43 protein-coding genes and 1 pseudogene (1 of these 44 running past the window's edge) are annotated in these 57,671 nt (G+C 63.6%); 26 read left to right on the top strand and 18 right to left on the bottom strand.

Annotated elements, in window-relative coordinates:
* Both U5782_RS37785 and U5782_RS37780 read left to right on the top strand, forming a co-directional pair.
* Nucleotides 1–932, top strand: the 3' portion of a protein-coding gene (locus U5782_RS37785; protein WP_322048965.1) for a glycosyltransferase family A protein. 79 nt of this gene lie to the left of the window's left edge; 932 of the gene's 1,011 nt are visible here — the last part of the coding sequence; its start codon lies beyond the left edge, outside the window; its stop codon occupies nt 930–932.
* Nucleotides 933–1,058: 126 nt separating this feature from the next.
* Complete coding sequence (locus U5782_RS37780) at nt 1,059–1,508, top strand: PRC-barrel domain-containing protein (RefSeq protein WP_322048964.1); 450 nt, start codon at nt 1,059–1,061, stop codon at nt 1,506–1,508.
* 45 nt (nt 1,509–1,553) lie between these two features.
* On the opposite strand, the gene U5782_RS37775 is transcribed toward U5782_RS37780, so the two are convergent.
* Complete coding sequence (locus U5782_RS37775; RefSeq protein ID WP_322048963.1) at nt 1,554–2,498, bottom strand: LysR substrate-binding domain-containing protein; 945 nt, start codon at nt 2,496–2,498, stop codon at nt 1,554–1,556.
* A 141-nt stretch (nt 2,499–2,639) separates the two neighbouring features.
* On the opposite strand from U5782_RS37775, the gene U5782_RS37770 reads away from it, so the two are divergent.
* The 6 genes from U5782_RS37770 (at nt 2,640) to U5782_RS37745 (ending at nt 9,426) form a co-directional block, all read left to right on the top strand.
* Nucleotides 2,640–3,494 (top strand): acyl-CoA dehydrogenase, encoded by an 855-nt coding sequence (locus U5782_RS37770; protein ID WP_322048962.1) that lies wholly within the window; start codon nt 2,640–2,642, stop codon nt 3,492–3,494.
* Nucleotides 3,495–3,557: 63 nt separating this feature from the next.
* Nucleotides 3,558–4,718, top strand: coding sequence for an acyl-CoA dehydrogenase family protein (locus tag U5782_RS37765; RefSeq protein WP_322048961.1), 1,161 nt, complete (start codon nt 3,558–3,560; stop codon nt 4,716–4,718).
* A 19-nt stretch (nt 4,719–4,737) separates the two neighbouring features.
* Nucleotides 4,738–5,916 (top strand): CaiB/BaiF CoA-transferase family protein, encoded by a 1,179-nt coding sequence (locus tag U5782_RS37760; RefSeq protein ID WP_322048960.1) that lies wholly within the window; start codon nt 4,738–4,740, stop codon nt 5,914–5,916.
* Nucleotides 5,917–6,059: 143 nt separating this feature from the next.
* On the top strand, nt 6,060–7,460 hold the full coding sequence (locus tag U5782_RS37755; RefSeq protein ID WP_322048959.1) for an MFS transporter: 1,401 nt from the start codon (nt 6,060–6,062) through the stop codon (nt 7,458–7,460).
* Between the two features lie 333 nt (nt 7,461–7,793).
* A complete protein-coding gene (locus U5782_RS37750; protein WP_322048958.1) occupies nt 7,794–8,678 on the top strand; it encodes a DUF2971 domain-containing protein in 885 nt (294 codons plus the stop codon).
* The gene (locus tag U5782_RS37745) at nt 8,632–9,426 is read left to right on the top strand and encodes a response regulator transcription factor (protein ID WP_322048957.1); all 795 of its coding nucleotides are present in this window, start codon (nt 8,632–8,634) and stop codon (nt 9,424–9,426) included. The genes U5782_RS37750 and U5782_RS37745 overlap by 47 nt, the downstream gene beginning before the upstream one ends.
* Before the next feature lie 11 nt (nt 9,427–9,437).
* Here the strand turns inward: U5782_RS37745 and U5782_RS37740 are convergent, their stop codons facing one another.
* The 3 genes from U5782_RS37740 to U5782_RS37730 form a co-directional block, all read right to left on the bottom strand.
* Nucleotides 9,438–10,121, bottom strand: a complete 684-nt coding sequence (locus tag U5782_RS37740) for a response regulator transcription factor (RefSeq protein WP_322048956.1) — start codon at nt 10,119–10,121, stop codon at nt 9,438–9,440.
* Nucleotides 10,122–10,540: 419 nt separating this feature from the next.
* Entirely contained in the window at nt 10,541–11,182 is a 642-nt protein-coding gene (locus U5782_RS37735; RefSeq protein WP_322048955.1) for a DUF1109 domain-containing protein, read from the bottom strand.
* Nucleotides 11,179–11,724, bottom strand: coding sequence for a sigma-70 family RNA polymerase sigma factor (locus tag U5782_RS37730; RefSeq protein WP_322048987.1), 546 nt, complete (start codon nt 11,722–11,724; stop codon nt 11,179–11,181). The genes U5782_RS37735 and U5782_RS37730 overlap by 4 nt, the downstream gene beginning before the upstream one ends.
* A gap of 490 nt (nt 11,725–12,214) precedes the next feature.
* Between U5782_RS37730 and U5782_RS37725 the strand changes: the two are divergent.
* Nucleotides 12,215–13,403 (top strand): annotated as a pseudogene (locus U5782_RS37725) (GNAT family N-acetyltransferase).
* A gap of 118 nt (nt 13,404–13,521) precedes the next feature.
* Complete coding sequence (locus tag U5782_RS37720) at nt 13,522–14,376, top strand: alpha/beta hydrolase (RefSeq protein ID WP_322048954.1); 855 nt, start codon at nt 13,522–13,524, stop codon at nt 14,374–14,376.
* Nucleotides 14,377–14,435: 59 nt separating this feature from the next.
* On the opposite strand, the gene U5782_RS37715 is transcribed toward U5782_RS37720, so the two are convergent.
* Entirely contained in the window at nt 14,436–14,861 is a 426-nt protein-coding gene (locus tag U5782_RS37715) for a VOC family protein (RefSeq protein ID WP_322048953.1), read from the bottom strand.
* 120 nt (nt 14,862–14,981) lie between these two features.
* Between U5782_RS37715 and U5782_RS37710 the strand changes: the two genes are divergently transcribed.
* Nucleotides 14,982–15,863 carry a LysR family transcriptional regulator gene (locus U5782_RS37710; protein WP_322048952.1) on the top strand — a complete coding sequence of 294 codons (882 nt, stop codon included), beginning with the start codon at nt 14,982–14,984 and terminating at the stop codon, nt 15,861–15,863.
* Between the two features lie 76 nt (nt 15,864–15,939).
* On the opposite strand, the gene U5782_RS37705 is transcribed toward U5782_RS37710, so the two are convergent.
* Both U5782_RS37705 and U5782_RS37700 read right to left on the bottom strand, forming a co-directional pair.
* Nucleotides 15,940–18,054 (bottom strand): phosphocholine-specific phospholipase C, encoded by a 2,115-nt coding sequence (locus U5782_RS37705; RefSeq protein WP_322048951.1) that lies wholly within the window; start codon nt 18,052–18,054, stop codon nt 15,940–15,942.
* A 100-nt stretch (nt 18,055–18,154) separates the two neighbouring features.
* Nucleotides 18,155–18,586, bottom strand: coding sequence for a hypothetical protein (locus U5782_RS37700; protein ID WP_322048950.1), 432 nt, complete (start codon nt 18,584–18,586; stop codon nt 18,155–18,157).
* Nucleotides 18,587–18,901: 315 nt separating this feature from the next.
* On the opposite strand from U5782_RS37700, the gene U5782_RS37695 reads away from it, so the two are divergent.
* Nucleotides 18,902–20,131, top strand: a complete 1,230-nt coding sequence (locus U5782_RS37695; RefSeq protein ID WP_322048986.1) for a DUF2252 family protein — start codon at nt 18,902–18,904, stop codon at nt 20,129–20,131.
* Here the strand turns inward: U5782_RS37695 and U5782_RS37690 are convergent.
* From U5782_RS37690 to U5782_RS37680, 3 genes are all read right to left on the bottom strand, one after another.
* Complete coding sequence (locus U5782_RS37690; RefSeq protein WP_322048949.1) at nt 20,128–23,766, bottom strand: hydantoinase B/oxoprolinase family protein; 3,639 nt, start codon at nt 23,764–23,766, stop codon at nt 20,128–20,130. The genes U5782_RS37695 and U5782_RS37690 overlap by 4 nt on opposite strands.
* A 71-nt stretch (nt 23,767–23,837) precedes the next feature.
* A complete protein-coding gene (locus U5782_RS37685) occupies nt 23,838–25,136 on the bottom strand; it encodes an MFS transporter (protein WP_322048948.1) in 1,299 nt (432 codons plus the stop codon).
* A 77-nt stretch (nt 25,137–25,213) separates the two neighbouring features.
* Nucleotides 25,214–25,987, bottom strand: coding sequence for a putative hydro-lyase (locus U5782_RS37680; protein WP_322048947.1), 774 nt, complete (start codon nt 25,985–25,987; stop codon nt 25,214–25,216).
* 216 nt (nt 25,988–26,203) lie between these two features.
* On the opposite strand from U5782_RS37680, the gene U5782_RS37675 reads away from it, so the two are divergent.
* The 3 genes from U5782_RS37675 (at nt 26,204) to U5782_RS37665 (ending at nt 29,005) form a co-directional block, all read left to right on the top strand.
* Complete coding sequence (locus tag U5782_RS37675; protein ID WP_322048946.1) at nt 26,204–27,136, top strand: LysR family transcriptional regulator; 933 nt, start codon at nt 26,204–26,206, stop codon at nt 27,134–27,136.
* A 101-nt stretch (nt 27,137–27,237) separates the two neighbouring features.
* Nucleotides 27,238–28,314, top strand: a complete 1,077-nt coding sequence (gene zapE / locus U5782_RS37670) for a cell division protein ZapE (protein WP_322048945.1) — start codon at nt 27,238–27,240, stop codon at nt 28,312–28,314.
* A gap of 100 nt (nt 28,315–28,414) precedes the next feature.
* Nucleotides 28,415–29,005, top strand: coding sequence for a flavin reductase family protein (locus tag U5782_RS37665; protein WP_322048944.1), 591 nt, complete (start codon nt 28,415–28,417; stop codon nt 29,003–29,005).
* 3,373 nt (nt 29,006–32,378) lie between these two features.
* Here the strand turns inward: U5782_RS37665 and U5782_RS37660 are convergent.
* Both U5782_RS37660 and U5782_RS37655 read right to left on the bottom strand, forming a co-directional pair.
* Nucleotides 32,379–33,374 (bottom strand): ParB/RepB/Spo0J family partition protein, encoded by a 996-nt coding sequence (locus tag U5782_RS37660; protein WP_322048943.1) that lies wholly within the window; start codon nt 33,372–33,374, stop codon nt 32,379–32,381.
* Nucleotides 33,371–34,579, bottom strand: a complete 1,209-nt coding sequence (locus U5782_RS37655) for an AAA family ATPase (protein ID WP_322048942.1) — start codon at nt 34,577–34,579, stop codon at nt 33,371–33,373. Before U5782_RS37655 ends, U5782_RS37660 begins: the two co-directional genes overlap by 4 nt.
* Before the next feature lie 1,326 nt (nt 34,580–35,905).
* Here U5782_RS37655 and U5782_RS37650 point away from each other — a divergent pair.
* On the top strand, nt 35,906–37,285 hold the full coding sequence (locus U5782_RS37650; RefSeq protein ID WP_322048941.1) for a replication initiation protein: 1,380 nt from the start codon (nt 35,906–35,908) through the stop codon (nt 37,283–37,285).
* 290 nt (nt 37,286–37,575) lie between these two features.
* On the opposite strand, the gene U5782_RS37645 is transcribed toward U5782_RS37650, so the two are convergent.
* Entirely contained in the window at nt 37,576–38,040 is a 465-nt protein-coding gene (locus U5782_RS37645; RefSeq protein WP_322048940.1) for an SET domain-containing protein, read from the bottom strand.
* A gap of 267 nt (nt 38,041–38,307) precedes the next feature.
* Between U5782_RS37645 and U5782_RS37640 the strand changes: the two genes are divergently transcribed.
* The 7 genes from U5782_RS37640 (at nt 38,308) to U5782_RS37610 (ending at nt 46,026) form a co-directional block, all read left to right on the top strand.
* The gene (locus tag U5782_RS37640) at nt 38,308–39,345 is read left to right on the top strand and encodes a bifunctional nicotinamide-nucleotide adenylyltransferase/Nudix hydroxylase (protein ID WP_322048939.1); all 1,038 of its coding nucleotides are present in this window, start codon (nt 38,308–38,310) and stop codon (nt 39,343–39,345) included.
* Between the two features lie 87 nt (nt 39,346–39,432).
* Nucleotides 39,433–40,866, top strand: a complete 1,434-nt coding sequence (locus U5782_RS37635; RefSeq protein WP_322048938.1) for a nicotinate phosphoribosyltransferase — start codon at nt 39,433–39,435, stop codon at nt 40,864–40,866.
* A gap of 208 nt (nt 40,867–41,074) precedes the next feature.
* Nucleotides 41,075–41,869, top strand: a complete 795-nt coding sequence (locus tag U5782_RS37630) for an SDR family oxidoreductase (RefSeq protein WP_322048937.1) — start codon at nt 41,075–41,077, stop codon at nt 41,867–41,869.
* Between the two features lie 393 nt (nt 41,870–42,262).
* Nucleotides 42,263–42,811 carry an acyloxyacyl hydrolase gene (locus tag U5782_RS37625; protein WP_322048936.1) on the top strand — a complete coding sequence of 183 codons (549 nt, stop codon included), beginning with the start codon at nt 42,263–42,265 and terminating at the stop codon, nt 42,809–42,811.
* Nucleotides 42,812–43,148: 337 nt separating this feature from the next.
* Nucleotides 43,149–43,949 (top strand): acetoacetate decarboxylase, encoded by an 801-nt coding sequence (locus U5782_RS37620; protein ID WP_322048935.1) that lies wholly within the window; start codon nt 43,149–43,151, stop codon nt 43,947–43,949.
* Between the two features lie 28 nt (nt 43,950–43,977).
* Nucleotides 43,978–44,760, top strand: a complete 783-nt coding sequence (locus U5782_RS37615) for a 3-hydroxybutyrate dehydrogenase (protein ID WP_322048934.1) — start codon at nt 43,978–43,980, stop codon at nt 44,758–44,760.
* 9 nt (nt 44,761–44,769) lie between these two features.
* On the top strand, nt 44,770–46,026 hold the full coding sequence (locus U5782_RS37610) for a patatin-like phospholipase family protein (protein ID WP_322048933.1): 1,257 nt from the start codon (nt 44,770–44,772) through the stop codon (nt 46,024–46,026).
* A gap of 23 nt (nt 46,027–46,049) precedes the next feature.
* On the opposite strand, the gene U5782_RS37605 is transcribed toward U5782_RS37610, so the two are convergent.
* The 5 genes from U5782_RS37605 to U5782_RS37585 all read right to left on the bottom strand — a co-directional run bounded on the left by U5782_RS37605 (nt 46,050) and on the right by U5782_RS37585 (nt 54,233).
* A complete protein-coding gene (locus tag U5782_RS37605; RefSeq protein ID WP_322048932.1) occupies nt 46,050–47,300 on the bottom strand; it encodes a mechanosensitive ion channel family protein in 1,251 nt (416 codons plus the stop codon).
* A gap of 162 nt (nt 47,301–47,462) precedes the next feature.
* On the bottom strand, nt 47,463–48,341 hold the full coding sequence (locus U5782_RS37600; RefSeq protein ID WP_322048931.1) for a crotonase/enoyl-CoA hydratase family protein: 879 nt from the start codon (nt 48,339–48,341) through the stop codon (nt 47,463–47,465).
* Between the two features lie 23 nt (nt 48,342–48,364).
* Nucleotides 48,365–49,198, bottom strand: a complete 834-nt coding sequence (locus U5782_RS37595; RefSeq protein WP_322048930.1) for a crotonase/enoyl-CoA hydratase family protein — start codon at nt 49,196–49,198, stop codon at nt 48,365–48,367.
* A 38-nt stretch (nt 49,199–49,236) separates the two neighbouring features.
* Nucleotides 49,237–52,518: an acetyl-CoA carboxylase family protein gene (locus tag U5782_RS37590; RefSeq protein WP_322048929.1), complete on the bottom strand. Its 3,282-nt coding sequence runs from the start codon at nt 52,516–52,518 to the stop codon at nt 49,237–49,239.
* 11 nt (nt 52,519–52,529) lie between these two features.
* Nucleotides 52,530–54,233: an AMP-binding protein gene (locus U5782_RS37585; RefSeq protein ID WP_322048928.1), complete on the bottom strand. Its 1,704-nt coding sequence runs from the start codon at nt 54,231–54,233 to the stop codon at nt 52,530–52,532.
* A 306-nt stretch (nt 54,234–54,539) separates the two neighbouring features.
* Between U5782_RS37585 and U5782_RS37580 the strand changes: the two genes are divergently transcribed.
* The 3 genes from U5782_RS37580 to U5782_RS37570 form a co-directional block, all read left to right on the top strand.
* Nucleotides 54,540–55,502, top strand: coding sequence for a cyclase family protein (locus U5782_RS37580; protein ID WP_322048927.1), 963 nt, complete (start codon nt 54,540–54,542; stop codon nt 55,500–55,502).
* Between the two features lie 112 nt (nt 55,503–55,614).
* Nucleotides 55,615–57,306, top strand: coding sequence for a class I adenylate-forming enzyme family protein (locus U5782_RS37575; protein WP_322048926.1), 1,692 nt, complete (start codon nt 55,615–55,617; stop codon nt 57,304–57,306).
* A 143-nt stretch (nt 57,307–57,449) separates the two neighbouring features.
* Nucleotides 57,450–57,671, top strand: a 222-nt coding sequence (locus U5782_RS37570) for an electron transfer flavoprotein subunit beta/FixA family protein (protein WP_415914486.1), incomplete at its 3' end; no start/stop codon positions are given.

Below are 57,671 nucleotides of genomic sequence, written 5' to 3'. Positions count from 1 at the left end.
GCCTGGCGCAGACGCACGAGAACGTCGAGATCCTGATCGGCGACGATTCGCCGGACACGCGCACCGAGCGCCTGATCGCCGCGCGTTATGCGCACGAGACGCGCATCGTTTATCGGCGCAATGTGCCTGCGCTCGGCCAGGCGCGCAATGTCGCGAGCCTCTTTGCGCGCGCAAGCGGCGAAAAGATCCTCCTGATTCACGACGACGACTATCTGAGCGAAACCGGCATTGAATGTCTGCTGGCGCAATGGACGCGCTATCCCGGCATCGACGTGGCATTCGGCAAACAGTACGAGGCCGATCCGCACGGCGAGATTGATCTGGCCGCAAGCCGGCGCATGAATCAGGCGTTTCATCGCGGGCCTGCGGCGCAGGGGGTGCAGCGTCTCGCGGGGCGCACGGGCATCGTGCAGATGTTTCCGAATAACGGCTGGCTCGCCGATGCCGCGCTCGTCAAAAGCATCGGCTACGACGAGCGCTATGCGGTGTGCTGCGATTTTGTGTTCGGCGTGCGCTTATGTCTGGCCGCGCGTGGCGTGTGTTTTGTCGACGAGTATGTGTCGTGCTATCGCAAGAGCGCGGTCTCGGTTTCGCAGGCCACGCGGCAAACACCCAGCGCCGCGTCGATGGCCGCGTGGCATTTCCTCAAGGAACTGGCGTTGCCGCTCGAACTCGAACCCGCGCGACGCCAGGCCTTGCGGCGGCTCGTGCCCATCGTGGTCTCGCTGCATGCGCGCAACAGTCAGGCGCGCGCGGGGCTCACGCTCGCGTTGAGCCATCTGTACGCGTATCGCTTCGGCTTGAGTTTGCGGCTCTACTATCACCTGCTCATGATCGGCAAGAGCGCGCGGCTTGCGAGAAAGCGCAGCCTCGTAGGGCGCCGCGATGACGACGAAAGCATCGTCGAAGTGACACGTACGCGCGTGCCGTGAGCGGCAGGCCGCCCCCAAAGCCAATGCAGCTTAAGCGCACCCTTCTCCCGATCCCGCTAGTATGTCAACCCGATGTCTTTGATGCGGCCCCGCCGCGACTTAACCCCTGGATCAGGAGCACGATAAATGTCTTTTCGCATGACGATGTTGGCGGCCGCCGTTGTGGCCGTGGGTGTAGCCAGCGCAAGCGCGCAAGCCCAGGTCGCGGGTGCGCAGCCGTTGAGCGTCACGGTCGAGCAATCGCAGGCGCTGCTCGAAGGCTGGAGCGTGAAGAAGAGCGTGCTCGGCAAGGCTGTGTATAACGACGACAACGCCAAGGTCGGCACGGTGCGCGACCTGATCGTCGCGCCGGACGGTTCGGTCTCGGCGGCTATCGTCTCGGCCGGTGGTTTCCTCGGTGTCGGCGTGCATGACGTGGCGGTGCCGATCGCCTCGCTCGAAGTGCGCAGCGGCAATCTCTATCTGCCGGGCGCGACCAAGGACGCGCTCAAGGCCACGCCGGCGTTCCAGTACGCCAAGATCGCCTCGCCGCCCAAGCCCAAGCGCGTCGACGACAGCACGAAGGCCGCGCAGTAACCCTTCCAGATGCGACGTGCCGCGCCCGCTCAGGCGCGCGGCGCGTCAGCCCGCCGCAATCCCCGCCTCCCGCAGTTCGATCCCCGTCCACACTCCGCTTGCGCACAGTTCCTCGATCAGATCGCAGATCGTGCGGCGCACCGCCAGCGACGCCGAACTGACCGGCAGCGCGTTCGGCCAGCAAATGCTCGCGGGCCGCCGGATCACCGGGTCGACGATGCGGCGCGTCTTGGGCCGCTCCGCAGGCGCGCGCAAGGCCAGCGCGGACGACGGCAGGATCGTGCAGGCGGCGCCCGATTGCGCCGCCGAGAGCAGCATCGGCAAGGAATCGATATCGGCGATGATGTTCAGCGGCACCTGTTCGCGCGCGAAGGTGCGCTCCAGCAGCAGGCGCAGGCCATTCGAGACGCCGGGCGCGACCAGCGGCACGTCCGCGAGCGAGGCCAGCGTGCAGGTGCGCGAGCGCGCGGGCAAGCCGGGTTCGCCCATCACATACAGTTCTTCGTCGAGCACCGGCAACGCCGAGATGCCGGGCGTGGCCGTATCGCGGAACAGAATCGCGAGATCGAGCCGCCCGTTCGCGAGCAACTCGTTCAGATAGCCGCTCATGCTCTCGAAGAACTGTAGGCGGATGCCGGGAAAGCGCTCGCGCACGCGTGCGAACACCGGCATGGCCAGCACAGACGCCATCGTGGTCGGCAGGCCAATGGCGACCGTGCCCGATTCCGCGCCCACGCCTTCGCGCACTTCCTGGCGCAACTGCTCCATCTGATGCAGCACGAGCCGCGCGTGCCGGTAAAGCGCCTGCCCGGCAGCGGTAGGCTTGACGCCCTGCGGGCTGCGCACGAGCAGCGGCACGCCCAGGTCGTCCTCCAGCTTGGCGATCTGCTGGCTTAGCGACGGCTGCGCCACATAGAGCTTTTCCGCGGCCTTGCCGAGGCTGCCGTAGTCGACGATGTTGACGAAATAACGAAGCTGACGAACGTCCATAGGGCGGGCCCTCGATGCAAGGGCCATAGGATACCCCTATGACCGGCACATTCAAACCGTATTTCCGCGTCCCGGAACATTCACATACAGTCGCCTCATTCCTATTGCAATGCGCCGGCCCGAACGGCGCAGGAGACGGCCATGCACAGCTCTTCCACTGAACCGCAGGCAAGCGCGGTCCAGTCCGTCAGCGACACGATTTCCCTCGCTCCCGCCGCCGCGCTAGCCGCCACGCTCGACTGCAGCCACGTGCCGCGCACGGGCGACGCCCTCCCGCCGATCTGGCACTGGCTCTACTTCTGGTCCGCCGCGCCGCAAGCCGAACTCGGCCCGGACGGCCATCCGCAAAAAGGCGGCTTCCTGCCCGACCTGGGCCTGCCGCGCCGCATGGCGGCGGGCGGGCGCATCACGTTCAACGCGCCGCTCACGATCGGCGCACAGGCCGAGCGCGTCTCGCGCGTGTTGTCGGTCGAGCACAAGGAAGGCCGCAGCGGGCGTCTCGCCTTCGTGACCGTCGAACATGACATCCAGGTCGATGGCGTCACAGCGATCCGCGAAGAGCAGGACATCGTCTATCGCGAAGCGGCGCAGCCAGGCCAGTCCGGCCAGGCGCAAGCCAAGCCCACTGCAGCGCCCGACGGCGCCGACTGGCGCCGCGAGATCGCGCCCAGCGAAGTGCTGCTGTTCCGCTATTCGGCGCTCACTTTCAATGGCCATCGCATTCACTACGACCGCGACTACGCGCGCGACGCGGAAGGCTATCCCGACCTCGTCGTGCATGGCCCGCTGATCGCCACGCTGTTGCTCGACTCGGTCGCGCGCTTCGCGCCCGAAGCCGTGGTGCGCGAATACCGCTTCAAGGCCGTGCGCCCGACCTTCCTCGGCAACCGCTTCACGATATGCGGACGCCGCGCGCAAGACGGCAAGAGCATCGAGCTTTGGGCCGAGGACCACGAAGGCTGGCTGACGATGTCGGCGCACGCCGTGCTGGCCTGAGCGGCCTGCAACCGTTCGCAGCCCCAAATTGAATTCACAAAGTATCCAGACGGAAACCCAGCAATGACCGAGACGACCGACCAATACCAGGACATCCGCGACGCTGTGCGCGATCTGTGCAGCCAGTTCCCGGACGAGTATTTCCGCAAGATCGACGAGACGCGTGGCTATCCCGAAGCCTTCGTCGATGCGCTCACCAAGGCGGGCTGGCTCGCCGCGCTGATTCCGCAGGAGTACGGCGGTTCGGGCCTCGGTCTCACGGAAGCGTCGGTGATCATGGAAGAGATCAACCGCAGCGGCGGGAATTCGGGCGCGTGCCACGGCCAGATGTACAACATGGGCACGCTGTTGCGCCACGGCTCGGAAGCGCAGAAGCGCGAGTATCTGCCGAAGATCGCGAGCGGCGAGCTGCGCCTGCAGTCGATGGGCGTGACCGAGCCGACCACCGGCACGGACACCACCAAGATCAAGACCACGGCGGTGCGCAAGGGCGATCGTTACGTGATCAACGGCCAGAAGGTGTGGATCTCGCGCGTGCAGCACTCGGACCTGATGATCCTGCTCGCGCGCACGACACCGCTCTCGGACGTGACGAAGAAAAGCGAAGGCATGTCGATCTTTATCGTCGATCTGCGCGAGGCGATCGGCAAGGGTCTGACCGTGCAGCCGATCCTCAACATGGTCAATCACGAGACCAATGAGCTGTTCTTCGACAACCTCGAAATTCCGGCGGAAAACCTCATCGGCGAGGAAGGCAAGGGCTTCAAGTACATTCTCGACGGCCTGAATGCCGAGCGCACGCTGATCGCTGCCGAATGTATCGGCGACGGCTACTGGTTCATCGACCGGGTGACGAAATATGTCAAGGACCGCCAGGTATTCGGCCGCCCGATCGGGCAGAACCAGGGCGTGCAGTTCCCGATCGCGCGCTCGTTCGTCAACGTGGAAGCCGCCAACCTGATGCGCTTCGAGGCCGCCCGCCGTTTCGACGCCCACCAGCCTTGCGGTGCGCAGGCCAATATGGCAAAGCTGCTCGCGGCCGACGCCTCGTGGGAAGCCGCCAACGCCTGTCTGCAGTTCCACGGCGGTTTCGGCTTCGCGTGCGAATACGACGTGGAGCGCAAGTTCCGCGAGACGCGTCTCTATCAGGTCGCACCGATCTCGACCAACCTGATTCTCTCCTACGTCGCCGAACACATGCTCGGCCTGCCGCGTTCGTTCTGATCGAGTCCAGGAGCTTCCCATGCGCCCTCTCGAAGGCATCAAGGTCGTCACGTTCGAGCATGCGATCGCGGCGCCGTTCTGCACCCGCCAGCTCGCCGATCTCGGCGCGCGCGTCATCAAGGTCGAACGCCCCGGCGTGGGCGATTTTGCGCGCGGCTACGACGAGCGCGTGCATGGCCTCGCCTCGCATTTCGTCTGGACCAACCGCTCGAAAGAAAGCCTCACGCTCGACGTGAAGCGCGCCGAAGCGCTGGAGATCGTGCACAGCCTGCTCGCCGATGCCGATGTGTTCGTGCAGAATCTCGCGCCGGGCGCCACGCAACGTCTCGGTCTGGACTACGAAACGTTGCGCGAGCGCTATCCGCGCCTGATCGTCTGCGATATCTCCGGCTATGGCGGCGATGGCCCGTATCGCGACAAGAAAGCCTACGACCTGCTGATCCAGAGCGAATCGGGCTTTCTCAGCATCACCGGCACGCGCGACGAATCCGCCAAGGCCGGTTGCTCGATCGCCGATATCTCGGCGGGCATGCACGCGTATTCGAGCATCCTCGCGGCGCTGATCGAGCGCGGCAAAACCGGGCGCGGCCGACGTATCGACGTGTCGATGCTGGAAAGCATGGTCGAGTGGATGAGCTTCCCGCTCTACTACGCGATCGACGGTCAGACGCCGCCGCAACGCAACGGCGCGGCGCACGCGACGATCTATCCTTACGGGCCGTTCAAGGCCGGCGACGGCAAGTCCGTCATGCTCGGTTTGCAGAACGAGCGCGAATGGAAACAGTTCTGCGACATCGTGCTGCGCCAATCCGGCCTCGCCACCGACGAGCGTTTCAGCGCCAACAGCCGCCGCGTGGCGCACCGCGCGGAGCTGGGCAAGCTGATCGAAGACGCGTTCGCGAGCCTCACCGCGCAGGACGTGATCGAGCGGCTAGAAGAAGCCCGGATCGCCAATGCGCATATCAACGACATGCAGGCGGTCTGGGCGCACGAGCAGCTCGCCGCGCGCGAGCGCTGGACGCGTGTGGGCACGCCCGCGGGCGAGATTCCCGCGCTGTTGCCGCCCGGCATGACGCGCGCCGACGATCCGCGCATGGACCCGGTGCCCGCGCTGGGCGAACACACCGACACGATCCTCAAGGAACTCGGCTACGACGAGACGCGTATTCACGCACTGCGCGAAGCGGGCGCGGTTTGAGCGCAGGTCACGCAAGCGATAGAAGGAAGCCGTAAGCGCCACACCCAGGCCGCGCATAGAAAAACAATCTCGCGGCAGCAAAGCAGAAGACGCCTGCGCAGCCTTCCCGGCTGCGCAGGCGGCATTACAAAGGAGACACCTTCATGCAGCACTCGGTCAATGCCGCCGGCCGTCTGGACCGGCTACCCGTTTCACGCTTTCACTGGAAAATACTCGGCCTCATCGCGGGCGGCGCGTTTCTCGACGCCTTCGACATTTATCTCGCCAACGGCTCGGTGGCCTCGATGGTCAAGGACGGCTTCACCGACATGCACCACGGCGCGATGTTCGTGTCGTCGACTTTCGTGGGCATGATGCTGGGCGCGTTCATCGCGGGCTGGCTCGGCGACCGGCTGGGCCGCCGTTATTCTTATCAGCTCAATCTCGCGGTGTTCGGCCTCGCGTCGATCGCCGCGTGCTTCGCGCCCAATATCGAATGGCTGATCGCGCTGCGCTTCATCATGGGTCTCGGCCTCGGCGCAGAACTGGTGGTCGCGGCCGGCACGCTCGCGGAATTCGTGCCGCCGGGCACACGCGGCAAATGGGTGTCGTTGCTCGCGATCATCACCAATAGCGGCCTCTTTGCGGCGCTTGCGGCAGGCTACTGGATCATCCCGAATCTGGGCTGGCGCTACATGTTCGCCGTGGCCGGCGCGGGTGCGCTCGTGGTCTGGTTCCTGCGCCATCGCATGCCCGAGTCGCCGCGCTGGCTCGAATCGGTCGGCCGTCTCGAAGAGGCCGAAGCGACGCTCGCCGACATCGAGCGCCAGGTGCGCGAGCAGGTGGGCGAATTGCCGCCCGTGCAGCGCGCCGTCGATCTGAACAAGGGCCGGGTGCCCTTGAGCGCCCTGTTCGCGCGAGGCATGCGCAGCCGCACGTTCGTCGCCGCCATCACGGCTGTCGCGGTGAATGTGGGGCTGTACGGCTTCATCGCGTGGCTGCCGACGTTCTTCGTCGCGCAAGGCCTCTCGATCGTGAAATCGCTTGGCTTTGTGTTCGTGATGTCGGTGGGCTCGCCGGTGGGCGGCCTGATCGGCTATCTGATCGCCGACCGCGTCGGGCGCGCGCGCGGCATCCTGATTGCGTCGGTGGTGAGCGTCGCGCTCGGCTGGACCTACGTGACGCTGCGCGAGCCCGTCGCCATCATGCTCGTGGGCTTTTGCCTCGTGAGCGCGATCTACACGATCTGCACGCTCGGCCTGTTCGGCTATATCCCCGAACTGTTCCCGACCGAAGTGCGCCTGCGCGGCACCGGCGTGGCAGGCACCTGCGGACGCACCTCGTCGATCGCCACACCGTGGCTCGCACTGATGTTGTACGAGCGCTTTGGCGTTTCGGGCGTGATCGCGATGGTGAGCGTCGTGCTAGCCGTGCTTTGCGCAGCCATTCTTGCGCTCAAGGTGGAAACCAGCCGCACCGCGCTGGAGGACATCCAGCCCGACACGGGCGATGCCGACAACTTCGTAGGCGCCGCGCCGGTTGCCAGTGGCACGAAGGCGCCCTGACCCGCCAGCTTATTGCTCGACCCGCAGGCTCGATGCCGCTTCGTTTCGACGAAGCGGCATTTTTCATTTCTGGCTTCATCTCTGCCGCTTCGTTCTATCGGATAACGATTTTTATTTTGATTCCAATTGAAGATTTGATTCGGCTGATTATGTTGACATCTATCGCTTATTAACATTTATCCGATTGTTTGCCGGATTTCGGCTGGTTACTGTGCGATCGCGTTCCAGCACGCGCTATTTCCGCCGCATGATTTGCCCGCCATTTTCGGGCGAAGCGTCGGAATCGAACGCGCCATCTGGCAGACAAACTCATTCGCGAGTCGCGCTGGCGTTATGGCCATCATCTATCACTATTGCAACCCCGGCGCGTTTCTCTCGATCGTCGAGAGCCATTCGCTCTGGCTCGGCAATGCCCGCAAGATGTTCGACGCGCGCATCGGCGATGCCGTCGGCACGATGCTCGTCAATGCGCTCGCCCAGGGCCACCAGCCCTGCGACGGCCAGCACACGCTCGCCAGCGAACTGGCGTTGGCGCTCAATCTCAGCCAGCGCGAACTGTTCACGTGCTGCTTTTCCGGGAACCGCGACGCCACGGCGCAATGGTGGAGTTACGCGGACGCAGGGCGAGGCTTTGCGATCGGCTTCGATTCCGACTTGCTGCATCCGCCGGGCGACGCTACGCGGGCCCGTCAGAACGCCGACGCGCTGGCCGACTCCGCGCGCGGGATCGCGCTTACGCCCGTGCTATACGGCGACGACGCGACGCTCTCGCGTCACATCGAGACCCTGAAAAACCGGCTCGCTCAGGCCGCGCTCACCTGCGCCTCCGCATCGGGGAGCGCGAATCAGGCGCGCTGCGCGCACGTTCGCGCCGTCGCGCTGGCGTGCGAATGGCTTGGCGTGGTGTCGAAAGATCCGTCGTTCCGGCATGAACTCGAATGGCGTCTCGTCTATGTTTCGTCGAGCGACGCCGATAGTGATGCGCGCGCGCCGCAGATCCACTGGCGCACCACGAACCACGGCCTGACGTCGTACTTCCGCTTCGGCTTCCCGCCAGAAGCCGTGCGCGAAGTCTGGATCGGCCCTCACAACAGCGAACGGCTGCCCCCCGGAAGCCTCATGGGCGTCAAGGAACACCACGCACTCAAGCTGCTGATGCGAACCCACGGATATGAACGAACCGAAATCATCGAGGCCTGCGCCCGCCACGCGATGTGAAGCCGGTGCGTATGCGGGCACGGATCGCCCGGCCATACGCGTCGGTCTCTTCGACGACGCCTCGCGGCACGGCGCCTTCCTTCATGGCGTACTCACGCAGTCGGACTACGTCTGCCTCGACATCACGACGATGAAGCAACTCGCCACCGCGTTGCGCTGCGGCACGCTCGACCTGCTCATCGTGGTCGGACTCGAACACGACAGCCGCGGCATCGAGGCGCTGAACTGGGTGCGTGAACTGCTGGCGCCCGACGTGCCCGTGATGTTCGTGGGCGGGCCCGGCGGCGCGCAAGCCGAATCGCTCGCGCTCAACGCGGGCGCAGACGATTACGTGGTCCGCTCGCGCTCGCCCGAGGTGCTGGTCGCGCGCATGGCGTCGCTCTTGCGGCGCAGCTGCCAGCCGAAACCCGAGCGGCTCGCACGTTATGGCGTCTATGAATTCGACACGAGCCGCAGCATCGTCACGTTGCACGGCTCGACAGTCACGCTGACACAACGCGAATTCGATCTCGCATGGCTGCTGTTTAGCCATCTCGACGCGCCGCTATCGCGCGCACAGATCTTCGAATCGGTCTGGCATCAGGCCTTCGGCCTCACGTCGCGCACCGTCGACACGCACATCTGCTGGCTACGCTCCAAACTCAGGCTACAAGCCGCCAATGGGTATGTGATCGTGTCCGTGCATGGCTATGGTTACCGGCTCGAAAGCGTGCGCGCCGGCGACTTCGATGCACCGGCCCGCCACTGAGCGCGCGTGCGTCAAAGCCGGTCGAGACGGTAACCGCGTCCGTGCACGGACGCCAGCCGGTAACCGTTTTCGGGCGCGAGGCGCAGCTTCGCGCGTAGACGGCTGATCTGTGCGTCGACGCTGCGTGTATTGACGTCGGTCTCGCCTTTCCAGATCAAATCGAGAATATGCTCGCGCGAAAGCGTCGTGCCGATGTGCTGGTAGAACAGCAGCGTGAGCCGGAATTGCAGCGCGGTCAAAGGGATCGGGATGCCGTCACGCGAGACGCTGCACGCAACCGGATCGAACTCGAATGTACCGGGGCTGCCAGCCACGCTTTCTTGCCGCGCGGCACGGACGCGGCGCAGCACCGACGACACGCGCGCGCGCAACACACCCGCTTCGAGCGGACGGACCACGCAGGCGTCCGCGCCCGCATTCAAGGCGCAGATTTCGTCGCGTTCGGCATGGAAGGACGTCACGTAGATGACGGGAATCTGGGCGGAAATGACCGCGCGTATCGTACCGAGCACGCGAATGCCCGTCATGTCGGGCAACGCGTGATCGAGCACGAGCAGATCGAAGGTCTCGCGGCGCAGCGCTCGCAACATCGCGCTGCCCAGCGTGAAGTGATGGCACACGCAGTCTTCGTCGGCCAGCGTGTGGGTCGTGAACGCCGTGAGTTCGGCGTCGCCGGAAAGGATGGCAAGTCTCATCGTTCAAGCGCTTTTTTTGTATTGGCTTTCTGGCTTCTCCGGCAGGTTGGCGCCAAAAAAGAGCCAGTCGGACATGCGCGTCCAGACTGGCAAAAGAAGTTGGTCAGTGGTGTGGGGGAGCACCAGAGTCCGTGACCAACCTCGGGCCTCGTCAGTCCACGCGCCTATTGCCCGGGACACGCTGTCGATGTGCGGGCAATTCGAGAGATCAGCCATGCGGTGATGGTCTGAACGCTTCAGGAACGATCTTATTATTGGGCAAAGGCATCGGCGGCGTTGTTAAATCATGTCACAGGCGCCGCGTGCATCACCGCTGCGAAAGCCCGAATCGACCCGCTTAGTTATTAAAGGATAACTAATTAATTGTCAGCCGGATGAAGGGTCTTGGGCGCTGCGTCGCCATGACGAAGCGCCCTTCTTTACCAGCGCAGCAGACGCGGCCCGAGCCACGCACCGATCGCGGCGGGCAGCAGCATGCCGATGGCGTACCAGATGCTCCAGAACGCCGGGCTCATTTCCGGGCAATGGAGGCAATAGGCAACGGTTGCGAGCGCGCTCGCGAAGAGTCCCGCCGCCGCGCCCGCCAGACGCGGGCGAGTGGGCGCAAAGCCCTTCGCGGCCCAGAACACGGCGGCGAAGGTCGGCACCGTAAGCAACAGGATATTGAACGGACAGGTCCGCCACGACACGCCAAGCATGAGCGGCACGCGCTCGGCGGGCGCGGCGGTGCCGAGCGTGACCCAGGCGGCCAGTCCCACGGCGACGAACGGCGCGGCCACCAGCGCCCACGCATAGCCGCCGCGCACGCCGGGCCGCCCGAGCCGGCTCACCGTCAGCGCGGCGGCGATTGCCACGGCCATCGGGAAAGCGATCTTGGCCCAGAAAATGGGCGTCTGTGCGACGTCCAGCAAGTCATGACGCACGCCGAACACGATCGCGACCAGCACGAGCGAGCCCGCGAGGCCCAGCGGCAGCGCGCGCGCAAAGCGGCGCACGACGGCCTTGCGATCCACGCGCGTGACGCCGGTGGACAACAGGCTGATGAGATCGTCGGTCTTCATTGTGCCCCCCGAATACGCGCGGCGAGCGCCTTCAGGCCGCGGTGGATGCCCACCTTCACGGCCGATTCGGACAGCCCGGTGAGCTTCGCGGCTTCGACCACCGAGCGTCCTTCCAGCTTCACATGAACGATCGGCAGGCGCTGCTTGTCCGGCAACTGGTCGAGCAGCTTACCGATATCGCGGCGCGCCTCGCACGGTTCGTCGTCGGCTTGCGCGAACAGGTCGGTGTGATCGTCGAGCGGGTCGTTGAGCGATTCGCGGCGCGCGCGCGAGCGAAAGAAGTCCATCAGCTTGTAGCGGGCAATCGCATGCACCCAGGCGGTCAGCGGTTCATCGGGGCGCCACGTGTGGCGTGCGTTGTGGACCGCGAGCAGGATCTCCTGTACGAGGTCCTCCACATCGTCGTGCAGCTGCGGAATGCGTCGGCGCAGGTACGCGCGCAGATGGCGCGTGAGTTCCTGCAAAAAAGTGCGGTACGCATCGGCATCGCCTTCGAGGCCGCTGACGAACAGCGCTTTGAGACGGATTTCCGCTGGGTACAAAGTGCGTCCTGAGGTGTCGCGGCGATGGGACGGCGCGCCCGCGACGGCCGTTTTGCCCGCGCCATGAATCGTGGTGGCGCTTGCGGCAGGCTGGAAGTCGGTATCGAATTCGGGCGCGATCGGTTGAGCGTAGCCGAAGCCGTCCGGCGCCGCAATAGCCGCCGCCGCGCCGCCTTGCGGGCCGAATTCGTCCGCCTGCCGCCAGTGCGCCGCCCTGTTCGCCCAGTTCACGTTTGCGCTCCCCCTTCGTGTCGCGGCCCACGCCCGCGGTGCGCCTCATGTACGTTATTCGTCTGGAGCGGGCGCGGGGTTACACCTGGTGGCGAATTTTTCGCACGGAGGGCGTCTTTCTGGTGGCCCTGGCGTATTCGTACTTCGTGGATCTTTAAAGGAGCCACGTGGCGCGTTAGAGTCGGCGTATCTTGGGGTTTTATTTCCGCAGAATTTTGCGCACGCGGCGGCGTCGCCGCACGACCGGAGCTTGTGAAGCATGGCAGCGAGAACGAACGAGTATCAGCAACCCATCGGCGCGGCGCTGGACGGCTGGACGCCGCGCGAGCGCCCCGCGCGCGTGACGATCGAAGGCACGCTCTGCCGCATCGAGCCCGTCGACGTCGAGCGCCACGCCGCCGATCTCTTCGAGGCTTACAGCGCCGCGCCCGATGGCAGCGACTGGACCTACCTCTTCACCGGCCCGTTCGAGGATTTCGCGTCGTTTCGCGCTTACCTCGCGAAGGCGGCGGCCTCGGAAGATCCGCTTCACTATGCCGTCGTGGACCGCGCGAGCGGCAAGGCCGTGGGCACCTTCGCGCTGATGCGCATCGACCCCGCGCACGGCGCGATCGAAGTCGGCAGCGTGACGTTCTCGCCGCGGCTCAAGCGCACGGCGCTTTCGACCGAAGCGCAATTTCTGCTGATGCGCTACGCCTTCGACGAACTCGGCTACCGGCGCTACGAGTGGAAGTGCGACAGCCTCAACGCGCCGTCGCGCAAGACCGCGCTGCGCCTCGGCTTCCAGTTCGAGGGCATCTTCCGCCAGGCGGTGGTCTACAAGGGCCGTAGCCGCGACACGGCGTGGTTCGCGATCATCGACCAGGACTGGCCGCAGGTGAAGCGCGCGTTCGAGACCTGGCTCGCGCCCGCGAACTTCGACGCGCAAGGCCACCAGCGCGCCTCGCTCGCGAGCCTGCGCGATGCCTGACGCTACTGACGCTACTGACGCTACCGACGCGCTCACCGTGCGCGACATCGCCGCCGCCGACCGCGCCGACTGGTTCCGGCTCTGGGCGGGCTACAACGCGTTCTATGAAACGGAAGTCGCGCCGCAGATCAGCGAACGCACATGGGCGCGCCTGCTCGATCCGCAAGCGCCGCTGATCGGCCGCGTCGCCGTGTTCGAAGGCCGCGTGGCGGGTTTCAGCCTGAGCCTGAGCGTGCTGCACGAGGGCACCTGGGTGGAGACGCCCATCTGCTATCTGGAAGACCTGTTCGTCGATCCCGCCGTGCGCGGCAAAGGGATCGGCCGCGCGCTGATCGGCGATCTGGTCGCGCTGGGACACCAACGCGGCTGGTCGCGCCTGTACTGGCATACGCGCCAGGACAACCCCGCACGCCGGCTCTACGACGAATTCGTGGCCGCCGACAACTTCGTCCGCTATCGGCTCTCGTTTCGCCAGTGAAACCTAGGGTTTCACCCGACTTACAATCAGAAAACCTGATAGCAACGTTCAATTTAATGCGTTTCCCATAAGCGTTGGTATGCGGCAAAGTGTCATCTCCGCGAATGGAGTGATCTCCTTGAACCAACGCATTGATCCGTCCCTGCTTGCCCCGCCCGATCTGTCGTTCGCGACGCTCGATTCGGGCGTCGTTCTGCCGTACCTCGAACGGGGAACGGGTGAGCCGCTGCTGTTCATCCACGGCTCGCTGTGCGACTACCGTTACTGGGCGCCGCAGCTCGACGGTCTCGAGGACGATTTCCGCTGCATCGCGCCGAGCCTGAGCCACTACTGGCCGGCCGCCGACGCCTGCATCCAGGGCGAATTCGGCTGGGAAAGCCATCTGCACGAACTGGCCGATTTCATCGTCGCGCTGGGTCTGGAATCGGTGCACGTCGTGGGCCACTCGCGCGGCGGCAGCATTGCCTACCATCTCGCGCGCCGCTATCCGCGTCTCGTGCGCACGCTGGTGCTCGCCGATCCGGGCGGCCCGCTGCGCCGCCTCGAAGAGGACGACGACGTCCTGCCGCCGGCCACCAACGCGCTGCGCAACCGCGCGGCCGGCCTGATCGAGAACGGTCAGCTCGAAGACGGTCTGGAACTGTTCGTGGATTCGGTGAGCATGCCGGGCGCGTGGCGCAAGAGCCCGCACGCGTTCCGCGAAATGGCGATCGCCAACGCCACGACGCTGCCCAAGCAACTCGACGATCCGCTGCCCGCCTACACGCGCCGCCCGGCTGCGGACATCAAGTGCCGCACGCTGCTGATCGACGGCCAGCGCAGCCCGCTGATGTTCCGCAATAACGTGGAAGCGCTCGAAGAGTGGATCGACTTCGCGCAGCGCGTCACGATGAAGGGCGCGACGCACGGCATGAACGCCACCCACGCCGATCTCTTCAATACGCACGTGCGCAACTTCATCTACGAAGGCTGACACGTCGATCGAGGCGCGCGCGTTTTCGACTGGCGCGCGCCCTCTCCCCTTTCAGGCGTTCATTTGGCAAACAACTGCCCGATATCCTTGAACGCCTTGAATTCCAGCGCATTGCCGCACGGATCGAACAGGAACATCGTGGCCTGCTCGCCCACCTGCCCCTGAAAGCGGATATACGGTTCGATCACGAACTGCGTGCCGAACTCGCGCAGGCGCTGCGCCAGCGCCTCCCACCGCGCCCATTCCAGCACGACGCCGAAATGCGGCACCGGCACGTCATGACCGTCCACGGCGTTGGTGTGCGCCTGTTCCTGCGTGGCCGTCTTCGGATGCTCGTGAATCACGAGTTGATGCCCGAAGAAGTCGAAGTCCACCCAATGCGTGCTCGAACGGCCTTCCGCGAGGCCAAACACGCGGCCGTAGAAGTCGCGCGCGGCAGGCAGATCGTAGACGGGAATCGCCAGATGGAACGGCGAAAGACTCATGGTTTGCTCCTTGGTGCGTTCTTTTGAAGTCGTGCGGGGACGGGTTGGCGTCATGGTAGGCCGCACGGTTGAAAAATAAAATCAATATATAATTTCGCTATCCACAAACGATTTTTGTGAATGATCCGCGAGCTGAAAACCTTGCTAGCCGTGGCCCGCGAAGGCACGTTCGCCGCTGCGGCCAAGCGTATCGGCCTGACCCAGGCCGCCGTGAGCGCGCAAATGCAGCGCCTTGAAGCCGAGCTAGGCTTCGCGCTGTTCGAACGCGAGGGGCGGCATGCGCGCCTGAGTGCGCGCGGCCAGCAACTGCTCGTGCAGGCGCAGGAGGTGATCCGCCTCTACGGCAACCTGAGCACCGTGGCGGTGGACCCGGCTGCCACGGTGCGCTTGAATATCGGCGCGATTGCCTCGGTACAACGCGCCCTGCTGCCCGATGCGCTCGCCGCCTTCCATCGCCAATGTCCCGGCGCGCACACGCGCGTCATCCCGGGACTGTCGATGGAACTCGTCAATCTCGTCGATGCGGGCGAACTCGATCTGGCCGCCATCATCCGCCCACCCTTCGCACTCCAGAGCGATCTGCGCTGGACCGCCATCGCCAGCGAGCCGTTCCGACTGATCGTGCCGCGCGCCGTGGAAAACCGCGACTGGATGACGCTGCTCACGCAGCATCCGTTTATCCGCTATGACCGCGCGTCGTTCGGCGGACGTCAGGTGGACCGCTTTCTGCGGCGCATGCAGCTCGTCGTGCAGGAAGTGTGCGAGCTCGACGAACTGGAAGCCATCGTGAAACTGGTCGGCAACGGCGTGGGCGTCGCGCTCGTGCCGCAGACCGCCACGTATCGACGCTGGCCGGCAAAGGTGCACGCCATCGATCTCGGCCACCACACGTTTCATCGCGATATCGGCATCGTGCAGCGCGACGCAGTGCAGATGAGCGAGTCGGCGCAAGTGCTGCTGGGGTTGATTGCCGGTCATGCGGCGAGTCAGACGGCGTCTTAGCCGCTCGCGTCACGCATGAAAAAACCACGGCGCGCCAGTTGACGCAACCGTGGTTCTTTTCATCGCTTGAAGCGTATCAACCGCCCAGCGCCGGATCGCTATAGCTCGGGTGCCCCGTTTCGACGTGACCGGCGATGCGACGCACGAAGCTCGAATCGCTATCGACGGTGATCGTCAGGTCGTACCAGCCATAGGCGTTGCGCAGGTCGAGATAGAGCTGTTCGGTATCGCCGCCGCGCACGCTGCGCTGGATCTTCGTGCCGGGATCGTAGGCGTTGACGATGGTGAACTGGCAACGCGCGCCGCCCGTGTTTTCGAGGCGCAATTGCAGATTGCCGTTCGCCACGTCGTAGCCTTCGGCCACTTCGGGACGCGCCGTTTCGCTGTTGCCGAACCAGCCCGTCTGCCCCTGCTTGCCCGCGAAGCGACGCAGAAAGCCATTCGGCCCGTGCACGGTGAAGTCATAGGCACCCGTCGAGCCGATCGTCAGTTGATCTTCCAGGCGCTTGCCCGCTTCGACCGTATAGGTGAGCGGTGCATCGCCACTGCCCGTCGCATAGACGAGAAACACCGCGCCCGCGCGACCCGTGTTGATGAAATGCGCCTTCGCCTTGCCCGTCGATGCATTCGCGTTGAAGCGCACGAACAATTCGTAAGGCAGCGCGCGCGCAAGGCGCACGCCGCTCTCCTGCTTCGGCACACTGCCAACAGCCGGCGGCACCGGCACGTAGTCGGGATGGCGGTTGTGATCGGGCGGCACGTAACCCGTCGTCGACGGCAGCGAGGGGAACGCGGCGTTCGGCGTGGCGAAGTTGAACGCCGAGGTGAGGTCGCCGCACACCGCGCGACGCCACGGCGTGATGTTCGGCTCGCGCAGGTCGTGATGCTCGCCGAAGCGCTTTTCGATGAAGCGGATCACCGACGTGTGATCGAAAGTCTGCGAGCAGACCCAGCCGCCACGCGACCACGGCGACACGACCAGCATCGGCACGCGCGTGCCGAGACCATACGGGCCGGCCGCGTACTTGCTGCTGCCCGGGAAAATTTCGTTGCTGGTATCGACGGTCGACAACCCGTTCGCGCTCGACGCGGGCGGGAACGGGGGCGCCAGGTGATCGAAGAAGCCGTCGTTCTCGTCGTAGTTCACGAGCAGCACGGTCTTGCTCCAGATCTCCGGGTTCGAGGTGAGGATCTGTAGCACCTGATCGACGTACCACGCGCCGTAGTTCGCGGGCCAGTTCGGGTGCTCCGAATACGCCTCGGGCGCGACGATCCACGAGACCTGCGGCAGCGTGTTGTTCTGCACGTCCTGCTTGAGCACGTCGAAATAAGTCCCGCCCTGTAGCACGTTCGTGCCGGTGCGAGCACGGTCGTAGAGCGGGTTGCCCGGCTGCGCGTTCTGGTATTGCGTGAAGTAGAGCAGCGAGTTGTCACCGTAGTTGCCGATGTACGGGTTGTCGCCCGTCCAGCCCCACGAGCCCTTCGCGTCGAGGCCTTCGCCGATGTCCTGGTAGATCTTCCACGAGATACCAGCGCTTTGCAGCACCTCGGGATAAGTCGACCAGCCGTAACCAACTTCCGCGTTGTCGATCACCGGGCCGCCGCCGCTGCCGTCGTTGCCGACCCAGCCTGTCCACATGTAGTAGCGGTTCGGGTCCGTCGAGGTCATCGTCGAGCAGTGGTAAGCGTCGCAGATCGTGAAGGCGTCGGCGAGCTGATAGTGGAACGGGATGTCGTCGCGCGTGAGGTAGGCCATCGTGGTCGTGCCTTTCTCCGGCACCCACTGGTCGTAGCGGCCGCCGTTCCACGCGGCGTGCGTAGTCGTCCAGTCGTGCGGCAGATCCTGGAGGAATTGCAGGCCCAGGTTGGCCGCTGTGGGATGGAACGGCAGCACTTCCCCGGCCCCCGCCGCGAGCGGCTGGTTCCACACCGGCTTGCCGTTGGGCAGCGTGATGACGCGCGTGTCGCCGAACCCGCGCACGCCGCGCAGCGTGCCGAAGTAGTGGTCGAACGAACGGTTCTCCTGCATGAGGATGACGATGTGCTCGACGTCGCGGATGCTGCCCGTACGATTGTTCGCCGGAATCGCAAGCGCATTGCGGATGCCTTGCGGCAGCATCGTCAGGGCGGTGGCCGAACCGGCGCTCATCGCGGCGGTGCGGAGAAAGTCACGGCGGCTTCTCGAAGTCATGTTGTGGTTTCCATCTTCAGGTTGAGAAAGCACGCGCGACGCCGCGCCGTCACGAACGACGACAGACGGCGCGGTGTCGCGCGGCCGGGTGCTTGCTGCCTCAATCGGCGGTGTGAATTTCGGGTGGTGCGAGCGGCGCAAGGTCTGCGCCGTTGGTGCTGATGCTGTCCGCGCCGCTTGCGCCCTCCGCGGGCGCAGGCGCGCGGGCGGGCGAACGCACGGCGATCGCGGCCAGCGCGGCGGCGCTGTTCGCGTTGCCAGGGGAATCCAGTGGAGCCGCGATCGCGTTCGCGAGCGGTATGGGGTTCTGCTGCGATAGCGCGCCGGGTGTGTTGGGCTGCGTTTGCGCGAGTTCGCGCGCCGCGCTCGTGGTGAGCGCAACGCGTGCGTTATCGGCGTCGTCGGCGCGATCGCTGCATGCGCTGCTCGCGCACGTAGCGATGGCGCACGCAAGCCATACGCCGGGCAAGGCCAAACGTTTGCGCGGCACGCTCCGCCATAGCGGGCGCGCCGGCACGAAATCGACCGTCATCGAAGTCTCCGTCCAGATAGAGGCACAACAACGGCTCGAGGAGGCGGCCCGAGCGTTGCCTTACTCGCGCAGGAAAGCGGCGGTAAGGCAACGCAGGATCATAGCGAAGGCGCTTTTAAGTTTTGTGACGCGTGGCCACGCGCATCGGTTCGATGCTTTCAGATCGTAATGCGGCGCGGCACGCCGCTTGCAAGCGCATCCGCGCACAATGGCATGACGCCAACGTCCGCAAGCACATACGAAAAGGGGGCGCCCGTGGTCAGCAAATCAGTCAGCAAAACGAAAGATTCCAAGGCGACGAAAGACAGCGCACTCATCCTCGACCCGAAAGAGGCCAGACGCGCGAAGAAACTGCCCAAGCCCGCTGAGCGCCAGGCGATCCTCACCGAACAACGCCGCCTGAAAATGGCCCGCTCGCCGCACGCCTATGTGCGTGGCGCGACCGAGCAGTTCTACGAATGGATCGTCGAAGCCAATGGCGGCTCGCTGCCGCGCGGCCCGGCAATCTGGATTTGCGGCGACTGCCATACGGGCAATCTCGGCCCGATCGCGAATCAGGACGGCAAGGTCGAAGTGCATATTCGCGACCTCGATCAGACGGTGATCGGCAATCCCGCGCACGATCTGATCCGTCTCGGGCTGTCGCTGGCAACCGCGGCGCGCGGTTCGTCGCTCTCGGGCTTGACCATCGTACACATGATGGAAGCGCTCGCGGCGGGCTATGAGTCGGAGTTCGGGACGAAGCGCAAGAAGCCCGCCCTGCCCGAGCGTCCCGAGCCGGTTCATCTGGCGATGAAGCTCGCGGTGCGCCGTTCGTGGCGACATCTCGCCGAGGAGCGCATCGAAGACCTCAAGCCAACGATTCCGCTCGGCAAGCGCTTCTGGCCGCTCACGCGCGCGGAGTCAAAGGAGATTACGTCGCTGTTCGCCGACGAAGCGATCGCCAGCTTGCCAACCGGTCTGCGCGGGCGCAACGACGCGGGAGAAGTGGAGGTGCTGGACGCCGCGTACTGGGTGAAGGGCTGCAGCTCGCTCGGGCGGCTGCGCTATGCGGTGCTGCTCGATGTGGACGGCGGCGTGATCGAAGGCGACGACCTTTGTCTCATGGATATCAAGGAAGGCGTGAAAGCGGCGGCACCGCGTTACGAGGATGCGTCGATGCCGCGCGATAACGCCGAACGCGTGGTGGAAGGCGCGCGCCATCTCTCGCCGTTTCTCGGCGAGCGCATGCGCGCGGCGCGCCTGCTCGATCGCGCCGTGGTGATACGCGAGCTGCTGCCGCAGGATCTCAAGCTCGAAATCGACGAACTCGACAAGGACGAGGCGCGCAAGGTCGCGTTCTATCTCGCCGCCGTGGTGGGCAAGGCGCACGCGCGGCAGATGGATCCGCCCACGCGGCGCGGCTGGCTCGCGGAACTGCGGCGCAATCGCTCGAAGACGATCGATGCGCCGCTCTGGCTCTGGAACAGCGTGGTGCAGTTGGCGAGCAGCCACGAAGCCGGCTATCTGGAGCATTGCCGGCGCTATGCGACCGGCGTGAACTAGACGCCGGAGTGGCCGTAGCCGCCGCCTCCCGGCGTCTCGACCACGAACACATCGCCCTCGGCCATCTCCACGCTCGCGATATGGCCGAGCGACACGATCTCGCCTCCTGCGCGCTCGACACGGTTGCTCCCCGCACTGCCCGGTTTGCCGCCCGCCGCACCGAACGGCGCGTGAATGCGGTTGTTCGAGAGAATCGACGCCGTCATCGGCGCGAGGAAACGAATGCGCCGCACCGCGCCGTTGCCGCCATGCCAGCGCCCGCCTCCGCCCGACTGCGCGCGGATCAGATGCGATTCGAGCCGCACGGGATAGCGCCACTCCAGCACTTCGGGGTCGGTCAGGCGCGAGTTGGTCATATGCGTCTGCACGGCATCCACCCCGCTGAAACCGTCACCTGCGCCGCTCCCGCCCGCAATCGTTTCGTAGTACTGATACCGTGCATCGCCGAAGGTGAAGTTGTTCATCGTCCCCTGGCTCGACGCCACGATGCCGAGCGCGCCATAGAGCGCATTCGTGATCGCCGAAGACGTCTCCACGTTACCCGACACCACGGCCGCCGGGTACACGGGATTGAGCATCGAGCGCTCGGGCACCGTCACGGTAAGCGGCTTGAGGCATCCCGCGTTGAGCGGAATGTCGTCGCCCACCAGCGTGCGGAACACGTAAAGCACCGCCGCCATGCACACGGCCTTCGGCGCGTTGAAGTTGTTCGGCAATTGCGCAGAAGTACCGCTGAAGTCGATCGCCGCGCTGCGCGTGTGCGCATCCACGCGGATCGCCACCTCGATCACCGCGCCGTTGTCCAGTTCGTAGCGATATGCGCCATCCTTGAGCGCATCGATCACGCGGCGCACCGCTTCTTCCGCGTTGTCCTGTACGTGCTGCATGAAGGCGAGCACCACCTCGCGGCCGAACTGCGCGACCATGCGGCGCAACTCGTCCACGCCCTTCTGGTTCGCCGCGACCTGGGCGCGCAGATCGGCCATGTTCTGATCGATATTGCGCGCGGGATAGCGACCCGAGCCAAGTAACGCGCGCGTGTCGCGCTCGCGCAGCACGCCAGCCGAGATCAGTTGCCAGTTGTCGATCAGCACGCCCTCTTCCTCGATATGCGTCGAGGCCGCCGGCATCGAGCCGGGCGTGATGCCGCCGATATCGGCGTGATGACCACGCGAACCCACGTAAAACAAGGGGTCTTCGCTTCCATCCGCGAAAACGGGGGTGATGACCGTCACGTCGGGCAAGTGCGTGCCGCCGTGGTACGGATCGTTGAGCATGAACACGTCGCCGTCGCGCATCGCGCCGCGATTGCGTTCGATGACCGTCTTGATGCTCTCGCCCATCGACCCCAGGTGCACGGGCATATGTGGCGCGTTAGCGATGAGGTTGCCCGCCGCGTCGAAGATCGCGCACGAAAAGTCGAGGCGCTCCTTGATGTTCACCGAATAGGCCGTGTTTTGCAGACGCAAACCCATCTGCTCGGCAATCGACATAAAGAGGTTGTTGAAAATTTCGAGGCGTACGGGATCGGCTTCCGTGCCGATCGAACGACGCGTAGGCAAGGGCTGCACGCGCGTCATCACCACGTTGCCCTGCCCGGTCAGCGCGGCCTGCCAGCCGGGCTCGACCACGGTGGTGCCGTTCTTTTCCGCAATGATCGCCGGGCCGTCGAGCAGGTCGCCCGCCATGAGCGTATCGCGTTGATAGAGCGCGGCGTCGTGCCATTGGCCGCCTGAATAGAAGCGCACGCGTGCCGCCACGGCGGGGACACTGCCCGTTTCGCGCGCCGCGAGCGCGCCCGTCACAGCCTGCGCATCCGCATGGCCGATCGCTTCCACCGACGCCAGTTCCACGACGAGCGGCGTATCGGGCATCAGAAACGCGTAGCGTTGACGGTAAGCGGCTTCGAACGCTTCGCGCATCGCGGCCACACTGCCCGCGTTCACCGCGAGCGCCGAATCCGTGCCCTGATAACGCAGATGCACGCGCCGCGCCGTGCTGATGCGCGCGGCGTCCACGCCCTGCTCGCGCAGCGCACTCACTGTTTCTTGCGCAAGCGCATCGAGCGCAGCGTCGACCGTGGCGAGCGAGGTGTCTTCGAGCACGACTTCGAGCGCACGCTCGCGCATCGCTGTCTGATCGGCCAGCCCCATGCCGAAGGCCGACAACACGCCCGCGAGCGGGTGCGCGAATACGCGGCTCATGCCCAGCGCGTCGGCCACACCGCACGCGTGCTGACCGCCCGCGCCGCCGAACGTCGTTAGCACGTACTGCGAAACATCGTGACCTCGCTGCACCGAGATTTTCTTGATGGCGTTCGCCATGCTGCCGATCGCGATCTCAAGATAGCCTTCGGCGATGTCTTCCGGCGTGCGGCGCTGGCCGGTTGCAGCGAAGATGGTATCGGCCAGCGTGTTGAAGCGCGTAACCACGGCCTCACGGTCGAGCGCCTCGTTCGCGTGCGCGCCGAATACGCGCGGAAACCAGTCGGGCTGGATCTTGCCGAGCATGACGTTGCAGTCGGTCACGGTCAGCGGGCCGCCTCTGCGATATGCGCACGGGCCGGGGTTTGCGCCCGCCGAATCCGGGCCCACGCGCAAGCGCGCGCCGTCGAAGCCCAACACCGATCCGCCGCCCGCCGCGACGGTGTGGATGCTCATCATCGGCGCGCGCATGCGCACGCCCGCCACCTGGGTTTCGAACACGCGCTCGAATTCGCCGTTGAAGTGCGAGACGTCGGTGGAGGTCCCGCCCATGTCGAAGCCGATGACGCGCTCGAAGCCCGCCGCCTGCGCGGCGCGCACCATGCCGACGATGCCGCCCGCCGGACCAGAGAGAATCGCGTCCTTGCCCTCGAAGCGATCGGCACGCGTAAGGCCGCCGCTGCTCTGCATGAACTGCAGATTGACGCCGGGCATTTCGCTCGCGACCTGGCCGACGTAGCGGCGCAGGATGGGCGACAGATAGGCGTCGACCACAGTGGTGTCGCCGCGCGAGACCATCTTCATGAGTGGCGAGACTTCATGCGAGACCGACACCTGCGTGAAGCCGATACGCCGCGCGAGCGCAGCCAGTTCGCTTTCATGCGCGGTATGGCGATAGCCGTGGATCAGCACGATCGCGAGCGCGCGGATGCCTGAGTCGTAGACTTCGCGCAGCGCGGCTTCAGCACGATCCCGATCGAGTGGCGCAACGACTTGACCCTGCGCGCTCATGCGTTCGTCGATTTCGACCACGCGGTCGTAGAGCGCTACCGGCAAGGCGATGTCGAGGTCGAACAAGCGCGGCCGGTTCTGATACGCGATGCGCAGCACGTCGCGAAAGCCTCGCGTAGTCACAAGCGCAACCGCTTCGCCCTTGCGTTCGAGCAGCGCATTCGTGGCGACGGTCGTGCCCATCTTGACCATCTCCACGTCGCGCGGCGTGATCGCTTCATCGGCGCGCAGTCCCAGCAGATGACGGATGCCGGCCACGGCCGCATCGCGATACTGTTCGGGATTTTCAGACAACAGCTTGTGCGTGGTGAGCGAGCCATCGGGACGACGCGCGACGATATCGGTGAAGGTGCCTCCGCGGTCGATCCAGAACTGCCAGCGGGACGGCATGCATCCTTCGGGGGTTTGAACGTGGTTCATGGTACGGTATCTTTAAGGATAACGAAATAATGTCGATCGAATTCAGGCTCGCGACAGGCGAGCCTTGAAAATCAGGTGGATTCGAGTTCGCGGCCCCGCGTTTCGGGCAGCGTCAGCGCCGCGATGATCAACACGCCATAGGCGGCGACGGCGAACATGCCGATACTCGCGCCAAGGCCAAACTGCTTCGAGAGCGAGCCGATCAGCACCGGAAACAGCGCCCCGATCGCGCGGCCCACGTTGTAGCAGAAGCCCTGCCCCGAACCGCGCACGCGGGTCGGAAAGAGTTCGGTGAGGAACGCGCCCATGCCGGAGAAGATGCCCGAGGCGAAGAAGCCGAGCGGAAAGCCCAGCCACAACATCGACGCGTTCGTGAGCGGCAGCGAAGTGTAAGCAAAGGCGATCGCCATCGAACCCACCGCGAACAGGATGAAGTTGGGTTTGCGCCCCAGCCGGTCCGTGAGCCAGGCGCTCGACAGATAACCGACGTACGAGCCGACAATGATCATCGCGAGATAGCCGCCCGTGCCCATCACCGTGAGATGGCGCTCGGTCTTGAGGAAAGTGGGCAGCCAGGTCGTGATCGCGTAGTAGCCGCCCTGCGCACCCGTCGTCAACAGGGCTGCGCGCAGCGTGGTGGAAAGCAGCTTCGGCGCGAAGATTTCCGTGAATCGCGGCGTGTCGTTAGATTCCTTGCGGGCGGCCTTCGCCTGCTCGAATACTTCGGGCTCCTTGACATATCGGCGAATCACCAGGACCAGCAGCGCCGGAACCAGACCGATCAGGAACAGCGCGCGCCACGCAATCGCCGGGGCCATCACCGAAAACAGCACGGCATAGAGCAGCGCCGCGATACCCCAGCCGATCGCCCAGCCGGATTGCACGAGACCCACGGCCTTGCCGCGGTCGCGTGCGCGGATCACTTCGCCGATCAGCACCGCGCCCGCCGTCCATTCGCCGCCGAAGCCGAAGCCCATCAAGGCGCGGGCGGCCAGCAACTGGCCGTAGTTTTGTGCGAGCCCGCAAAGCCCTGTGAACAGCGCGAACCAGAGCACTGTGAGTTGCAGCGTGCGTACGCGTCCGATGCGGTCGGACAGGATGCCCGCGATCCAGCCCCCAAGCGCCGAAGACAGCAGCGTCAAGGTGCCGATGAAGCCCGCGTCGCCGAGTGAAATGCCCCAAGTCGCAACCAGCGTGGGGATCACGAAGGACAGCATCTGCGTGTCCATGCCGTCGAGCATATAGCCGACCTTGCAACTCCAGAACGCGCGCCGCGCGCGCGGGCCTGCTTCGGCATACCAGGAAAGCTGCGAGTCGCTTTCGTCTTCGGCGCGCTCGCCCGCGCCCGCTGCAAATGTCTTGCTGTCCATCTGTCGCTCCTGTTTCCTGACTTTTTCCGGGTTTTGCGTGGTTGCCAGACGCGTGGGGGATTCGGGCGCCGCCCGGTTTAGAACACGGCCAATGAGGCGTTCGTGATATCGGTCATCAGCATGTGACCGGGCGCATGCGCTATCGCAAGCGGCAGCTTCGCGGCCATGAGCGCCGTCTGGGGCGTGACGCCGCACGCCCAGTAGACGGGCAGCTCGCCTGGGCGAATCGTCACCGCGTCGCCGAATTCGGGGCGGGCAAGATCGGCAATGCCGAGTTCCGTGGGCTCGCCGATATGCACCGGCGCACCGTGCACGCCGGGGAAGCGGCTCGTGATCTGCACCGCGCGAATCGCGTCTGCGCCGCGCAGCGGCCGCATCGACACGACCAGTTCGCCGCCGAACACACCGGCGCGGCGATTCGCGATCTGGGTGCGATACATCGGCACATTGCGGCCCTCTTCCACGTGGCGCAGCCCGATGCCCTCGTTTGCGAGCATGTGTTCGAACGAGAATGAACAGCCGATCGCGAACACGACGAAATCGTCCTGCCACAAGGCCTCGATCGATTTCACACTTTCGCTTAGGACTCCATCTCGATAGATGTTGTACGCCGGTACATCAGTGCGAATGTCGATGTCGCGGCCCAGCATCGGCACGCGGAAGTCGCCCGGCTCGCCCACGCCCAGCAGCGGACAGGCCTTCGGATTCGCGTGGCAGAAGCGCAGAAAATCGTGCGCGAACGCGGCGGGCAGGATAGCGAGGTTGGCCTGCGCAAAGTCGCCACAATGGCCCGCGGTCGGTCCACGGAAATCGCCGTGACGAACGGCCTGGCGGAATTCATACGGAGTCATGGTTTGAGCCTGCTTCTAACGGGTGCTTGAAGATCGGAGGGTGGCTGTGCAGCGATGCGTAACGAATCGCTCACCGTTAGACGGAAGCATAGAAAAGAAGAAAATTTGACGCCAACTAGTTTTTTTAGGCTATCTTGGAAAGAATTTCTTAACAGAAATACGGGTTATCCCGAGTCACCGGGTCTTTTTTGAAGGGCTTGCCGAGCGCCTCGCATCATGAACACACGCTTTCTCGAAACCTTCGTCACGCTCGCCAAACTGCGCAGCTTTCGCACGACGGCGACCGCACTGCACGCCACGCCCGCCGCTATTTCACAGCGTCTGAAGGCGCTCGAGGATGAGTTGCAGACCGAGCTGGTCGATCGGGAAAGCCGCGAATTCCGGCTCACGCCGAATGGCGAATATCTGCTGGGCTATGCCAAAGCCGTGGTCGAGGCCACCCGCCAGTTGCAGGCCGCCGCATCGAACGAAGGCACGATGCGCGGCAAGCTGCGGCTCGGCGTGATCGAAACCGTCGTCCATAGCTGGCTCGCGGACTATATGCGGCGCCTCGCGAATGACTATCCGCAACTCGAAGTCGAGTTAGCGGTGGACGTGAGCGTCGTGTTGCAACGTCGCTTGATGGCAGGCGAACTCGATCTGATCGTGCGCGTGGAAGGAAGTGATGAGGAATCCGTAGTATGTGATGCGCTCGCGAATTATCCGGTTCACTGGATCGCGCGCGCCGGCCTGCTGCCGCTCTCACGTACTGGGCTGGCCAAGCGCGTCTTGCGTCAGCCGATTCTCACATTCGGGCGAGGAACCGCGCCGCATCGTGCACTGGAAGATATCGTCGGCAAGCTCGCGCTCGCGAACGGCGTGCCGCTTTCTGAAACGCGCATCACCGGGTCGCCTTCGATTTCAGTCATCGTGCAACTCGTGCGCGATGGTTTTGGCGTGGCCGCGATTCCGCGCCTTTTCGTCGACGAACTGATCGCGCGCGGCGAAGTGGTCGAACTGCCCTTGCAGCCCTCGCCACCGTCCATCGTGGTATCGATGTCGCGACGCACCGACGCGCCACTCTTCGTGCACGGCGCCGCAAACGCCGCGCGCGCCGCCTGTCACACCTATTGCGAGCATGGCGACCGGCGGTTAATCGAGCGCTTGTGAAGCAAGCCTCGCAGCGATGTTGGAAAGTGCGCTGGTAAACTGGCGCGTCCGTGCGTGACGAACGTGCGGCGCCTTTACCGACACTTCTTCAAAGCCTTCCCATGATCGACCCGTCCGCCATCGCCCACGCACTCGCAGAAAAAGGGATCGTCGCGGACGAAAGCCAGCAGCGGGCAATCGATGCCCTGAGCGCCCTGCTCGACGGCAATCGCGCCGACGCCGCGCGGCGCGCGCATCGCGGCGTTTACTGTCACGGCCTGCCGGGGCGCGGCAAAAGCCTGATTGTCGACACGGTCTACGCGCTCGCGTCCTGCGCGAAACGGCGCATCCATTTCCATCAGTTCATTCGCGACATCAACCGGCTCGTTGTGCAAGCGCCGCGCAGCGACGATCGGCTCGGCGATGTGTCACGCGCGTGGCTCGACGGGGTGGATCTGCTCTACTTCGACGAATTCCACGTGCACGATATCGCCGACGCGTTTCTGATCGGCCGTTTTCTGGAAACCGCGCTCGCGTGCGGTACGCGGATCGTGCTCACCTCGAACTACGAGCCGCGCCGCCTGTTGCCCGACCCCGAGTTCCACGAACGCTTCGCCCCGACCATCCAGCGTATCGAGCACCATTTCGACATCGTCGCGTTCGACGGCGCGCGCGACTATCGCGAGCAGCGTGTCGAGTCGACACAACTTCGCTACTTCGCGCCGCTCGACGACACACGCGAAGCGCTGTGGACGATCTTCGCCGGCTACGAAGCGCAGGCTGCGATCCATCCGGCCGATGTCGAAGTGGCGGGACGCTCGCTTCCGGTCACGGCTGCGGGCAAACAACTGGTGTGGGTGGATTTCGATGCGCTGTGCGGCACGCCCCGGTCGCACCTCGACTATCTCGCGCTCGCCGAGCGTTGGCGTGGCGTGATCGTCGATCGTCTGGACACTGCGATGCTTAGGCGCCGCGATGTATTGCAACGTTTCGTCTGGCTGATCGACATTCTGTACGACCGCAAACACGCACTATTCATCGCGTCGGACCAACCGGTACGCGCTGCGCTCGATGGGCTCGACGGCGCGCACGATGTGTCGCGCACCACCAGCCGGCTCGCGGAGATGCAATCGGACGGATACGTGATTGCGCTCGAGCCGGCGCATCGCTCGACCGTGTCCCAGGAAACCATCGGCTAAGGCCCGTCCGATAAGGTGCCGCGCGCCGGCACACTCCACAGCGTTTTTCCAACTGTTGTACAGTCCATCGAACCTCGACACACGATGGACTGACAACACGATGGACACCCTCTCCCGTTTCAAACCCGTTGCGCTCGAACACGCGAGCCGCCTCATCAACCATGGCCCGACCGTGCTCGTCACGAGTTCGGACGGCGCGCGCCACAACGTCATGGCCGCCGCCTGGTCGATGCCCGTCGAATTCACGCCGCCGCGCATTGCAGTGGTCATCGACAAGAAAACCTTCACACGCGAGCTGATTCACGCACGCGGCACATTCGGCATCTGCGTGCCGGGCGCAGCGGCGATGGATCTGACTTTCGCAGTCGGCAGCATCAGCGGGCGCGAAGCGGACAAGTTTGCACAGTTTGGTATCGATGCAGTGAAAGGTCCGGTGCTGGGCGTGCCGGTACTGGAGACCGGCATCGCCGCCTGGATGGAATGCAGGCTGATTCCCGAGAAGCACACTGAGGACGCGTACGACACGTGCTTTTGCGAGGTGGTGTCGGCGGCAGCGGATCCGCGCGTGTTCTCCGGCGGACATTGGGTATTCGATGACAACAACCGCGACCTGCATACGCTTCATCATCTGGGCGCAGGGAATTTTGCGCTCGCCAGCGATGCGGTGAAGGCTCGAACGCTTGCTGTGTAAGGACTTGCGGGGTATTTGGTGGGCCGGCGGCGGTGAGGGATACCGCTGCGGCTTTGCTGATCGTTAATTCTATTAACTACAAAATACGTAGTGAAATATACGAATCAGGTGATTTTCGGACTATCCGGAAGATTGCCTGCTTCAAAGCCCTACTTTTAGGGTCCGAAAACGCATCTCGCCGTGAAACATTCCTCGCCAACCCCATTTTGGTGATCGCAAGGTCTTGTCGCATAAGGATTTTACCGGTTTATTCGATTTGAGGCGAATGTTTCACGATTGCGGCGTTTGGGGATGGAAAGACGTCGTGCTTGGCGAGCAAACGCGGAAAACTGGGGGTATCTGCTGCTTCCGTAGGCATGCGGGGTTGGTGCGTGCCGGGCTTGCACGGGCACTGCCGTTATTTTGGCAGTAAGTCTGCTGCGCGGGAGTTCGTTCTGTATCTGCTAGTGATCGCGTGAAGGAATTATTTGACGGTTAGTTGCGTTTATTTTGAATTTTATTGTTCGGTGGCTTATCAGTAAAGCGAGGCTTGCTGCGGATGGAGACGGCGCTGGAATTGGGTCATCACATTGGCTCACGCCACGTCTCCTTTCTGCACTGCGTTTGATTGGCTACTTTGCGATCGACTCGCCTGCGAGCCGTCGAGCCGGACGAGGGTGAAGTGTTCTCCTTGTCGGACAATGAAAGCGGCGTTGTTTATCGACAGATCGTACAGACGCCTTGTCGCATGGATGAGCGTCGTGCCGTCTCAGCATCAAGGGCGTCGCGGCACACTCACACGGTGCCGCTCAAAGTTGGGATATCGCCCACTCCCCTGCTGACGCATCGGAAGATGCGTGCGACTGGGTAAAGCGTTTTTATCCTCGAATCCGCGGCGCGCTGCCGTCCACTGGAAAGAAGCCGACGATGAGATACACAGAGAGCGCGCTTCCCCGCGCCAACTGACTTGCTGAGACTTCGTCTCGCTGGCCGCGAGCGCCGTTTCGCATTGCGGCTGTCCCGACGGACGGTTCGCCTCGCTGACAAGTCATTCAAGCGCCTGTTCGCCGCGCACGCCGAGCGCGCACGTAGCAACCATTAGCGCCTGCGGTCGTTGATCAGAGCGGCACCGAGATCCTGGCACCTGATTCGTCTAGTCTGAAGTGATCGTCCGACGAGCAGGATCAAGTCGAGGTCCTGTGCCGTCCTGGTCAAGCCGTTGAGGCAATTCAACACGCGACTATGGCTGTCGAGTTGTTCGTCTGACGTGTGTCGACTCGACACACGTCAGACGAGCAACTCGCTTGGCGGCACGATTGAGATGCATTGTGTGACCCGATGACGTGTCGAGCTACGCGCATCACTGCCTATCAGCCGGCGCCCTGCAGTGATGTGGAGCCTGCTCCTGAGAGAGTAATCTTCGGTCTCATCGCTAGATGTGATGCTGTTGTGCTGGGATGACGTAAGCGTAGTCGCGCCCCCAGCAATGCATCGAGAGCGAACTGTGTCGACTCGACACAGCCAACTGGCCTCTCGGTCGTGCCTCGCGACATGAGCACACAGGTGAGACCGAACCGAAACCGTGCGCGACCGCTTACAGTCAGCGAGAAGCCAATCGGTAGGGCAAGCGAAACCCCGCGGGCACACTGACGTGTCGATTCGACACAACACGCCATCAGCTTGTCAGCCCGACGGCGCTCGCCAATACGACGTGAAGGCTACGAGGCAACTCGCGCGAAAGGATCAACGTCCCATGCGGGTTCGAACGACACAAGGTGTGCTCTATTCTGCGCGGCCATCTAGTCAGGTTTGTCTCGTGATTTTCCGGTAGACAACGATGCGGCATTGCATGCCCACATGCGATTGTGTCGAGTCGACACAGCCAAAGCGCTCCAGCCGCCCAAACGCGCAAGCTCCGTCATGGTGCTCAGAGAGAGCGGCGCCTCCCTTTCCGATGTCCTGGTGGCCGAATCTGGCTTCCAGCTGGGCGCCGTCTCAGAGCGTCGTGCCGTCTAGCGTTGAGAGCTCGATCTTCGGTGCAACCGTGTCGGCGCTACGACGAGGCGCTGATGATGTTTTGCGTGGGATCGGGAGACCTTCTCTCCCCCGATGTGCCTGTCATTCCCAAAGACGGCAGATGTGTCGACTCGACACGTCTGAGAGACTTAGTCTGTCTCAGGGATCGGGTCTCGGTTGCGCAACCGAGAGCAATCCTCCTTCAGCAGACCCTGCGGCACCATACATTCGGGTTATTCATCGACGCTACTGTTGCGACGCATACCATGCAACGCAGCTGACGCAGAGACGAGTTTCAGCCGACTAGCGCGTAGTCCTGAAACTCAAGGGGTACGGCTATGTGTCGACTCGACACAGGAGGCAATGGCGCAAGGCTCTGCCAACTAGGACTCCGGAACGGCGACGCGCTATCGATCAGATTTTTTGATTTTCGGGCTCGTCTGCGTCCTACACGCGGCGACTGCCGATTGCGTCGACTCGACACGCAAAGCGAGCGTACCTCCACTACCAAACCTTGCCCAGAATAATCAGGCAGAAACGATCTACGTTCGTGGTTCTCGCTCTCCCGCCATCGCCGTTTCACCACGCGAAATTGCCCTGTTGTGTCGACTCGACACACGGCGAAACTCTGCAAGGCTCTGCCGGCCAGTTAGTTGGGAAACTCACGCCCACTGCGATCAGCGTCCGTGGCACTCGATCGAGCGGCGTCGCCGCCTGCCAAGCGAGGGCACCGTCCTGTGTCGACTCGACACAGCAGACCGCCCACGGCCATGCCCCCCTACTCCGTGTGTCGGCTCGACACACGGCGAGACTATGCAAGCCTCTGCCGGCCAGTAAGTTGGAACCTCACGCCGCGCAGCGATCGGCGTCCGTGGCTCTCGATCGCGCGGCATCACCGCTTTCCAAGCGAAAGCTTCTTCTTGTGTCGAGTCGACACATCGGATCACTGCTCATGGGCTCCCCTACTCCGTGTGTCGACTCGACACACGGAGCGTCCACGCACGGCGGTGCCGGTCAATGAGCTAGAGAGCTCACACCGCAACGATCGGGGTCCGTGGCTCTCGATCGCGCCGCATCGCCACCTGCCAAGCGAGCGCATCTTCTTGTGTCGAGTCGACACATCAGATCACTGCTCATGGGCTCCCCTACTCCGTGTGTCGGCTCGACACACGGAGGGACCACGCACGGCGCTGCCGGTCAATGAGCTAGAGAACTCACACCGCAACGATCGCCGTCGGTAGCTCTCGCTCGTGCGACGCGTCCGCCTGCCACGCGAGGGCACCCTCCTGTGTCGACTCGACACAAGCTATCTCGCGGACACAAAAAAGCCCGCTTGCGCGGGCTTGATCAACCATCCAAAAAAACTAACACGCCTGGCTTAGCCTGGCTTCACATTAAACAGTTGGCTGATGAGTTCGCGAATCTGCGTCTCTTGTGCGTCCGAAAGCACACCTGTCTTGAGCTTCACCGTGAAGCTATTAGTATCCTTCGTAATGCTGCCGGCGTGGCTTTTACCCGAGAAGATCTTCTCGATACTACGCTCCGACACGCTTTGCTCGGTTTCACTACGGTTCGACTGCGCACCGATCGCCGCGGCCAGTTTCCCTTGATCGAGCGTACCGGCCACCACTGCAGGCCACAACTCGCGCGCAGCCGAAAGGCCACCTGCCCCATGCTTTTTGATCGCCGAGCAGATTTCATCCGCGGCCGAGCCACCCAGCAAGCGCGGATTCAGATCGAGATCGCGTCGAATAAAGTCCGGCAGTTTGTCGAACGAGAGAAAACGATACAGCCCCTTGCGCGACATACCGAGTGCTTCGGCCATGCGAGTTCGCGTCGGAAACTCCTGTTCCGCACGACGCAGCGACTGGCCGATCTCATAGTCCGTCAAATCCTCCCGCCCGACGTTCTCGACCAGCGCCAGCACAGCCATATCCTGATCGGAGCATTCGATCACCGACGCGCGGATTTCCTCCGCGTGCAGGATCACGTGCGCGCGAAGCCGGCGCTCTCCTGCAATCAGCTGATAACCGTGATCGGCACGACGCACGACAACCGGTTCTACCAGTCCGACTTCACGGATCGATTCGGCCAGCGAGGCCAAGCCTTCATCGCTGAACACCTTACGCGGCTGCCACGGGTTCGGCTGGATCGCGCTTACCGGCAACATCAGCTTGTCGCTACTGGTTTCAAGTTCCTGAATACGCTGCTGGGCAACGGCGAGGGCGCCGAGCATGCCTGGACCGGTCTTGAATGCGCTGCTGCGGCGCGGCTGCTCCGGTGCGGCCGGGGCCGGACGATCCGTCGTCTGTCGCTCCGACGCAGAGCCGAGTTCAGCGGTCTTGGCCGCCATCTTGTCGCGAAACGAGCTCATTTCCCGGCCCTCCATTGCTCAACATAAAGATCGTCAATCCAGCGTACATAGTCCGTGAGCGGTTGCCTCACGCGCGCAACCGTCTTGTCCGCGAGGTCTCCCTTGCTGATGTCGAACACCGTCGCCATCGCCAACGCACCGTTGCTCATCGCCGAACTCGCCGGCACTTCGACCGAACTCACCCAATCCTTATAGGTGCGCTGGACCCATGAGCGCACGACCGGCGCAGAAGATGTCTTGCCGTAGTCGACCTTCGACAGCAGCACTGAAACGAAGTCGTAGGTTTTTTCATCACCGCGCTCCATGATCGTGTGGGCGAGATCGGAAAAGAGACTCCAGAACGACACCGAACTAATGAAGTCCAGGCTCTCCGGGACCAGTGGCATCACCATCGCGTCAGCGGCCATCAGCGCATTAATGGTGAGATACGACAGCGACGGTGCCGTATCGAGAATGATGTAGTCATAGTGCTGGCGCAGCGTCTGTACGCCTTCACGCAAGAGATCCCAGAACTTGAAGCCCGGGTTCTTGATCACGGTGCCGGGAATGTGGAATTCCGCTGAGAAAAGCGTCGGGTGCGCCGGGATAACATCGAGTCCATCCCAATAGGTCGGCTGAACAAAATTCAGCAGGCCACCTTCCATCTGCGGATCGTAGATGTACGGCAGGACCGTGCTGTCCTCCGTCACCTCCTTCTCCGCGTAGAGACCGCAAAGCTCTGTCAGCGATGCTTGCGGGTCGAGGTCAATGAGCAGCACGCGACGGCCGCGGAGCGTAAGTCCTTGAGCCAGACACATCGTCGTCGTGGTCTTGGTCGAGCCGCCCTTAAAGTTCGCTACCAGAATGACCTTGCCGTCGGCGTCGCGCACGCCGGTGTGCAAGGGCGTCTGATAAATGTCCGAAACCTGCTGGACCCAGGTGCGCGCTTCGGGCAAGGTAAACACCCGGCTTCGCCCTGAACCTTGCGCCTCGCCTTGGGGCAAGCCCTCGCGGGTCGCCAGCAAATTGTTGAGCTTGATGCGATCGATGCCGCACATCTCCGCGACCTGCGCGGAAGTAAACGTCGGCGCCATCTTGCGCGGCTTCGGCGCCAGCATCATTTCCCGAAGCTCTTCTGACAGAAGACCCGCCTCTTCCGCAAACTGCGTTACCGCCGAAAGATCGACGCGCCGGTCAATTGATGGAAATTCGATAGTCTTTGCCATTAATACGCTTTTCATCGGAATTTGGATAAAGCGTAGAATACAGGAAAAGCGTATCGAAACACACTGATTGAGACCGCTTTTCGAAAAAAACGACCTTTTTATTCGCTCTACAACGGCCTCTGATGGCCTTGTCCAGCCTTTGACCTATCCCGAACGGCCAGCCCGCCCTAAGGGCGATTAAAGGCCTCTACGTTGAACTGCCTATTTTTTAGGCAAATCAACTGACCAATCCCCGTTCTCGGCGTCGCCGATCCCTCCTCAGGACTTGCTAGCCGGTCACCTAGAGGCACCCGATCATCGCTCGCCAAGGCGAGGTTACGTTTTTTGTGCACTTTTGCTGAAGAGTGCAAGTGACCTTGACCGTCAGGAACCGCAGTAACGTATTTTGTGCAATCCACCTATCGATCCGTGCGGATCACAAATGAGACGGCACAAAAACCGTTACCCATCTCCTCCCACCGGGTCGCCATTTACGCGCTTTCGCGAAAATGCACAAAAACCGTGACCACTGAAGTCCATTTCCGCGGAAATACAGCAACAGCCGCTCAAGCAGAACGGCGATTAGCCGATCAACGTCAGCCGTCACCTAGGAAAGCGCACAAAAATCGTTACCTCCCGCGCCTATCACGCTGACGGATACAGCACAACACGGTCAAAACGGCTCGTGCACATTAAACGTTACCCATTGGAGCACTACCCTTTTCTGCACAAAAACCTCTTCCGGATCGCCGTGCATGGCCGGAAGCACAAAAACCGTTACCGAATGGCTTCGAGCAAAGGGGAAATAGCGCTAATGCCTGCAGCAGTTTCACTCTGCACATTAACCGTTACCCTGCGATATCCCGCTTGCACAGAAAACGTTGCCCAACCCAAGCTCGATTTCCGGCAAGAATCCTCGCGTTTACCCTGGATTGCTCATCAAATAGGCGATTTGCTCGATTTCTGACTCATTTCGGCTCTTGTCAGCCATCAGTTCGCGAATCGTCGGTAGCCATCAAGTGCAAATTTCCACGCAAAGCGTGTTCTTGCAATCGGGGTTGGTTTGTTTATTTAAAAACTAAAAACCCACAAACCCACTAACGTAGCGATGTAAAACCTTTGATTTCAGTACCTTGAGCCTGAAAAGCACCGGTCTATGTGCAAGAAGCACTGTTTTATGTGCGCGAGAGTGCCGTTTTATGTGCAGGTGAAGGAGAGGTCTATGTGCAGTTCGGCACGGTTTTTGTGCCGACGTCGCGCACGGTCATGTTTGAGGTAACGGTTATTGTGTTGACTTGTGTAAACGGAGTGATACAGTCGCGGCCAATATCGACGGAGAGCACGCGAATGTCGGAGGACAGCGGACGCAGGACGACTACCCAGCAAATGTCGCTCGGGTTGTTCGAAGAGATGTCCGGACAGCCAATCAGCGAGAGCACGAGAGAGATCGGCTTTCAGCGCAACAACGTTTTCGTTGCCATCAACGGGCTCGGCCTGTCGTCGCGGCGTTTCATCGACGCCGCCTATTTCATCGCGGCCCAGGAACCGGTGCCGCGTGAGACCTACGACGTCGACCTCAACTACTTCAAGTGGTTGATGCGCTACGAGAGCCGCAACGTGCGCCACCTCCAGAGCGTGATCAAGGAAGCCCAGCGCGTGCTTATCGAGGTGACCGACACGCCGCCGGATCGCGCGCCCAGCGAGGAAGACCAGTGGATTTCCGAGCAACTGATGGGCAGCGTCAAGATCGGCAAGGGGCGGATCCAGTTTCGCGTTCCGCCGCTGATGCTGCGTCACATCACCGGCCCGGACAAGCATCACTGGCTCAACCTGTGTATCACCGCATCGTTTTCGCAGACTTTCGCCCGCGCGATCTACGACTACGTGCAGCCCTATGTGCTGGCCGGCCTGACCGACTGGATCGAGCTCGACGTCATGCGCCGCTGGCCGGGGAAGCTTGGCTCGAGCGCCTCGGAGTTCAAGCACTTCCGCCCGAAGTACCTCGATCCGGCCGTCAAGCAGATCAACGAGTTGTCGGATATCGATCTGAGCTACGAGACGCGCGCCGATTCGGAGACCTCGCGCAAGATCAACAAGATCCGCTTTCGCATGAAGCGCAAGGACACGGTTGCGGCGATGCTCAGCCGTCAGCCCGACGCGCACGACCTGCTGCTTACGCTCAAGGAGGAGTTCGGCCTGAGCAACAAGCAGTTCGACGTGATCGCCGAGCATCGCATGAACTGGACCGATGAGCGCATCCAGCAAGCCATCGAGTACACGCGCTTCCGCCTCAATCAGGGCAAGGTGACGAAGAGCCCGGCTGGCTACCTTATGAAGGCGCTCAGCCATAACTGGCAGGTCTCGGAGGCCGAGCGCAAGATGGTCGCGATCCAGAGCGAGCTGGCCGCGGCTGTCGACGCCGTGGAAATCGCGAAGGTGGAGAGCCATACGGCCGTGAAGCAGAGCATTGCAGCACGCGATGAAGAGGCGCGCACGCGTCGCAACGACGAAGTGCTGCGCGGTCGCGAGCACTTCGAATCGGCCGACGAGAAGACCCGCAAGGAGCTCGTGCGTCTCTACATCGCCTCGCAGGCCGGCAAGCTCATGTTGCGCCGCCTGAAGCTCGAAGCGGGTGCACTCTCGGATGCAAACATCCTCAACCATTCCGACCTGTCCTGGTACTTCGGGCAGTTCGTGTACGGCAAGCTCAAGCAGAACGGCCTGTGACGTGAGTTACGTGGCCATTGGCCGATCCAGGGCGATGAATGCATCGCCCTGGATCGATGTGAAACGCTGAGGGTCGCATAGTGTGCGAGCAGCGTGGCCATGCCGATCCACAAGCAGGAATAACGACGTTGGATCAATGACTTGGGTGATTCATCCCGGTGTGTATCCACAAACTTATCCCCGAAATCTGTGGATAACTTCGATGCTCGTCCACGGCCGCTTCGGGCCATGCCGGTGACGGATCTCCACCGAACCACCGGGACGAAAATTACCCTGTACTCCTGATCAATTCACGCCGCTACGACCGCCGTTTCCCCTGCTCCTGCACCCAGCATCGTGCCCCGGCAGCATGCGTTGCCGCAACGGCATGCGTAATCGCGCTGTGCTTCGGCGTCCACCTGCTCCTCGATCTCCAGCGCATAGTCGATGAACAGTTCCTCGCCGGGCGCGATATCGCGGATGGCTTCGATATAGACGCGCCCGTTGTCCTCGACCGCCTCACAATTCGCTGCGCACGCGTGATTGAGCCAGCGCGCACCATTGCCGCCGCGTCCGCCGTCGATCACCCGGCCATCCGAAAGCCCGAACAGAAACGTATGACCTGACACGTCGCGCCGTGCGTTCCAGCGCGCCGCCTCGCGCCATGTCGTCACCATGCCCTTGTACTGGAAGATGCGCTCTCCGGCCGCGAGCGGACAGAGCGCGAACACGCCTTTGCCATGCACCGGCGATTGCCGGACGGACACACGTTTCATGATCGTCGTAACGGGAGTGAGGGGCGATGCGGTTCGGGTCGGGTCGATGTCCAGACGTATCGACAGCCCGTGCCGGGCATGCGAGCCGAGTATAAGTCGAGAAAATAGCGGCAAGTATGACGTTTCGAATATACCGGCTTCCCCACTTTGCAGCGCGCGCTATGGCGTACTACGGCAAAACCGTTTGACGATCTTGCCCACGCAGCGTTACGATGCAAGCTCGGTTCAGGGACAGACCCACGACCGCCAATCTCTTGAGGGAGCCTCATGAGCACGCAGACCCCGCGTTTCGACGCACTGATTTTCATTGGCCGTTTCCAGCCTCCGCATCGCGGTCACCTCGATGTGCTGCGCCGTGCGCTTGGCCTTGCCTCGCGCGTGTGCATCCTGATCGGTTCGACCGACCGGCCGCGCACCATCAAGGATCCGTTCTCGTACGACGAACGCCGCCAGATGATCCTCGCCTTGCTCGACGAAGACGAGCGCGAGCGGGTACTCATCGCGCCGGTGCAGGACTCGATGTACAACGACGGCGACTGGCTGCGCTGGATTCAGGACGCTGTAGCGTCCGAACTGGGCGACACCTCGGGCCGTCGTATCGGCTTGATCGGCCACGAGAAAGACGCCACCTCCTACTATCTGCGCATGTTCCCGCAGTGGGAATTTGTGGAAACGGACGCCACCGAAGACATCTCGGCCACCGAGATTCGCGAGCAGTTGTTTGCGGAGCGCAGCAACAGCTTCGTCGCGTGGGCCGTGCCGGCACCCGTGCACGACTGGCTCGAACGCTTTCGCACGCGGCCCGAATTCGCGCAACTGAAGTCGGAAGCCGAGTTCATCGCGGGCTACAAGAAGGCGTGGGCCGCGGCGCCGTATCCGGTGACCTTCGTCACGGTCGATGCGCTCGTGGTCCATTCCGGCCATATCCTGCTCGTGCGCCGTCGCAGCGAACCGGGCCGTGGCCTGTGGGCACTGCCGGGCGGCTTCGTCAATCAGGACGAACGGCTCGAGACCGCCTGCATTCGCGAGCTGCGCGAAGAGACTGGCCTTAAACTGCCCGAGCCCGTGTTGCGCGGCTCGATCAAGGATCGTCAGGTCTTCGACCATCCGCAGCGCTCGCTGCGTGGACGCACCATCACACACGCATTCCTGTTTCATTTCCCCGTAGGCGAGTTGCCGCGCGTAAAGGGCGGCGACGATGCCGACAAGGCGCGCTGGGTGCCGCTCAACACGTTCGCTCGCATGCGCGACGTGATGTTCGAGGACCACTTCGACATCGCCCATCTCTTCCTCGGGAAGCTCTGAGCGTACGTCCGATCATCGTTTGACCATTGCTTTACCCCCGCCCGGATAGACCCGGCGGACTTCCAACGGCATAGAGGAGCTCTAGCCATGCAAGCCCAATTCGACACGTTCGCATCCGTTCTGTCCAATCCGATTCTTAATACGGACTCCTATAAAGCGTCGCACTTCGTGCAGTATCCGCCCGAAGCTACCGGCATGTTCTCGTATGTCGAATCGCGCGGTGGTCGTTACGACCGTACCGTGTTCTTCGGACTGCAAATGCTCGTGAAGGAATATCTGTGCCGCCCCATCACTGCGCAGATGATCGACGAAGCAAAACTCTTCTTCGCGGCGCACGGCGAACCCTTCAACGAAGCGGCCTGGCGCTATATCGTCGAGCAATATGACGGCTACCTGCCGCTGCGTATCCGTGCCGTGCCGGAAGGCTCGGTGGTGCCGGTGCACAACGTCCTCATGACGGTCGAATGCGACGATCCGAGGGTGTTCTGGCTTGCTTCGTACCTCGAAACGATGCTGCTGCGCCTCTGGTATCCCATCACCGTGGCGACGCAAAGCTGGCACCTGCGCAAGACCATCGGCCGCTATCTGCGCAAGACCAGCGACGACCTCGCGCAACTGCCGTTCAAGCTGCACGACTTCGGCGCACGCGGTGTTTCCAGTGCGGAAAGCGCGGCGATTGGCGGTGCGGCCCACCTCGTGAGTTTCATGGGCTCCGACACCGTGCTCGGCGTGATTGCCGCGAATCGTTACTATCACGCACCGATGGCGGCGTACTCCGTGCCCGCCGCCGAACACAGCACGATCACGTCCTGGGGCCGCGAGCGCGAGGCCGATGCCTACCGCAATATGCTGGCGCAGTTCGGCAAGCCGGGCGCGATCGTCTCGGTGGTGTCCGATTCGTACGATCTGTTCGCCGCGCTCGACATGTGGGGTGGCGAGTTGAAGCAGGCCGTGCTCGACTCCGGGGCGACGCTCGTGATCCGGCCGGATTCCGGCGAGCCGGTCGATATCGTGCTCAGGACCGTGCGCGCGCTCGAAGCCTCGTTCGGTGCGACGCTCAATAGCCGCGGCCGTCGCGTGCTGAATACCGTGCGCGTGATTCAGGGCGATGGCGTCGATGAGGCCTCGATCGAAGCGATCCTGGCCGCGTTGGACGACGCAGGCTATGCGGCCGACAACGTCACCTTCGGAATGGGCGGCGCGTTGTTGCAACGCGTGGACCGCGACACGCAGCGCTTCGCGATGAAGTGCTCGGCGATCCGTCTGGGCGACACGTGGACGGGGGTGCGCAAGGACCCCGTCACCGATGCCGGCAAGCGCTCGAAGATGGGCCGCCTCACGTTGCTGCGCAACCGCCGCACGGGCGAATACCGCACGGCCACGCTGCCGCTCGCATGGGAAGACCGCACGCTCGAACGCGACTGGGAGGAAGCGCTCGAAACAGTCTACGACACCGGCCGTTTGTGCGTGGACGTGACGCTCGACACGATCCGCGAGCGCGCGCACGCCGACGAGGCTTGAGTTGCGCGCATGCGCCGGGAGCCTGGCTCCTGGCGCATGTCGTGAGACGCCTCTTCGTGCCCTCTTGCTTCCGGTGTACAAATCGTCCTGTTCCCTGACGCATTTGTCCAGTTTGCGCCTCTCGGACACCTCTATACTTTTTCACTGCTGCGTGTATGCGGCGTCGCATTTCGTCGCATATGAATTCATCATTTGATAAGGATTGCAGATGAATGAAAAAGTAAAAAGCGGAGTAAGCGAACATCGACCGAAACCGGAGGCCAAGGTGTGCGTCGTGACGGGCGGAGCCGACGGCATCGGCTGGGCCTGTGTGCAGCATTTCGCCGCCGAGGGCTATCGTGTCGCGCTGATCGATCTGCGCGCCTCGCACGCAACAGCGCGCGCCGCCGAGTTGGGCGAGGGACATCTCGGCATGGGCGCGGACGTTGCCGACGAAGCCGCGATCCGCGCGACCATGAGCGAGATCGCGGCGCACTACGGACGCATCGACGTGCTGGTCAACAATGCGGGCATCGGCGAGCCAAAGGCTGCCACGCTAGACCAGTCGCTCGAGGCCTTCGACCGCATGTTCGCCGTGCATGTGCGCGGCACCTTCGTCGCGAGCCGCGAAGCCGCACGCGTGATGCTCGCGCAGCGTGCGGGCGCGATCGTCAATCTTTGCTCGATCGCGGGGCGCGCCGGGATTCCCACGCGCAACGCGTACGGTGCGGCTAAGGCGGCGATCGAGTCGCTCACACGCTCGCTGGCCTGCGAATGGGCGCGCGAGGGCGTGCGCGTGAATGCGGTGGCGCCCGGCTACGTGGCGACCGAACTCGTCGATACGCTCGTGCGCAACGGGCAGCTCGATCTCGCCGCCATCGAGCGTCGCACGCCGCTGGGCCGACTGGCTGAGCCGTTGGAGATCGCGCGCGCGGTCGCATTTCTTGCCTCCGACGCGGCAAGCTATGTCACTGGAACCGTGCTGAACGTGGACGGCGGCTGGCTCGCCTATGGCGGCGTGTGAGCGACTGGCGCGACATGTCCCCGATAAATACCGCAGCATTGCTGCAATGCGTGAAACGGACTAATGCGCGCATTCGCATTTATCGCGCGGCTCAGGATCTCTAATATCTGCGGGCGTTGTTCAAGCGATGAACAACGTTGGTCTCCAAACCGACTTCGACCTCCGTTTGCGCAAAGCGGAGGTCTTTTTTTATCTGCACTATTTGCAGTCGGCACAATAGATCATTGCGTTTTTCAGTGTATGGATTTTCACTCTTTCGGCAATAAAGCATTGCGCTGACGTGACGGTAATAAATAAGTCAGTGAATTTATAATCCGCCGAATATTCGATCCGACGTTTCGCGATTCAATGGATTCCGTCGCGTCAAAAATCAAAAAATCGAAAGAGTGAAAAATGCGAAAAAGAAAACTGTCTCTCGTCGTTCTTTTTGCGGGGTTGTCCCTCGGTTCCACCGCGGCGCGCGCCGATCAATGGGGCATACAATTCGCCGGCGGCGTCGCCGACCATGACGTGAAGAAGGCCGATCTCGGCGTCGTCTGGGATCCGGGCTGGAAATGGTGGAATATCGGCGGCTATCACTTCACCGTGGTCGGTGAAGGCCACGTGGCGTACTGGGACATCGGCGAAAAGCCCTCCGCCCATGCAAACATCTGGGAATTCGGCTTCACGCCGGTGTTCCGGTTCATCAAGAATTCGGGCTATATCCGCCCCTTCGTCGAAGCGGGCGTGGGCGTGCGGCTGCTTTCGCATGTGGACGAAACGCCGGACCGCAGTTTCTCCTCGTCCTTCCAGTTCGCGGATATGGTGGGCGTAGGCGCGCAGTTTGGCGAGCACCAGAACTATCAGGCGGGCTTTCGTTTCCAGCATCTGTCGAATGCCGGGCTCAAGCACCCGAACCCTGGCATCAACTTCAGCCAGATTTACGTGCAATACAACTTCTAGGCCAATCCGCGGCGCTCTCGCGTGCGGCGCTTTAATGCGCAGCGCGCGTTTTCCCTCCCTGTTGTTCTATCCCATTTCATATTATCGTCGACTGTCGTTGCGATATCGGGTTTGATCCGATCCCTGCAACACTGCACATACAAAAATGAAACAAACGAATGCTGGACGCCAGTACGGCATGATGAATTGACGGGACAATATACGGGTATTTCCTTTCAATTGCCTTTTTAATTGCCGGAAGCGCAACGGTGTTTATTGATATCCAATGGCACCAGACGACACATTGGCCTCTATGATTATTCGCGACGTTTTACCGCAGCTCAGTCATGAGGACAGCATGGATCTAGCACAAATCCGCCGCGACGCGTTTGCAATGCCGGTTCACAATCCGGCTTATCCGCGCCCGCCGTTTCGCTTCGTCAATCGCGAATATTTCATCATCACGTACGAGACCGATCCCGATGCGCTGCGCGCCATCGTGCCGGAGCCGCTCAAGCCCGAGAACAATCTCGTGCACTACGAATTCATCCGCATGCCGGATTCGTCGGGCTTCGGCGACTACACCGAGAGCGGTCAGGTCGTCTCCGTGCGCGACCCGCAGGGGCGTCTCGGCAACTACACGCACTCCATGTATCTCGACGACGAAGGCCCGATCGCGGGCGGCCGTGAGATCTGGGGCTTTCCGAAGAAGCTCGCTCGCCCGGTGCTGAGCGTGGACGGCAACGACACGCTGCTCGGCACGCTCGACTACGGCACGCAGCGCGTGGCCACGGGCACGATGGGCTACAAGCACCACATGCTCAATATCGAAGACGAGCGCCGCAAGCTCGCCGACACGCCCAACTACCTGCTCAAGGTGATTCCGCATGTGGACGGCACGGCGCGCATCTGCGAACTCGTGCGCTTCTATCTGCGCGACGTGACGGTGCTCGGTGCATGGAGCGGCCCCGCCGCCATCGAACTGCATCCGCACGCGCTCGCGCCGGTGGCGGATCTGCCGGTGCGCCGTGTCGTGGGCGCGCGCCATGTGATCGCGAACCTCACGCTCGACATAGGCGAAGTTGCCTTCGACTATCTGGCCGATACGCCGGCCCATGCTAGCGCCGCTCAAAGCGCCGCAGAAGACGCACTCGCCTGATTTTTAACCGATACAGTAAGGATTACTCATGTCTTTGAAGAACAAGGTTGCCGTTATTACCGGCGCGGCTAGCGGCATTGGTGAACATTGCGCGCGTCATTTCGCGCAGCAGGGCGCGGCTGTCGTGATCGCCGACCTGAACCTGGCGGCAGCGGGCAAAGTCGCCGATAGTATCGTCGCAGCGGGCGGTAAAGCGCTGGCCGTAGCGATGGACGTCACCAACGAAGAAGCCGTGAACGCAGGCATCGAAGAAGCGGCGAAGGTGTTCGGCGGCATCGACGTGCTGGTATCGAACGCAGGGATTCAGATCATCAGCCCTGTGGACGAGTTCGCCTTCGGCGACTGGAAGAAGATGCTCGCGATTCACCTCGACGGTGCCTTCCTCACCACCAAGGCCGTGCTCAAGCATATGTACAGCAGCGGTAAGGGCGGCTCGATCGTCTATATGGGCTCGGTCCATTCGCATGAAGCGTCGAAGCTCAAGGCTGCCTATGTGACGGCGAAGCACGGTCTGCTGGGCCTCGCGCGCGTGGTCGCCAAGGAAGGCGGTTCGCGCGGCGTGCGCGCCAACGTCGTGTGCCCGGGCTTCGTGCGCACGCCGCTGGTGGACAAGCAGATTCCCGAGCAGGCCAAGGCGCTGGGCATTTCGGAAGAGGACGTCGTGAAGAACGTGATGCTCAAGGACACCGTCGACGGCGAATTCACCACGCTCGCCGATGTCGCCAGCACCGTCGCCTTCCTCGCAGGCTTCGAATCCAACGCGTTGACGGGCCAATCGGTGCTCGTCACGCACGGCTGGTCCATGCACTAAGGAGCGTCCATGCGCAGCAGCAATACAACCGCCCGCACGCAGCGCAAGCCGTTTGAGCTGCCGCGCTATGACGAAATCGCACTCGTCCTGCAAGGTGGCGGCGCACTCGGCTCGTATCAGGCCGGCGTATTCGAAGGACTCGCGCAGGCCGGTGTCGAGCCGCACTGGATCGCGGGCGTGTCGATCGGCGCGCTCAATACGGCGATCATCGCGGGCAATCCGCCGGAGCAACGCGTGGCCGCCTTGCGCGGCTTCTGGGAGTCGATCTGCCATCCGCTCGACTGGTTCGGCAATCTCGGCGCGCTCGCGTTGCCAATGTTCGGCCAGCACGATCTGGCGCGCCGCTGGGCCAGCATGTGGGCCGCGGGCCGCGCGCTCACCGAAGGTCAGCCGGGCTTCTTCGCGCCGCGCCGGCCGCTGCCGCTCGCGGGCTGGCAGAAGTCGCTGCCCAATGGTGTGAGCTATTACGATACCGCCGCACTGAAGTCGACACTGCAGCGCTTCGCCGATTTCGACCGCATCAACGACGGCCCGACCCGCGTGTCGGTGGGCGCCGTGAATGTGCGCAGCGGCAATCTGGTGTACTTCGACAACACGAAGATGCGCCTCGAACCCGAGCATTTCATGGCATCGGGCGCGCTGCCGCCGGGCTTTCCGGCGGTGGAGATCGAAGGCGAGTATTACTGGGACGGCGGTCTTGTTTCGAATACGCCGCTCACGGAGGTGTTGCGTGATTCGGACCACAAGGACACGCTGGTTTTCCAGGTCGATCTATGGAGCGCCAACGGCGCAGTGCCGGCCGACTTCATGGATGTGGCCGAACGCGCCAAGGACATCCAGTATTCGAGCCGCACGCGCGCCATTACCAACATGCTCGCCGACCGCCAGAAACACGCACGCTTCATCAAGGAGCTGCTGGAACACGTGCCTGCCGAAGCGCGCCGCAGCGACCCGCTGTTCCGGCTCGCGGAAACCGTGGCCGACGGTTCGTCGATCAACGTGGTGCATCTGATCTACAAGAACAAACCGTATGAAGGCCACTACAAGGACTACGAGTTCAGCATCGATACGATGGAGGAGCACTGGTCGAGCGGGCTGGAAGATATTCGCGCGTCGTTCGCGCATCCCGACTGGTTCGCGGTGCCGAGCCGCGAGCAGGGGTTCGTGACGCACGACATCCATCGTCGTGCGGGCGAGGTGCCCGAGTCGGATCGCAACGATCTGCCGACGAGCCACGAGCCCGTGGACCTGCAATTGCCCGCTTGATTAAAGCGGTCCAGGGCGCTACGTCACGCAGCGAGCGCGCTTTCGCGTTCGCTGCGTTTTTCCTGCGTGGCCTTCAGGCCTTGCTGCATGTCGTAACCCGATGGGTGCTGATAGACACGCAGCCCAAACTCGGGCAGCACGGCAATCAGATGATCGAACAGATCCGACTGGATCGCTTCGTACTCGGCCCACGTGGTGGTGTTGGTAAAGCAATAGAGTTCGAGCGGAATCCCTTCGGCGCTGCTCGGCATCTGGCGCACCATGCAGGTCATCTCGCGATGAATGTGCGGGTGCCGCTGTAGATACTGATCGACATACGCGCGAAACGTACCCAGATTCGTGAGTTGCCGCCTGTTCGCCGTGCATTCGCCTGCACTGCCCAACGCGCCATTGAACTGCGTGAGCGCGTCGCGCTTGTGCGCGAGATAGTCCTTCAGCAGCGTGAGGCGTTCAAGCTTCGCCACTTCCTGCGCGTCGAGAAAACGCACGCTGGTCGCGTCGATATAAAGCGCGCGCTTGATGCGCCGCCCACCCGCTTCGGTCATGCCACGCCAGTTCTGGTAGCTCTCGGTAATGAGCTTCCAGGTGGGAATCGTGATGATGGTGTGATCGAAGTTCGCGACCTTGACGGTATTGAGCGTGATGTCGATCACGGTGCCGTCCGCGCCTGCGCTCGGCATCGTGATCCAGTCGCCGATGCGCAGCATGTCGTTCGACGAAAGCTGCACGCCCGCGACGAGCCCCAGAATCGTGTCCTTGAAGATCAGCATGAGCACCGCCGACATCGCGCCGATACCCGACAGCAGCAGACCGATCTGCTTGCCCGTCGCGTCGCCGATGATGACCAGCGCCGCGGTGATGAACATCACGAGCTTGACCAGTTGCATCGCGCCCTTGAGCGAGAGGCGCGGCTGATCGCTGCGCGTGGTGCGATGCGCGTGCTCGAAGGCGGAGAGCGTGGCGCTGATGGTCATTGTCACGAGCACAACGATGAGCGCGAAGCTCACTTTGTCGACGGCCTGCGCGATCCGCTCGGGCACGCCCGGCACCATGTCGATGCCGAGCCGGATCACCACGAAGGGCGCTACGCGGCTGAGCCATTTGAAGGCGCCGAATTCGAACAGTGCATCGTCGATGCGGGTGGCGGAGCGCTGCGCGAGACGCGCGACAACGCGAAACAGCAGGAAGTGGACAGCGGCGGTGACGATGCCCGCCGCGCCGAGCAACGCGAGCGATCCAACCAGCGGAGCAAACCAGATTTCATTCACAGTCATGGGGTCTTGCGGGGTCCTTTACCAAGATTCAAAACACAAAAACGACACCGGCGCGACATCGAGTCGCGCCGGTGTGTGTCCTGCGGCAAATCGTAGGGTACTTGAAAGGGACTGCTCGCGCGAGGCAAGGTTCCGCGCGCAGGCGTGCCGTGAGGTCGCGCCTTAGACGAAGGGCGGCTCGGCCTGCCAGTCGAAGAAGTCCGGCATATCCGTGGAAACGCGGTTGGGGAAGGCCGCCGGGCGTTTTTCGAGGAACGCGCTCACGCCTTCGGCGGCATCTGCCGAGCGCCCGCGCGACTGAATGGCGCGGCTGTCGAGCCGGTGCGCTTCCATCGGATGGCTCGCGCCCGCCATGCGCCAGATCATCTGGCGCGAGATGGCTGCCGAAACCGGCGCGACGTTATCGGCAATTTCGCGCGCGAGCGCCCACGCGGCGGGCAGCAGATCGTCTGGCGCGTGCACGGAGCGCACGAGGCCGCGCGCGAGTGCTTCGTCGGCGGTAAAGACGCGGCCCGTGTAGCACCATTCGAGCGCCGACGAAATCCCCACCACGCGCGAGAGGAACCACGACGATGCCGCCTCGGGTGTGATGCCGCGCCGCCCGAACACGAAGCCGAACTTCGCGTCGCTCGACGCGAGGCGAATATCCATCGGCAACTGCATCGTCACACCGATGCCGACCGCCGGGCCGTTTACCGCCGCGATCACGGGCTTGAGGCTGCGGAAGATGCGCAGCGCTACGCGCCCGCCGCCGTCGCGATGCACGGTTTCCACGCTCGTGCCCAGGCGCTTCGCGTAGTCGAAGGTCTCGCCGCCCGAAGAGAGATCGGCGCCTGCGCAGAACGCGCGGCCCGAACCGGTGACGATCACGCAGCGCACGGCGTCGTCGGCGTCGGTGGCGTCGAAGGCGGCGATCAGTTCCTGCATCATCGTCGCCGTGAAGGCGTTGAGCTTCTCGGGGCGATGCAGCGTGATGGTGGCGACGCCGTCCTCGACGGCGTAGCGCAGCGTGTCGAATGACGGCTTGGCGAATTCACTCATGATGGTTCTCGCAGACGGGAAGCTCAGTACTTGGGAGGTTGAGAGGCAGGCACGAAGCGCGGCGCTCGCTTTTCCAGGTTCGCGGCCACGGCCTCGCGTTGATTCGCGCCGCCGATCAGCGCTTTCTGTTCGACCGACTCGGCGAGCAGGATGGCTGCGGCGTCGCCTTGCGAGGCGACCTGCATCAGACGCTTGGCTGCGCGGATCGCATCGGGACTGCGCTGGGCGATTTCACGCGCCGTGGCGAGCGCCTGCGCGTGCGGATCGTCGGTCACGCGGGTCGCGAGACCCAGTTCGACCGCTTCACTCGCGGGCACGATGCGCGCGCTGTAGATCAATTCGCGTAACCGGTCGTCTCGCACGAGGCCGCGTGTGAGCACCATGCCGCCCATGTCGGGCACGATGCCCCACTTCATTTCCATCACGGAGAGCCGCGCGTCGGGCGCCACGTAACGCAGGTCCGCGCCCAGCGCGAGTTGCAGGCCGCCGCCGAACGCCACGCCGTGCACCGCGGCGATCACGGGCACGGGCAACTCGCGCCAGAGCATGCAGATCTGCTGCGCGAAGTTCGACAGACCGTGAGTGCGTTCGGTAATGGGCGTGCCGCCGCCCAGCTTGCTTAGCGCGGCCATGCTCTCCAGATCGAGGCCCGCGCAGAACGCCTGACCGTTGCCGGAGAGGACCACGGCGCGCAGATCGGCCTCGTTCGCGAGGCGCTCGCCCGCAGCGAGGATCGCATCGAACATCGCGGGACTCAGCGCGTTCATCTTCTGCGGGCGATTCAGCCGCACATCGGCCACGCCATCCGTCACGGTGATCTCGACGAGGGACGTTGCTGCGCTCGTATCCACGTTCATTTCCATTCCTTGTTGTGTTGTCGTTATGTCGTGCGCGCTCACCAGGTATCGACGAAACGCCGTCCCGCGCGCGTAGCATCCGCACCGCCCTGGCTCGCGTTGAGCCCGCGCATGAGCCAGCGGCGTGTCTCTGCCGGGTCGATCACGCCGTCGATTTCGAGGAAGCTCGCCATGTTGATGGCTTTGCCGTTGCGGTAGGCGTCGGCGACCATGCGCTCGAACAGCGCCTCGCGCTGCGCCGGATCGTCGATGGCGGCCAGCTCCTTCGCATAGCCGAGCCGCACCGCGCCTTCCAGCCCCATCGCGCCGAATTCGCCGCTCGGCCACGCGATCGTGAAGAGCGGCGCGTGAAAGCTGCCTGCCGCCATCGCCTGCGCGCCCAGACCGTAGCCCTTACGCAGCACGACGGTGAAGAACGGCACGCGCAGGCCTGCACCCGCAACGAACATGCGCGAAACGTGGCGCACCGTCGCCTGCTTTTCGGCGTCCGGGCCGACCATGAAGCCGGGCGTGTCGCACAGCGAGAGCAGGGGCAGGCCGAAGGTGTCGCAAAGCTGCATGAAACGCGCGGCCTTGTCGCCCGCCTGAGCGTCGATCGCGCCGCCCAGATGCATGGGGTTATTGGCGAGCAGTCCGAACGGTTTGCCTTCGATACGAACCAGTGCGGTAATGAGTCCCGGCGCGAACACGCGGCGCAGTTCGAGCACGGAATCCTGATCGGCGAGTATGTCGATCACGCGGCGAATGTCGTACACGCGCAGCCGATTCTCGGGAATCGCCTCGCGCAGCAGGCGCTGATCGGCGCATGACCAATCGTCGATTGACCCTTGAAAATACGAGAGATATTGCTTCGCGGCCTGCACGGCGGCGGCTTCGTCGTCCACCAGCACGTCGATCACGCCGTTGGGCGCCTGCACGCTGACCGGGCCGACTTCCTCGGGCGTGAACTTGCCGAGGCCCCCGCCTTCGATCATCGCCGGGCCCGCCATGCCGATGCTTGCATTGCGCGTGGCGATGATGACGTCGCAGCAGCCGAGCAGCGCCGCATTGCCCGCGAAGCAGCGGCCCGAGACCACGCCCACGAGCGGCACCTGGCCCGAGAGCCGCGCCATGCTCGCGAAGGTGCGGCAGTCGAGGCCCGCGACGCCCACATGGTCAGTATCGCCCGGCCGACCGCCGCCGCCTTCCGCGAACAGCACGAGCGGCAGACGCCATTGCTCGGCCAGTTGCAGCATGCGGTCGGTCTTCTTGTGGCTCATCATGCCCTGCGTGCCCGCGAACACCGTGTAGTCGTAGGCGATGGCCATGCAGCGCGCGGCCTGCGCGCCCACGCTTGCGGCGTTGACGGTGCCGATGCCTGCGATCAGGCCATCGGCGGGGCTTTGCGTAATCAGATCGTCGAGCGGACGGCGGCCGCGCTGCGCGGCAAGCGCGAGCGCGCCGTATTCGACGAAGCTGTCCGCGTCGAGCAGGTCGTCGAGGTTCTCGCGCGCCGTGCGCTGGCCGGTCTTGCGGCGCTTCGCGACGGCCTGCGGGCGGCGCTCGTCACGCGTGAGCGCGTGACGCTCCAGCACTTCGGCCAGATCGGCGCGAATATGCGCGAGATCGCGGCTTTGCTCGGTTTCCACCTGCGCGGCGTCGATTTCGGCGGGCTCGATATAGACGAGCGGTGCGCCCTCGAACACCGTGGCATCCGGTTCGGCGGCCAGCATGCGGACGATGCCGCTTTGCGCGGCCTCCACGACGAATTCCATCTTCATCGCTTCGAGCACGGCGATCGGCTGTCCGATGGCGACGCTGTCGCCGGGCTGCACGTCCAGGCTTACGAGCCGCCCCTGGTTTGGCGCGACGAGCGGCACGCAACCAGGCGGTACATCGTGCGCGCTTGCGTTGCCGGAAACCGCAACGCTTGCCTGCTCCGCGCGGAAGAATCGTTGCGGTTGCGTGTCGCCGGACGTGGCAAGCAGTTCGGCGATATGACGCTCGATATAGCGCGTGTCCACCTCGTAGCCCGGCAATTCGCCCCGCAGCAACAGCGCCTGCAAAAAGCCGATATTGTTCGCCACGCCTTCCAGCCGGAACTCGCTCAAACCGCGCGCGGCGCGTCGCAACGCGCCCGGAAAATCGTCGGCATGCGCGATGAGTTTGGCGATCAGCGAATCGTAATTCGGGCTAGTGGCGTAACCCGCGTAGCCATAGCCATCCACGCGCAGACCTGCGCCGCTCGGCGGCTCCCACGCGGTGATGACGCCGCCCGCCGCCCGCGCGCCGCCATCGGCTTGCATCGTCTCCAGATTGACGCGTGCCTGCACGGCATAACCACGCACAGGCGGCGGCTCGATCAGCTTGAGTTCGGCGAGCGTGGCCCCTTGCGCGAGCGATAGTTGCGCGCGCACCAGATCGACGCCGGTGACGGCCTCGGTCACACAGTGCTCGACCTGCACGCGCGGATTCGCCTCCATGAACACAAAGTCGCCGCGCGCCGTATCGACGAGAAACTCGAACGTGCCGATCCCGCGATAGTTCACGGCGCGCGCGAGCGTGAGCGCGGCGTCGATGATCGCCCGGCGCAACGCGGCGCTCAGCCCCGGCGCGGGCGCGATTTCGATCACCTTCTGATGCCGCCGTTGCAGGCTGCAATCGCGCTCCCACAGATGGCCGACCTGCGCACCGTCGCCGAGAATCTGCACCTCCACATGACGCGCGTGCTCGATCACGCGCTCGACATAGAGCGCGCCGTCTCCGAACGCGGCGCGCGCTTCGGATTCGCAGCGCGCGAAGGCGTCGGCGAGACTCGCTGCATCGTGTACCGCGCGCATGCCGCGACCGCCCCCGCCCGCAAGCGCCTTGACCATGATCGCGCCGTGCGTGTCGAGAAAGGCGCGCGCTTCGTCGAGCGCGGTCGCGCGGTTCGTCCCGGCCGCGAGCGGCACGCCGCAGCGCGCCGCGAGTTCGCGCGCGCGGGCCTTGTCGCCGAACGTGCGCAGCACCTCGGGCGACGGGCCGATGAAGCGCAGGCCCGCTTCGTCGCAACGCTGCGCGAAGTCGGCGCGCTCGCTCAGGAAGCCGTAGCCGGGATGCACGGCGTCGCAGCCGTGCTCGCGCGCGGCGGCGATCAGCGCGTCGATATTCAGGTAGGCCGCCGCGCCGCGCCCGTTGAGCGGCACGGCCAGATCGGCGCGGCGCACGTGCAGGGCGCGCGCGTCGTCTTCGGCATAGACGGCCACGCTGCGCAGGCCCGCTTCGGCGGCGGCGCGCGCAATGCGAATGGCGATCTCGCCACGATTGGCGATCAGCACGGACTTGATCGGAGGCTTCACGGCGGATGTCGTCACAGCAGTTTGTCCAGTTCCTGTTTCCTGACCTTGCCGGTCGCGGTCATCGGCAAAGCGTCGATCACGCGGATTTCCGGCACCTTGTACACGGCCATCGCTTCGCGGCACCACGCCGCGAGTTCGCCCGCGCTCGCGCCGCTGCCCGGCTTGAGCACGACGAAGGCCACGGGCTGCTGGCCGCGCGCCGGGTCGGGCCGCCCGATCACGGCGCTGCCGAGGATCGCCGGATGCTGCCCGAGCAGCGCTTCCAGTTCGCTCGGAAAGACGCTCATGCCGTTGACCTTGAGCATCTCCTTGCGGCGGCCCAGATAACGGATAAAGCCTTCCTCGGTGAGCGTGGCGAGGTCGCCCGTATGCAGCCAGCCGTCGCGCAGCGCCTCGGCGCTGGCCTGCTCGCGCTGCCAGTAGCCCTTGAAAAGCGAGGGCGAGCGCACGCACAACTCTCCCTCGCTGCCGGGCGGCAGCAGCGCGCCGCTTGCGAAATCGCAGATCTTGAATTCGGTGCCCGGCACTGGCAGGCCCACGAAAGTGGGCTGGGCGCGCAGATCGGCATCGTCGTCCTGTAGGCCGAGCGTGAAGGTGTCGCAGGTGTGCGTCTCGGTCATGCCGTAGCTGAATTCGTAGAGCGTGCAGCCCGTGAGTTCGCGCCAGCGGCGGCGATAGTCGCGCGTGAGTTTCTTGATGAACGAGATCGCGCCGATCTGGCGCAGCGAGGCGTAGTCGAATTCACGCACGCGCGCGTGGTCGAGCACTTCCGCGACGCTATCGACCAGCATGCCGCAGTGGCTCACGCGGTAGTGCTGCACGGCGCGCATCCACGCAAGCGGGTCCCAGCGCGCGAGCAGCACGAGCGCCGCGCCCGCGAACACGGGAAAGAGCAGCCCCGCGTTCTCGCCCGCGATCCAGAACTCGGGCAGGAAGTTGAGGAACACGGCGTCGGGGCCGGCGCGTAGCGCGACGGGCATGAAGCTCGCGCAGGTGTAGAGCATGTCGCCGTGGGTGTGGATGCAGCCCTTGGGCAGGCCGGTCGTGCCGCCCGTGTAGTTGAGCGCGGCGATGTCGTCGAGTTGTGGTTCGTGTGTGGGAGCGGGCTGTTGCACGCTGTCGAGCGCGTCGAGCAGGTCGATGAAGTTGCCTCTCGTGACCTTCGGCGCGAGCACGACATCGGGCAGCGGCACCGGCGCGTCGTCGACGCTGTGCGCGCCGCGCATCTCGCCCAGGTTGGTCGCGATTACCGAGCGCAGCGCGCACTCGTCGCGCACCTGCTCGACAACGGGCAACAGTTGATCGGCGCAGATCACCACCTGCGCGCCGCTGTCCTTGAGCTGATAGCCGAGTTCCAGCGCCTTCGACAAAGGACTCACCGGCGCATGCACCGCGCCGAGCTTGAGGATGCCGTAGAACGCCACGTGCATCTGCGGGCAGTTGGGCATGAAGACGGCGACGCGGTCACCCGCGCGCACGCCCAGTTCGGCGAGCAGAGCGGCGCAGCGTTCGCTCAGGTCATCGAGTTCGCCGTAGCTCAGCGTGCGGCCGTAGAAGTGCAGGGCGGGGCGCTGCGGATCGCGGCGCGCCCATTCGCGCAAGTACGCCGTCAAGGGCCGCTGCCCGAGCGGATACTGCGGCTCGCGTGGCGTGCCCGCGGGCCATGCGCGTGCCCAGAGGGTATGCAGGTGCTCCAGATACTCGCTCTCGTTCATCGGCAGCCTCGCGGATTTCGGCGGTTCGTCATGCGCGTTGAATCGCAGCATCGAAGCGTCGATGTGTCGATGCGCATCGAGGGATGCGCCGCGCGTGAGAAGGGACGATCAAGGGACAGTCGTGCAGACCCTCCATGATGTGCACGATTGCCGCTTCACGCGCCTGCGGTTTTTCCCGGTTGACTTAAAAGGACGATCGTGCGATTTGTTGGGGTACCCCGGACGCTTGCCGCGTTCGTGTCGTTCCCTCTGCATCAATCACCCACCCACTCACCCGTCAGCGCGTGAGAAGAAAGGAGACAACGCATGGAGTCGCAGAACGTTCCCGAAGTAGCCGAGTTGCTGCAGGATTCGCCGAAGAACTGGGGCAAGTGGGGCGCCAACGACGAGGTCGGCTCGCTCAACTATCTGACGCAGGCCGAGGTGCTGCGCGGCGTGGCCTCGGTGCGCTCGGGCAAGACCTTTACGCTGCAGATCCAGATGGGCCACCCCAAGGGCGACCCGGTCTGGCCGGGACGTTCGCAGGCGCGCCGCATCAACGTGATGGACAAGGGCCACTACATGTGCGGCAAGGGTCCGCTCTTTCCAGGGCTGGCCGAATACGCCGACGACATGATGATCATGTACCTGCAAGGCTCGACGCAGTACGACGCGCTCGGCCACGTCTGGTACGACGACCAGCTCTGGAACGGCTACGACGCGAAATCGACCATTGGCGGGCTGGAGAAGGCGAGCGTGCTGCCCATCGCCGAGCGCGGCGTGGTGGGGCGCGGCGTGCTGATCGACATGGCGCGCCATCGCGGCAAAGCCGTGCTCGATCCTGGCGAGACCTTCACGCACGAAGACGTGCTCGCGGCGGCGAAGGCGCAGGGCGTGAGCATCGAAAAACGCGACATCCTTGTGATCCGCACCGGCTGGATCGGCTCGTTCTACGAGCGCGACCAGGCGAAGTTCTACGAGAACTTCGTTGAGCCGGGCCTGACCTATAGCCCCGAACTCGTCGAGTGGTTTCACAAGATGGAGATTCCCAACCTCGTGACTGACACGATTGCGAACGAAGTGACCGTCGATCCGGTCTCGGGCGTGGCGCTGCCGCTGCACAACGCGCTCATGCGCAATCTGGGCGTTGCGCTGACCGAAATCGCGCAACTCGACCCGCTCGCCGCCGATTGCGCCGACGACGGCCAATGGTCCTTCCTCTACACGGCTGCACCGCTCAAGGTGGTCAATGGCAGCGGCGCGCCGGTCAATCCGGTGGTGGTCAAGTAGGCCTCGCCTGACCCTCGTGAAGTCGATACGGCGCACGCTTCGCCTGCAAACGCCCTTGCGTGCGCCGCTCCCAATGCATTGATCTTGCGTTGAACCTCCCGCCGGAGCGCCTATGACGCCCTATGCCAGCAAACCGTGGCTCGCCCATTACGCGAGCGGCCACACGGCGACGATTTCCCAGCAGTATCCCGACGCCTTGAGCCTCTTTCGCGCCGCCGTCGCGCGTGCGCCGCAAGCCCGCGCCGTGTTGTACTTCGATGGCGTGCTGACCTACACCGAACTCGATCAGCAGTCCGATGCACTCGCCTGCGCGTGGCTTGAACGCGGCGTCGTGCGTGGCGATCGCGTCGCGATCTATCTGCAAAACGTGCCGCAATTCGTGATCGCGCTGGTGGCGGCGTGGAAGATCGGCGCGATTGCGGTGCCGGTCAATCCGATGAACCGCGCGCGGGAGTTGCGCGTGCTGCTGGCAGATTCGGGCGCGCGCGTGCTCGTGTGCCACGGCAGCTTGTACGAAGACGTGGTGCGGCCTCTGCTGGCGGAGGAAGACGAACGTGCGGCGCGCGGCGAAGCCTTCGTCAAGCCGCAGGTCATGACGACGTCGGCGCTCGCCTACCAGACGCGCGACGACGCGCGCCTCTTCGCGGGCATGACGCGTTCCGATGCGTCGGCCACGCACGCAGGCGCCGAGAGCCTGAGCGCCGTGATCGCAGCGCATCGCGGCCAGATACCGCCCGCCGTGCAACTGCATGGCGACGACGTGGCGATGCTCGTCTACACCTCGGGCACCACTGGCGTGCCGAAGGGCGCGATGAACACGCATGGCAACGTGGCCTTCAACGCGCAGGTCTATCGCGACTGGGTCGGCCTGCGCGAAGGCGCGCCGGTTCTCGGCGTCGCGCCGCTCTTTCACATCACAGGTCTCGTTGGCCACGTGGGCGCGGCCTTTATCTGCGCGGCTCCGCTCGTGCTGGCGTTCCGCTTCGAACCCGGCGTGTTGCTCGACGCCATCGCTGAGCACAAGCCCGAATTCACCATCGGCGCCATCACGGTCTTTATCGCGCTGATGAACGACGCGCGCGCCACGCGCGAGCATTTCGCCTCCATGCGGCGAATCTACTCGGGCGGCGCGCCGATTCCGCCGAGCGTGATCGAGGCGTTCCGCGAGCGCTTCGGCCACTACATCCATAACGGCTACGGCCTGACCGAAACCAATTCGCCCACGCATGTCGTGCCGGTGGGGCAGGACGCGCCGGTCGATCCCGCCTCGGGCACGCTCTCGATCGGCGTGCCGGCTTTCAATGTGGAGTCGTATATCGGCGACGATACGGGGCAGCCGCTGGCAGTCGGGGAAGTGGGCGAGATCATCTCGCGTGGGCCGATGGTCGTGCCGGGCTACTGGAACAAGCCGCAGGAAAGCGCGAAAGCGATCGTGGACGGCTTCTTTCGCACCGGCGACGTGGGCTTCATGGACGAGCACGGCTGGTTCTATCTAGTCGATCGCAAAAAGGACATGATCAACGCGGGCGGCTACAAGGTCTGGCCGCGCGAGGTGGAGGATGTGCTGTACACGCATCCGGCCGTGCGCGAGGCCGCCGTGGTGGGTGTGCCGGACAGCTATCGCGGCGAGACGGTGAAGGCGGTGGTGAGCCTCAAGCCGCAATCGAGCGTGACGCCGGAGGAACTCGTCGAGTACTGCAAGGCGCGCATGGCGGCGTACAAGTATCCGCGCATCGTCGCGATCATCGACGAGTTGCCGAAGACGGTGACGGGCAAGATCTTGCGGCGGGAGTTGCGGGGGTGAGGGGCCTTCTGCCCGCGAGCCAGGCTCTCCACCAATAGGCCTGAGCTATGACGGGCAGAGTTAATCGATAGTTGCCGGTTGTCGCCCTCCCACGGTGTAATGCGCTATCGAATAGCGTGAATTGAAATCGTGGAGGGGCGAAAGTGAAGATCGTGGTGCCGGTGAAGCGTGTTGTCGACTACAACGTGAAGGTGCGCGTGAAGTCGGATGGCACGGGCGTGGATATCGCCAATGTGAAGTTTTCGATGAACCCGTTCGATGAGATCGCGGTTGAAGAAGCAGTGCGGTTGAAGGAAGCGGGTGTGGCTAGCGAGGTCATCGCGGTGTCTTGTGGTGTTTCGCAGGCCCAGGAAACCTTGCGCACG

The organism is Paraburkholderia sp. J67 (genome assembly GCF_905220265.1).
GTDB lineage: Bacteria > Pseudomonadota > Gammaproteobacteria > Burkholderiales > Burkholderiaceae > Paraburkholderia.
The sequence above is the reverse complement of the archived record's forward strand: the minus strand, read 5'-3'. Positions and strand labels throughout refer to the sequence as shown.

Excerpts from the sequence above, each read along its gene's own strand:
- U5782_RS37625 (WP_322048936.1), top strand. The coding sequence starts at position 42,263 with ATGCGAAAAAGAAAACTGTCTCTCGTCGTTCTTTTTGCGGGGTTGTCC.
- U5782_RS37780 (WP_322048964.1), top strand. The coding sequence starts at position 1,059 with ATGTCTTTTCGCATGACGATGTTGGCGGCCGCCGTTGTGGCCGTGGGT.
- U5782_RS37665 (WP_322048944.1), top strand. The coding sequence starts at position 28,415 with ATGGACACCCTCTCCCGTTTCAAACCCGTTGCGCTCGAACACGCGAGC.
- zapE (WP_322048945.1), top strand. The coding sequence starts at position 27,238 with ATGATCGACCCGTCCGCCATCGCCCACGCACTCGCAGAAAAAGGGATC.
- U5782_RS37765 (WP_322048961.1), top strand. The coding sequence starts at position 3,558 with ATGACCGAGACGACCGACCAATACCAGGACATCCGCGACGCTGTGCGC.
- U5782_RS37745 (WP_322048957.1), top strand. The coding sequence starts at position 8,632 with ATGAACGAACCGAAATCATCGAGGCCTGCGCCCGCCACGCGATGTGAA.
- U5782_RS37660 (WP_322048943.1), bottom strand. The coding sequence starts at position 33,374 with ATGAGCTCGTTTCGCGACAAGATGGCGGCCAAGACCGCTGAACTCGGC.
- U5782_RS37615 (WP_322048934.1), top strand. The coding sequence starts at position 43,978 with ATGTCTTTGAAGAACAAGGTTGCCGTTATTACCGGCGCGGCTAGCGGC.
- U5782_RS37755 (WP_322048959.1), top strand. The coding sequence starts at position 6,060 with ATGCAGCACTCGGTCAATGCCGCCGGCCGTCTGGACCGGCTACCCGTT.
- U5782_RS37630 (WP_322048937.1), top strand. The coding sequence starts at position 41,075 with ATGAATGAAAAAGTAAAAAGCGGAGTAAGCGAACATCGACCGAAACCG.
- U5782_RS37700 (WP_322048950.1), bottom strand. The coding sequence starts at position 18,586 with ATGACGGTCGATTTCGTGCCGGCGCGCCCGCTATGGCGGAGCGTGCCG.
- U5782_RS37610 (WP_322048933.1), top strand. The coding sequence starts at position 44,770 with ATGCGCAGCAGCAATACAACCGCCCGCACGCAGCGCAAGCCGTTTGAG.
- U5782_RS37715 (WP_322048953.1), bottom strand. The coding sequence starts at position 14,861 with ATGAGTCTTTCGCCGTTCCATCTGGCGATTCCCGTCTACGATCTGCCT.
- U5782_RS37675 (WP_322048946.1), top strand. The coding sequence starts at position 26,204 with ATGAACACACGCTTTCTCGAAACCTTCGTCACGCTCGCCAAACTGCGC.
- U5782_RS37605 (WP_322048932.1), bottom strand. The coding sequence starts at position 47,300 with ATGACTGTGAATGAAATCTGGTTTGCTCCGCTGGTTGGATCGCTCGCG.
- U5782_RS37620 (WP_322048935.1), top strand. The coding sequence starts at position 43,149 with ATGGATCTAGCACAAATCCGCCGCGACGCGTTTGCAATGCCGGTTCAC.
- U5782_RS37775 (WP_322048963.1), bottom strand. The coding sequence starts at position 2,498 with ATGGACGTTCGTCAGCTTCGTTATTTCGTCAACATCGTCGACTACGGC.
- U5782_RS37735 (WP_322048955.1), bottom strand. The coding sequence starts at position 11,182 with ATGAAGACCGACGATCTCATCAGCCTGTTGTCCACCGGCGTCACGCGC.
- U5782_RS37640 (WP_322048939.1), top strand. The coding sequence starts at position 38,308 with ATGAGCACGCAGACCCCGCGTTTCGACGCACTGATTTTCATTGGCCGT.
- U5782_RS37690 (WP_322048949.1), bottom strand. The coding sequence starts at position 23,766 with ATGAACCACGTTCAAACCCCCGAAGGATGCATGCCGTCCCGCTGGCAG.
- U5782_RS37580 (WP_322048927.1), top strand. The coding sequence starts at position 54,540 with ATGGAGTCGCAGAACGTTCCCGAAGTAGCCGAGTTGCTGCAGGATTCG.
- U5782_RS37585 (WP_322048928.1), bottom strand. The coding sequence starts at position 54,233 with ATGAACGAGAGCGAGTATCTGGAGCACCTGCATACCCTCTGGGCACGC.
- U5782_RS37705 (WP_322048951.1), bottom strand. The coding sequence starts at position 18,054 with ATGACTTCGAGAAGCCGCCGTGACTTTCTCCGCACCGCCGCGATGAGC.
- U5782_RS37710 (WP_322048952.1), top strand. The coding sequence starts at position 14,982 with ATGATCCGCGAGCTGAAAACCTTGCTAGCCGTGGCCCGCGAAGGCACG.
- U5782_RS37740 (WP_322048956.1), bottom strand. The coding sequence starts at position 10,121 with ATGAGACTTGCCATCCTTTCCGGCGACGCCGAACTCACGGCGTTCACG.
- U5782_RS37650 (WP_322048941.1), top strand. The coding sequence starts at position 35,906 with ATGTCGGAGGACAGCGGACGCAGGACGACTACCCAGCAAATGTCGCTC.
- U5782_RS37655 (WP_322048942.1), bottom strand. The coding sequence starts at position 34,579 with ATGGCAAAGACTATCGAATTTCCATCAATTGACCGGCGCGTCGATCTT.
- U5782_RS37635 (WP_322048938.1), top strand. The coding sequence starts at position 39,433 with ATGCAAGCCCAATTCGACACGTTCGCATCCGTTCTGTCCAATCCGATT.
- U5782_RS37575 (WP_322048926.1), top strand. The coding sequence starts at position 55,615 with ATGACGCCCTATGCCAGCAAACCGTGGCTCGCCCATTACGCGAGCGGC.
- U5782_RS37595 (WP_322048930.1), bottom strand. The coding sequence starts at position 49,198 with ATGAACGTGGATACGAGCGCAGCAACGTCCCTCGTCGAGATCACCGTG.
- U5782_RS37645 (WP_322048940.1), bottom strand. The coding sequence starts at position 38,040 with ATGAAACGTGTGTCCGTCCGGCAATCGCCGGTGCATGGCAAAGGCGTG.
- U5782_RS37750 (WP_322048958.1), top strand. The coding sequence starts at position 7,794 with ATGGCCATCATCTATCACTATTGCAACCCCGGCGCGTTTCTCTCGATC.
- U5782_RS37770 (WP_322048962.1), top strand. The coding sequence starts at position 2,640 with ATGCACAGCTCTTCCACTGAACCGCAGGCAAGCGCGGTCCAGTCCGTC.
- U5782_RS37680 (WP_322048947.1), bottom strand. The coding sequence starts at position 25,987 with ATGACTCCGTATGAATTCCGCCAGGCCGTTCGTCACGGCGATTTCCGT.
- U5782_RS37760 (WP_322048960.1), top strand. The coding sequence starts at position 4,738 with ATGCGCCCTCTCGAAGGCATCAAGGTCGTCACGTTCGAGCATGCGATC.
- U5782_RS37685 (WP_322048948.1), bottom strand. The coding sequence starts at position 25,136 with ATGGACAGCAAGACATTTGCAGCGGGCGCGGGCGAGCGCGCCGAAGAC.
- U5782_RS37600 (WP_322048931.1), bottom strand. The coding sequence starts at position 48,341 with ATGAGTGAATTCGCCAAGCCGTCATTCGACACGCTGCGCTACGCCGTC.